This is a genomic window from Agrobacterium tumefaciens (assembly GCF_017726655.1).
GTDB classification, from domain to species: Bacteria; Pseudomonadota; Alphaproteobacteria; order Rhizobiales; family Rhizobiaceae; genus Agrobacterium; species Agrobacterium tumefaciens_B.
This window is the reverse complement of record NZ_CP072308.1, coordinates 842,013-896,579: the sequence shown is the minus strand read 5'-3', so window position 1 is coordinate 896,579 and position 54,567 is coordinate 842,013. Positions and strand designations below refer to the sequence as shown.

The window sequence follows — 54,567 nt, the reverse complement described above, 5'->3', positions numbered from 1 at the left end:
CGAGCGTGTTGGTCGTGACCGTCACCCGCTGCGGATTGTCCTGCCAGGCGGCATAAAGCGCCTGTAACAGGAACCACTTGCCCACACCTGCGCCGATAGCCTCCTCGAGCAACCCGAAATAGGACAGCTCTGTCACCTCGTCGCTCGCCTTGTTCAATTCGAAGAAACCGGCCGGTGCGCCGTTCATGTAGAGAACCGTGACGCTGTTTTTCGGGTCGCGCAGGACCGCCGAGAGTTCCGCGTCGCTCATCCGCATGCGCTTTTGCCAGTGCCAACGCTTGCCCACCCGCCAATAGAGGTAGCGATAGAAGTGCAGGGGAATGTTGTTGACCCGCATCAGCGCTGTCTGGATATTGACCGGGATCGGCAGGCTGACCTTTGGCGGCGCCGTCATTTCCAGCTGAGTCACATGTGCCTTGAGCGGTCCGTGCGACAGGGTCGGGATGGCATCGGCCGGACCGGTAACAACCGGCGTATCCTGTAATCCGCCCCATTCCGACCACGAACCGTCATAAAGCGAATTGTCCTGATGGCCGAGCGATTCCAGTGCGAGCGTTATGACGGCGGCGGTCACGCCCGAGCCGCAGCTGGTCACGACAGGTTTCGTCAGGTCGATCCCGGCATCGGCCACCATCTTGCGAATGGTGGTCAGGTCCTTGAAATGGCCGTTTTCGGAAAAGGCGGTCGCTGGCAGGTTGCGTGCGCCGGGCATATGGCCGGAACGCATGCCGGCGCGCGGCTCCGCCTCGTCGCCGGTAAAGCGTCCGGCACCGCGCGCATCGGCAATCTGCTTTTCGCCGCTATCGACGATGCCGCGCATGGCGCCGAGCGAGGTAACGCGCTTCTCATCGAAGTCCGGCGTAAAGGTTGCGGGCGTGATCTCCGGCGTCCCCGTTTCAAGCGGTCGGCCCTCACGCTTCCAGCCATCAAGACCGCCGTCCAGCACATAGACCTTGGCAACCCCCATCACCCGCAACATCCACCAGACGCGCGGCGCGGAGAAGAAACCGGGGCCGTCATAAACGACGATCGTATCCGTGTCGCTCAAGCCCAGTGCGCCGACCTGTTCTGCGAAGAATGTGGGTGCGGGCAGGGAATGCGGCAGACCGGTCGTATGATCGGCAATCTTGTCCTGATCGAAAAAAACCGCGCCCGGCAGATGGCCGGCCGCGTATTCTTCCGCGCCGTTGCGCTTATGCGCCGGCAAATACCACGAGGCATCCACGACACGAAAGCCTGATGTGCCAAGCTGTTTTTCCACCCAGTCCGCCGAAACGACGAAACGGCTCTTATCCGTGCTCACGATGTCTCTCCCGATCTCAGGCAGCAGCTTCAGGGGTGCCGAAACGAATGCGGAACCGCCTGTTCTCCTTGCCCTTTTTCTCTATCTTGGCAATGTGGATATCGCCCACTTCCTGCGTTTCGGAAACATGGGTGCCGCCGCAGGGCTGGCTGTCGATCCTTGAATTTTCGCCGATGCAGACGAGGCTGACCCGGCCGAGGCCCATTGGCGGGCGTACATTCTTGGATTTGACGATGCCGGGATTGGCAGCAAGCTCCTCATCGGTGATCCATTGCAGGAAGACGGGATGGTTGGCTTTCACCAGCTCCATCAGCTTTGCAGTCACCTCGTCTTTGTCGATGGTTTCCGACATGTCGAAATCGACACGCGATTCGTCCTCGCCGACTGCTGCTCCCGTGATCGGCCACTGGCAGACGACGGACAGCAGATGGCAGGCCGTGTGCATGCGCATCAGCTTGTAGCGGCGCGGCCAGTCCACATGCAGGGTCAGCTTCTCGCCGATCTGCGGGCAGGGCTGGCCTTCCAGTGGTACATGGATGATGACGCTTTTGTCTCCACCATGCCGGGTTATCCCAAGTTCGATGCGCGAGCCATCGGCCCGCTCCAGAAAGCCGCTATCGCCGGGCTGGCCGCCGGATGTCGCATAAAAGCAGGTCTTGTCGAGCTCGATGCCGCCATCCTCATGCACCGCCGTGACGATCGCTTCTGCGGTAGCAAGATAAAAATCGTCACGGAACAGGGCATTCACAGGCATTTCGGCATGTCCTCAGGCGGTTTCATAGGGAACCGGTATATCGCTTTTCGTTGCCAGCCACTGCGGAACGGGAAGGCCCTTGGAACGCAGGAATTCCGGGTTGAACAGCTTCGACTGGTAGCGATTACCGTAGTCGCACAGTATCGTCACAATGGTATGCCCCGGACCGAGATCGCGGGCAAGTCGGATTGCGCCGGCAATGTTGATGCCCGACGAACCGCCAAGGCACAGGCCTTCCTTGGTGACGAGATCAAAGAGAATGGGAAGCGCTTCCGCATCGGGAATGCGATAGGAAAAGTCGGGCGTAAAACCTTCCAGATTAGCGGTGATGCGGCCTTGGCCGATGCCTTCGGTGATGGAGGAGCCCTCGGACTTCAGCACGCCATGCTGATAGAATTCATAAAGTGCTGCCCCTTCAGGATCGGCAAGGCCGATCTTGATGTCGGGATTGAAGTCGCGCAGGCCATCCGCCACGCCCGCCAGCGTTCCGCCCGAGCCGACAGCGCAGATGAAGCCATCCACCTTGCCATCCGTCTGGTCCCAGATCTCGGGCGCCGTCGTCTCGATATGAGCCTGACGGTTGGCGATGTTGTCGAACTGGTTGGCCCAGATCGCGCCGTTCTCGTCGGCTGACGCGAGCTGCTTGGCGAGCCGGCCGGACACCTTCACGTAATTGTTCGGATTGGAGTAGGGAGCAGCCGGAACTTCGACCAGCTTGGCGCCGAGAAGTTTCAGCGCATCCTTCTTTTCCTGGCTCTGCGTCTCGGGGATGACGATGACCGTCTTGTAGCCCAGCGCATTGGCGACGAGCGACAGGCCGATGCCGGTATTGCCCGCCGTTCCCTCGACGATGGTGCCGCCCGGCCGCAGGTGCCCGCGCCTTTCGGCATCTCTTATAATGTAGAGTGCGGCCCGATCCTTGACGGACTGGCCCGGATTCAGGAACTCCGCCTTGCCGAGGATTTCACACCCCGTCGCGTCAGAGGCAGCCTTCAGGCGGATAAGGGGCGTGTTGCCGATAGCACTGAGCGCAGAGGGGTGAATGGTCATGGTTGAGCCTTCTTGTCTGAGCGGAAATTAGGTGCCGTTATGTCCCGTTACAACCGCTTCAAGGCAAGAAATTATCTTCCCGGCTTCGCCTTAGCCACGCAAAATTTTCCCGATACCCAGTTTTATGCGTCCTTCTTGATGCGGGAATAGGCGGCGAGGGCTCTTTCCCGGCCCTCCGAGTGGTCGACAATCGGCAGCGGATAGGTCTTGCCAAGTTCAACGCCTGCTTTCTTAAGCACCTCTTTTGGCGCCTCGAACGGCTTATGGATATATTTCGACTCGAGCTTTTCGAGCTCTGGCACGAAGCGGCGGACATACTCTCCGTCGCCATCGAATTTTTCGCCTTGGAGGATGGGATTGAAGACACGGAAGAACGGTGATGCGTCCGCGCCCGAGCCGGCCACCCATTGCCAGTTCGCGGCGTTGGAGGCGGGGTCGGCATCAACCAGCGTATCGCGAAACCACTTTTCGCCTTTCCGCCAGTCGATCAACAGATGCTTGATGAGAAAGGACGCCACGATCATCCGTACGCGATTGTGCATCACGCCGTGCTTCCACAGTTGCCGCATGCCGGCATCCACGATCGGGTAGCCGGTCATGCCGCGCGTCCAGGCTTTAAAGGACGTTTCATCATCGCGCCAGGCGAAAGCGTCGAAACTGTCATTCCAGTTCTTTTCGTCGAGCTCTGGGAAATGGAACAGCAGATGATAGCAAAATTCCCGCCAGACGATTTCCTTGCGGAAACGGCTGATATCGTTCGACGCGATGTGGCGGGAAAGCCCTTTCGTGGCATGCCAGACCGTGGCAGGGGAAATTTCCCCAAGCGCCAGATGCGGTGAGAGCAGCGACGTGGCATCCTTTGCCGGGAAGTCCCTGCCTTCTTCATAACCCTTCAACGCGCCATCGACGAAATCATCGAGTTTTTTCCGCGCCGCCTTCTCCCCAGGTGTCCAGACGTCGCCGAAATGTTTTGCCCAGTCTGGTTTGGTCGGCAGAAGCTTCCAGTCGGAAAGCGTCTCCGATTTTGGCCATGTCTTGGGCGCTTTCAGGCTCTTCGGCGCATCCGCCGGCGCGTGCGGCTCATCCCCGCCCTCGATCGCGCGCCAGAAGGGTGTGTAGACGCGGTAAGGCCCGCCGGACTTTGTCTTCAGCCGGGAAGGCTCATGCAGAAGGTGGCCGGAAAAACTACGGACTGTCAGCCCTTCTTCCCGCAGCTTCTGCTTGAGCGCCTTATCCTCGGCGATCCCATCCGGATCATATCGTCTGTTCCAGAAGACGGCATCAGCGCCGGTCGTTGATATCAATTCGCGAAGCACCGTCTCCGCTTTGCCGCTGGCGAGAAGGAGGTGGCTGCCCTTTTTCTCGAGTGCGCCGCTCAGTTCCGTCAGCGAATGATGCAGCCACCATTCCTGCGCACCGCCGAGTGCTCCACCTGTTTTTTCGTGGATATACAGTGGGATGACGGGCCCGCCGTGCTCTAATGCGGCAAGGACGGCAAGATTGTCGGAAAGGCGCAGATCCTTGCGGAACCAGATGATAGCGGCGGCGGTTTTGCTTGACATAGGAGGTCCCGGTTCACTTCCGCTTGAACGAGTGTTGAACCGCTTTGTTCCGCAAATCCGTTACAATGGGAAGATGGGGAACACGGTTTATGGGTGGTTATTTTTTTGACCTTGAAACCGCTTGTGAAGGGAACCAACTGGAGGAGCCGGCGTTTGTCGCGGGTTAATTGAGCATGGAAGTACAATCAATGTTGCTGAACGACGTTAAGTGGGAAAAGCCTGTCACGATCTCTCTTGAAAATGGCGCCCCCCGCATTTTCAATGGCGTTTACGAAGCCTTCGATTTTCTTCAGCACGAATGGCCTCAACGCGGTGACAAGACACATGAACAAGCGCTTCGCCTGTGCCGTGCCTCACTGATGGGCGACGTGGCAGGAGAAATCGCGCGCACCGCTTTTATCGCCGCCAGCAGACAGGCGCGATGCCTCGTCGAAGAGCAGGCGAAAATCGCCTCCTGAGCCGATTTTTAGGATGATAGCGACAGGCCACCCGCTAAATCGGGTGGCCTTTTTGTTGAGCACAGGAAACGGGTTGTTTCACATCCGCAATATGGCATCTTGCGGTCGATAAAGTGCGTAGGCAACGATCATGACCATTCATTGCGGATATATTGTTTTCCCAACTGCGCTTGGCCACTGCGGACTTGCGTGGACGGAACGTGGTATCGCGCGGCTGCAATTGCCCGGATCAAATGCTGATGAAACGGAAAAACGCCTGCAGGCACGTCTGACGTCTGCCTCAATTGCCGTCCCGGAACCGCATACGCGCGACGTGATCGGAATGATTACGCGTTATTTCACCGGCGATGAGGTCGATTTCAGACCGATCGAACTTGATCTGTCCGGACAGGAGCGGTTCTTCCTCGATGTTTACGAGGTCGCGCGGCAGATTGGCTGGGGCGATACGACGACCTATGGCGGCATCGCGAAGACGCTTGGGTGCGGCATGGAAAGAGCGCGCGACGTCGGTCAGGCCATGGCGAAAAATCCGGTGCCGCTGATCATCCCCTGTCATCGGGTTCTCGCCGCCGGCGGCAGGCTTGGTGGCTTTTCCGCACCGGGAGGAACCGCTAGCAAATTGCGGATGCTCGATCTCGAAAAAGGCGGCCGTAGCCGCAGGGATCAGGCGCAGGGGAACCTGTTTTGAAGCATTGACAGATCAGCACCGATGAATAGGTGTCTGATTCCTGCCCATTTCTCGTCAAATTGTCGCTAAATTGTCACAATACACGAGCGCCCACCAACATAAGGGCGAGACGTTTGAGAGTATCCGCGTTAATTCTATCCGTTGCCTTGTCTTTTACAGTCGTGGCATCGGCCTCTGCTGGCATGCTGAACCAGGCAGAAAAATACACCGGACTGCATGAGTCCAAGAACAATAAGAGCCTCAAGAATATTCTGGGCGCAAATCCGCGCAGCACCCCATGGTGCGGACTTTTCCTTCATGCTGTCGCCAGCAAGGCCGGGCGGCAGTCTCCCAAGTCCTACGGATTCGCCAAATCATGGACATCCTTCGGTTATGCCGTTCCGGTCAATCAGGCGAAGCCTGGTGATGTCGTGGTCATCCGCAATGGCCGTGGCTACCACGCTGGAATTCTCAAGAGCATGAGCGGCAAGACCGCCCAGATCCTCGGCGGTAATCAGTCCGGCCGCGTGCAGGTATCGAACTTCAATCGCAAGGCGATCGTCTCAGTCCGCCGATAGGCGGGTGGGAAACTTCGTTGGATAAGGGCGGGCTTTGACCCGCCTTTTCCATTTCTGGCTTAGGGCTGTTCACGCGTGCCGGGAGCTGCCTCGCGCTGGTCATCGTCTTCCAGATCGGTCGCAACGATAAACGCGTCCTCGTGCTGACGTGCTGCCTGTCGGCGCGCCCGCAAATTCATGCTCTCATCCGGATCGATCTCCGTCTCCTTGTTTTTCAGCTCGCTGTCGGTCTCGAAGCGGGCGACATCTTCATCGCTGATGTCCAGTGGCTCGGTTGCAGGCTTTTGCGGGTTGGTCATGGAGAATCTCCTGTTGGTTTCTGGCTGACAAACGATCCGCGGGGAGGGACGGTTCCCTTTTGCTCGCAAATGCTCGGTCACGACAGGTTGACGCGGAACCAACTCTGCCCTTTCTTGTTTTTGAAGTGGCACAATCAAATCCGGTGCAACGCAACGAGGAGGTCCGTTATGAGCCATGACCGCGAAGCCGCAATCCGTGAAAGAGCACGGGCAATCTGGGAGAGGGAAGGGCGACCCGACGGACACCATGAAAGACACTGGAGCGAAGCCGAACGTGAAGTATCAGCCGCGGAGACCGGGAAGACGAAAAGCGCTGTGAAAAAGTCGGCGGCGCCAACGGAAAAAGCCGCAGCAAAAAAGGCGCCGGCAAAAAAATCTGCAGCCGCAAAAACCAAGTCCCCGGCGGTTAAGTCACTCGAGAACGAGCAGAAATCTGCGGCCAAGGGCAAAAACGAAGATGATCTGACCGAGAGCCTCGAAGAGACGTTTCCCGCGAGTGACCCGCCCGCGCTTACCAATGCGACCAACGCAACGAAACGGGCATCGAAGAAGAAGTGATCGTTTGACGGCCAGCTTATGCTGGCCGCGACGCCCCTGAAGTCAGATTGCGCGAAGTGCAATTGCACTTCGCCTTTCCCACGGTGTTTTGCGAGGATTTGTGAATAGCCCCGAGATTTGTAGACACCTTCTTTCCTAATTTTGAGGCAAGAAGAGCATCATGAGCAAATCGAATTTCAGCGAAGAGTTTAAGCGCGACGCCGTGCGTCAGATCACGGAGCGAGGCTATCCGGTTGCGGAGGTTTCACAGCGTCTCGGCGTGAGCCAGCATTCGCTCTACGAATGGAAGAAGAAGTTTGCTGCGTCGAACGCCAAAGGCAACGACGAGGCCGAGGAGATCAGGCGGCTGAAGAAGGAACTGGCTCGCGTCACCGAGGAGCGAGACATCCTAAAAAAAGCGGCCGCGTATTTCGCCAGGGATGCAAAGTGAAGTACGCGTTCATTGCCTTGCATCGCTTGCAGTTTTCAGTGCGGACGATGTGCCGTCTCCTGCGGGTTCATCCGAGTGGATTTTACACTTAGCTGAAGAACCCGCTGAGCATGCGAGCCAGCGAGGACAAGCGCCAGACCGAGCTGCTCCTGAAGGCATGGGAAGAGAGCGGCAAGGTCTACGGTTATCGCAAGCTGCACGACGACCTTCTCGATCAGGGAGAGATGTGCTGCCCAAACCGGGTCGCGCGTCTGACGCGTCTCGCCGGGATCAAGGCGCAGATTGGCTACAAGCGCCGTCCCGGCATTTTTGGTGGCAAACCGTCTGTCGTCGTCAATAATACGCTCGACCGGCAATTCGATGTGACGGCTCCAGACACTGCCTGGGTGACGGACATCACCTACATTCGAACCTGCGAGGGCTTCGCCTATCTCGCCGTTGTCATCGACCTCTATTCGCGTCGTGTGATCGGTTGGGCACTGCAGAGCCGCCAAACCACCGATGTCGTTCTCAAGGCTCTGCTTATGGCCGTGTGGCGACGCAAGCCGAAGGAAAAGGTGCTGATCCACTCGGATCAGGGCTCGCAGTTTACCAGCATGGACTGGGCCTCGTTCCTCAAGCATCACAATCTGGTTCACTCGATGAGCCGTCGTGGCAACTGCCATGACAATGCGGTGGCCGAGAGCTTCTTCAATCTTCTGAAGCGAGAACGGATACGTCGCAGGGTCTACCGTTCACGCGATGAAGCACGCCAGGACGTGTTCGACTACATCGAAATGTTCTACAACCCGAAACGCAAACACGTCAGGAACGGGATGCTGTCGCCCGTCGAGTTCGAGAAACAGCAGAAAATCTAACCCGAGGGTGTCTACGAAACTCGGGGCTATTCATTGTCCGCCAGCGCGAATAACATCTGGGCTACGCGACCACGTCGCAGCGGCCTGCTTCGGTCTCCTTCTTCATCCCCGTCTCATCGATTCCTCACGCTCACATAGGCGTGGCATAAAATCGATGCGAAAAATCCCACGAAGACCAGTGCCCAATACCCGACGATCCGACTGGAAACGTTGTGCCAACCTGCGAGCAAGGCCCTACAGGCAATCTTAGAAGGATTAATTTGAGAAGACGTACGTGGGTGACGTGACGTAATACAGATCGTCGTTGTGCGGCTCAGACCAGTCAGCAAAATACAGAGAGTAATCGGACTTCAAGATGAAGCACCTTTCGCATTTCGCGAAATATTTATCGGCTTCCGCCTTTGTTTCATCGAAGAACCGATCGAATAGCTCCATTGACATGGCGCGGGGCGGATGAGCCGTCAATGTCCTCGAAGCTCCTCGGAGAAATGCAGCTTCGGCTCCCTCAACATCAACCTTCATGAAATCGAACCGGACGCCCGGGCAGGCATCGTCCAATCTTTTCAAGGGAACATCTTGCGATATCGGCGTCTCCCCAAAAATGGGCGCGAAAAGTTCGACGGTTCTTGGCTCGATCGTGCTTCCCTGATTATGCGTTTGGGACACCCAGATTGGAATAGATCCATCTCCATCACCGAGCGCGCAGCCATAACCAGTAAACCGAGGGTCCTTTATGGCTTCTATTCTTGCGTACAGGGACGGAACAGCCTCAAAAGCGTGCACATGCGAAGCCCCCGCATCTAGTAATTCTGCGATGGTTATTCCGATATTACAACCCGCATCAAGGGCAACATCCCCCGGCCTGACAAACTTTTGAAAGATGAATCGATCAATGTCGGCTTGCGGATGGGGCGAACTCAGAAAATGGCGAGCGAAGTAGTTTCGCTCATGCCTGTTCCTCAAGTCCAATGGCACTTTTAAGCCAGCAATTTCGATTGAGGCTCCCCGGGCATCGTGGCTAACCAGCTCAGCCAAGCCGAACTGTTTTGAGACTGGAGCAGGTTGGGCCACCGAGGGCTCGGGCTGTGGTTGGCTAGTCGCCGCATTTTCGATTTTCTTACGCCAGAAACTCAACATGGATTTCCAATCTTTCTAATATTCGTATGACCGATATCTGAATATTCTGACTATCTCAACCGGCGTACGCCGCTGGCCAAGCGATGGGCGCGATCTCGGCAAGAAATTCGTCGATGGTCGGTTTAGCGCTGCGCCTGCTGCACCTTGGCCAATTCGCCGTAGGCGTAAAGGGAGAGTTTATCGCGTTATGCGACAAAGGCTGGCGCTTCCGCCGCTAAGTCCGGCTTTATCGATGCTGTGTGACAGGCAAGCGTTGTTGTGAAACATCTTGTCACTTCATGCGTTTACCCGCCTGGAGACGAAATGTAGCCAAAAAGTATCGCAACTCGCAAAAATGGAACTAGGTGAGAGCGACGCTGAAAACAATCGCAAGCCGTACAGATTTATTTTTCTTGATGTTTTAGCAGCACGTTACTTTTCTTTCTGAGAGAAAAGTGGCTCCCCGGGCCGGATTCGAACCGGCGACCTGTCGATTAACAGTCGAATGCTCTACCGCTGAGCTACCAGGGAACGTGCGCTGCTTGGCGCGGTGTGAGCGGGGTAATACAAATGCTTTTCCGATTTGCCAAGCGGTTTTTTCAAAAAAAACGCATTGCCCTTGTTTTATCTGTGCAGAGTCCCGATTTTCCGGGCTTCTGGACGAAGAAAAAATTATCCACAGGCCAGATGAAAAGGGCAGGATGGAATGAAATTCGGTATCGACCACAAAACGGGTCGCCTCAATGTAGGAAAATGGAGCCTCGCCATGCCGCGGTCACGGGTCGGCAGGATCGCGACGGGCTCGGCTTTGATTGTCGGCGGGACTTTGGGTTTCCTGCCCATTCTTGGCTTCTGGATGATACCGCTTGGTCTCGTGGTGCTGTCCCACGATCTGCCGGCAGTTCGGCGGCGGCGTCGGCGTCTTGCGGTTTGGTGGGCCTACCGCCAGAACCGCCGCAGCAACCGCAACGAGGGCCAACACTAGGCTTCATGCGCCGATGGAGCTGCTGAGGCCCTGGCCGGCCCAGAACGCGGCATAGGCGAGGGCTGCGAAGTAAACGGTGGTCAAGCCGAGAAAAAGGTAACCGCCAAGCACCGTGACACCATCCCTTTGAATCATCCCGGCCGAAAAGAGCAGGATCGCAACGCCCGGCAGGGTGTTGGAGAACGGAATGAAGCCGAGTGGCATCATCAGCAGGACACCAGCGGTCATCAGCGCAAGGCCGTTGATCCTGTTGGCGATCGCACCTGTCGTCAGCGCCGGAAGGCGCGGTCGGATGAAGCCATCGAGCTTGGAAACGATGCTGACGCCCTTCTGCAGGGCGGGGATAAGTTTTGCGGTTTCCATCTGCCGGTCGAGAATCTTTTTCGGCAGCCATGGAAGGCGGTTCAGTGTGATTGCGAGGCTGACGAGGATGATCGCTGCGCCAAACACAGTGCTGACGCCGGGAATCGAAACCGGAATAAGAAAGGGCAGGGACGCGATGGCGCAGATCAGCAGCAGCCCCTGTTCGCCGATCGCTTCCATCAGCTCGCGCAACGTGATCGTCTGACCCTTCAGTTTTCCGATCAGTTTTTCCAGCGTCGTGCTGAGCTTTTCAGACGTGTCAGAGAATGCGAATTCGTTCATCATACGGCGTCCCGGAAGTTGTTTTAACTCCGGGCTTGATAACATTCATCGGGCCGAGTGCCTATCACCGATAGAAATCAGCTCTTTCACATTTGGTCGAGCGGTTCGGCGCTTTTCAGTGCGAAACCCAGTTGCTGTAGGCGCCCGCAAGCAGAACCACCAGCAAAATCACAAGAATGAACGGATTGATCGATGTAACGAAGTTGACATAGTCCATGATGACTTCCTCCTCTTCTTCCACGTTTCATTCTACAACAAAAAGGCGCACCAATCTACCGCAGGGTGAAATTTCGTAATGCAGCAACCAAAATCTGGTATCGTCTCGTAGGAGGCGTCTCCGCGACTTTTTGCGATGCAAAATAAATCTTCCAACATTTGCCATTCTCCTGCGATGTCTCTAATTCTCTCGTTCGGGTCGGATATTTATCGCCGATGGCAAGCACCTCCAGACCCGGCAAATCATCAGGGCGTGCTTCACCTCCTGGATCAAATCCCAACACGCTTCCCCGGGGACATGACATGCTGAAAAACATCTACGCCTGGACGATGGCGCTGGCCGCGCGCAAAACCGCAGTCTGGTGGCTGGCGATCGTGGCCTTCGTGGAAAGCTCCGTCTTTGTCGTCCCGGCAGATGTGCTTTTTCTGCCCATGGTGCTGGCGAAGCCCAGGAAGGCGATGTTTTACGCGCTGGTGGCCACAATTGCATCCGTGCTGGGCGGCATTGCCGGTTGGTTCCTGGGGCATTACGCCTTTGAGAGCCTCGCCCGCCCCATTCTCGAATTTTACGGCAAGCTCGACAGTTTCGAGCATCTGAAGAGCTCGGTGGATTACGAGACGATTATTCTCCTGTTGGTGACATCGGGGCTCGCGCATCTGCCGCCGATCAAGGTCGTCACCATCCTTTCCGGCGCCGCCAATATCAGCCTTGGCCTCTTCATCCTGTCAGCCGTCGTCACCCGGGGGGCGCGCTTCTTCATCCTTGCCGGCCTGCTGCAACGATACGGGGAATCGGTCCGCCACTTCATCGAAAAACGTCTTGGCGTCATTACGGCGGCGGCCGCCGCAGCGCTCCTGGCTGTCTATGCCGTCTACGTTTTCGTGCGCTGATCCGTAATGCGGGCAATACTCTAACAATACTGTCGCAGAACTTTCAGCCTGCTGTCAGAATCCATCGGTATCGGTTCCTTGTTCAATCAGGGAAACCGTTCAGTCATGCGGAAATTTTGGAAGTGCCCGTTTTGGGGCATGGGTTTTGTTGTCCTCGCGACAGGCGGTTACCTCTACGCCATCCAGCTCCTTGGCAATTTTCACGAGGTCGTTCCGGGTCAGTTTTTCCGCTCCAATCAGCCGACCGCCGAGCAACTGACGCGCTACACCGAAGACTATGGAATAAAGACCGTGATCAATCTGCGTGGCCCCAACGAAGGTGAAAGCTGGTATCGCGACGAACTGGAAACCTCGAAGAAGCTTGGCTTGAACCATATTGATTTTGGCATGTCGGCCAGCCGCGAGCTCACCATGAGCCAGGTCAATCAGCTCGTCGCAATCATGCGCGACGCGCCAAAACCCATTCTTATCCACTGCAAATCGGGTGCGGACAGAACCGGCCTGGCCACCGCGCTCTACCTCAGCCGGGTTGCCCGGCGGGGTGAAGAGGCGGCAGAAAGCCAGCTGTCCATTCGTTACGGGCATGTCGGCATCCCCTATCTCTCCGCGGCCTACGCCATGGACCGCACCTGGGAAAATGCCGAGGAAATGCCTCTTATCGACGACCTGACAATCGCCTCCAACGAGTTCTAGAGTGCTTTCTCAGGAAACCCCATTACCCGAAATTCCCCATCATTGTTTACAAGGTCCAGACGAACAACGGCCAATTTACTTTTGCCGGGCGTGTCCGAGACCGGGATTCGTCCCGGCCTTGCTCGGAAGAAATATATCGCCGATCCGGCTAAAATGTCCCGGTACTCTTCGTCCGGGTCCGCGTGGGCATATCGTGCGTCTCCCATGCGGCGTGACGCGGCCGGTAGCAATTCACTCATTATATTAGCGACTTACGCGATTCCGAATTTAAGTTGACTCTATATGTCATCTTTTATAGAGCGTCTCTGTTTCAACATTCGGATCGCATCATGACCCACAAAATATTTCTTGCCGGCCTTGCCGCATCTCTATTTTCAGCCTTCTTGATCGTGCCTTCCGCCGAAGCGGCGGAAAAGACCATCACGGATGTCATCGGCCGTCAGGTCAAGGTTGATCTTCCTGCAAAACGTGTCGTTCTTGGCTTCTATTTCGAAGACTACATGGCTGTTGGCGGTGAGAAGGCCTATGATTCCGTCGTTGGGATTTCGCGCGAGGCCTGGGAGGGCTGGGTGCCCGCCAACTGGAAAATGCATCTTGCCCACCGCGCTTCCCTTGCCGATATTGCCGATGTAGGCGAAGTCGAGGCACAGACCTTCTCCGTCGAGAAAGTTCTCAGCCTCAATCCCGATCTCGTGATCCTGGCGGACTGGCAATACAAGGCGCTTGGCCTCGATGCCGACCGTCTGGAAGAAAAGGGCATTCCGGTCGTCGTGGTCGACTACAACGCGCAGACGGTCGAGCGGCATGTCGCCTCCACGCGGCTTTTTGGCGAGCTGACCGGGCAGGAACAGCGCGGCAACGAAATCGCGGAATTTTATTCCGGTTCGCTGAAGGACGTCGCCGATCGCGTTGCGAAGTCCGGCAAACCGAAGCCAAAGGTCTATGTCGAGTTCGGCAATAAGGGCCCGGCCGAATATTCCTTCACCTACGGCAAGAACATGTGGGGCGCCATGTCCACCGCCGCCGGCGGCGACAACATTGCGGCGCCATTCGTCGAATGGTGGGGACCGATCAATCCGGAACAGGTTCTGGCTTCCAAACCGGACGCGATCTTTATTGCCGGTCGTGAGAACAACAAGAACCCGGCTGCCCTGCCGATGGGGCAGGCGGTGAAGGCCGCGGATGCCCGTGAGAAGCTGCAAGCCTTTGAGACGCGTCAGGGCTGGAGCGAATTGCCGGCCATCAAGAACGGCCAGCTTTTCGGCGTCTACCAGGGCGCGTCGCGCACGCTCTCTGATTTCGCGATGGTCCAATACATCGCCAAACAGCTTTATCCCGAGCAGTTCAAGGACATCGATCCGATCGCAAACTATCTTGGCTATTACAAGAAATACCTGCCTGTGACGCCCGAGGGCACCTTCGCCATCGCCGTCAAGGATTGATCGCTCCCTACTGCTGCGTGGAGGGCGTCTGGTCTTCATGCGCAGCCGGGCTATTGCGGACGCCGCGTCGTGGCGTTCGCTCAATACGATCCGTTACAAGCAGGTTCTTCATGACATTTGCCGCCCGTTATGCCGAGGCGATCGGCGCCCATCGGCTGCGTGAACGTCGCCGCTGGCGCGTCGTATCAATTTTTTTCCTCATGGTGGTCGTCAGTCTTGTTCTCGATATCGCCACTGGTCCATCGTTGCTCTCCCCGGCCGAAGTGGTGCGCTCGCTGACGGGTCTTGGCGAAAGGGCGGCGATGACCGATTCCATCGTGCGGGGCCTGCGCCTTCCCATGGCGTTGATGGCGCTTGCCGTTGGTGCAGCACTCGGCGCGGGCGGCGCGCAGATGCAGACATTGCTGAATAACCCGATGGCCAGCCCCTATACGCTCGGAATGGCTGCGGCCGCCGGTTTCGGCGCGGCGCTTGTGCTGGCGCTCGGCGGACTCGGACTGGATGCCATGATCGCCGTTCCCCTTGGCGCTTTCGTTTTTTCCATGCTGGCGGCGCTCTTCCTCTATCTGCTGGCATCCATGCGCCAGATGAGCGCTGAAACCATCATCCTGGGCGGCATTGCTCTTCTCTTCCTGTTTCAGTCGCTTCTCTCGCTTATCCAGTTTCTGTCGTCGCCGGAATTGTCGCAGCAGATTCTGTTCTGGCTTTTCGGCAGCCTCACCAAGGCGACGTGGCCGACGCTCGCGCTGACGGCATTCGTGACGGCGCTCTGCTGCGCGCTGTTGATGGCCGACTGCTGGAAATTGACGGCGTTGAGAATGGGGGAAATGCGGGCGACAAGCCTTGGCATCAACGTCCGACGGCTGCGCATGAAGGTTCTCGTCATCGTTGCTGTCATGACTGCGACGGCCACGAGTTTTGTCGGCGTCATCGGTTTTGTCGGGCTTGTGGCCCCGCACATTGCCCGCATGACGGTTGGAGAGGACCAGCGCTTCTTTCTGCCCATGTCAGTGCTCAGCGGCGCGCTGATGCTGTCGGCCGCGTCCATTCTCTCGAAGTCCATCATTCCGGGCGCGCTGTTTCCCGTCGGGATCGTCACGGCCATCGTCGGCGTGCCGTTTCTTTTGTGGCTCATCTTCAGTCCGAAGAGGCGTGGCCGATGATGGTTCTGGACGGTATCTGCGTCGATCGTGGCGATGTTTCAATCGTGAAAGATCTCTCAGCCCGCCTTGATGCCGGGCGGATCCACGCCGTCATCGGCCCGAACGGAACAGGCAAGACGACCCTGTTGCGGGCGATCTTCGGAGACCTGCCGCTTGCCGCCGGCTCGATCAGCCTTGGAAGTCGTCAACGGATCGCCAGAGCGAGGGCAGGGCGAGGTGCAGGCAACTGGCAGGACAATTTTGCCTATATGCCGCAGGATACAGGGGCGGATATCGCCCTCAGTGTCCTGGAGGTCGTGGCGCTCGGCCGCTTTCAACGATTATCCCTGCATATCGACGATGAGACACTCGACCTTGCCATGACCCGTCTGCATCAGGCCGGTATTGCTCACCTGGCGGACCGGGACATCGGGACATTAAGCGGCGGACAGCGGCAGATGGTGCTTTTCGCCCAGGTTCTCATGCGTCAGGCGCAGGCGGTGCTGCTGGATGAGCCGGTAAGTGCGCTCGATCTGAAACACCAAGTGGCTTTGCTCGATCTGGTCCGGCGGGAAACCCGAACCAACGGCTGGGTAACGCTGGTTGTGCTGCACGATCTCAATCTTGCCTGCCAATATGCGGATAACCTCCTCGTCATCGCAAATGGCACGCTCAAGGCCGCAGGCGCACCACGTGACATCGTCACGCCGGCGCTGATTTCAGACACCTACGACGTTGCCGTTGAGGTGCTGCGGGACCGACACGGCAACCCCGTCATTCAGCCTGCGGGCGGTTCGCCGCCAGACCGTTTCGAAACTTCCGAAGGAGTAATTGCATGAGCAGATTTTTATTGACGCTTGCCACGATACTGGCTGTCACTCTTCCTGTTGCAACTGCCGTCGCTGCCGAGCACAGGGTGCTGATGCTCAACTATGGCAAGGAGGGTGGCATGGTTTTCGAGCCTTCCTATGTCAAGGCGGAGCCGGGCGATACGATCACGTTCGTGCCTGAGAATTCGAGCCACTACGTCCAGTCCTATGCTGTTCCCGAAGGCGTGACGCCATGGAAAAGCAAGCTAGATGAAGCCTTTAGCGTGACCGTCGATCAGGAAGGCGTCTATCTCTATTATTGCCCGCCGCATTTGATGATGGCGATGATCGGCGTCATCCAGGTCGGCAAACCTGCCAATCTCGAAACGGTCAGGCAGAAAGCCGAGAAGCTCCGGCCCAAACTGGTCATGAAAGCCGAGAGGCTCGACGCGGCGCTCTCGCAGGTAACGCCGGCCCAGTAATCCACAAAAATCCAAACGCCCACCCTCGCATGGCCGTCTCGACGGCACGCATTTTTGAACCCCAAACAAAGGAATAAGCCATGGCCAGCAAGCCCATCGAAGCGACGCTGAACGATCTCCTCAACGGCGAATTACGTGCCCACCACGCCTATCTTCAAACGGCCGCATGGGCGGCGGAACGCAACCTCGACGGTTGCTATAAATTTCTGATTGGTCACGCCGCCGAAGAACTCGAGCATATGCATCGCATCTTCAAGTTCCTCAACGATCTCGGCGCAAAGGTCACGTTCGCGGAACTACCGGCACCGCAGGTGACTGCAAATGACATCAAGGGTCTTTTCACGATCGTCACCGAACATGAATCCCGCGTCACCGCAGCCATCAACGCTGCCGTCGATCTCGCCCGGGCGGAAAAAGACCACGCGACGACATCATTCTTGCAATGGTTCGTCGATGAGCAGCATGAGGAAGACAGCCTATGCCGCACGATTCTTGGAAAGATCGAGCTGATCGGCAACGGCCCCAATGCCGACTACCTTATCGACCGGGAAATTGGACATCTGGCAGAGAAGGGCTGATTGCTGCCACGGACTTGTCAGCACTTCCTGAGCCACAAGAATGCGGCTCGGGAAGTGCCGATTTAGTTTTACTCCCGCTCCATATCCGGCGTCCACCCGCGCGTATATCCCCTTCCCATCAGGGCGATGGCGAGCGAAAGCTGATCCTGCAGATGTTCGATTTCACCAAGAAGGGCTTCGACAGCCGCCTTTGCATTGCCGTCATGACATTGGATGACGTATCCCGCGATGTCGTCAGGCTGGATGGGGGTGATTTTTTCCGCGTCGGACATGGGTGGCGACCTCTCTTTTGTTCACTAAATGTTCTAATTTTAGCGGAGAGTCAATAAGCCAATATCGGCCATCCCAGGCCGGCGCCGTTGGCGGTAAGGAAACAACGATTTCAGAAATCGGCCACGAACGCGTCTAGTGAACCGAGGGTTCCTCGCCATCGAGAAAGCTGCGGATGCCATCTTTCTCGCAGGTGGCCAGAAACTCCTCCCACGCGTCCTTGTCGGTCGCGAAGGGCTCGTCCCAGGTGGTGACATCATCGTGCTCGCTGATTACCTCCAGCGTCCAGTCCTGCTGGGTGCCGGCGGGCCGGTAAATATCAACGAGAACGGTGACCCCATCATCCTCGAACTCGCCCGAGAATTCCGAGTGCTCAATTTTCGGTTTTTTGGCCATTTCCGCACACCTGCTTCTCAAGGCTTGGACAAAGATTAACCCCGGACGGGTCTTTTCACGCGGCGAGGAGCGATGTTGCAGACCGCTGAAACAAATATAGCCAGCTCTGGGGGAACTGGCTATCTATCTGATTTTAATGGTCGGAGCGGCGGGATTCGAACCCACGACCCCTTGACCCCCAGTCAAGTGCGCTACCGGGCTGCGCTACGCTCCGAACCTGAAAGCCGTTTATATAGAAGCCTCTTAGGGCGCAAGCGGAAAATGGCCTTTTCATAAAAAAACAAAAAGAAGGTGTGGACGCCAAGTGAGCCCACCGCAGGCGGGGGCGGACTGGACGAGGTTTGCGGCGAGGAGACAACCGTCAAACCCCGGACATATCCCCGTTCCATCATGGCCGGAACAAGCCGCTCCATCGGGCGTTGAATGGCAGCCGATTTAAAACTCAGGGAGACAAACTATGTCCGAACTCGTCGTTATTGGTTTTGATGGTACGGAAGTCGCCGATCAGGTGCTTCTGAAGCTTGCTGGCCTCAAAAAGGAATATCTGGTCGATCTCGAAGATGCCGTGGTTGTCGTTCGCGATGAGAATGGCAAGGTGCACCTGAAACAGAGCGTCAACCTCACCGCCATCGGAGCAAGTTCCGGCTTTCTGTCCGGCGGCCTCTGGGGCGGCCTCGTTGGGCTGCTCTTCCTCAATCCGCTCGCCGGCTTTGCCATTGGCGGCGCGATTGGCGCGGGCACGGGCGCGCTAGCGGGCTCGCTTACGGATTTCGGGATCGATGATGACTTCATCAAGTCGCTTGGCGAGACCATACCGAACAGTTCTTCCGCCCTGTTCGTGCTGATCCGTAAGGTGCAGGCGGAGAAGGTCCTTGCCGAGTTCGAGGGCCTCCGCGGCCGCGTTATCAAGACATCCCTGTCGCCAGCGCAGGAGGCGGAACTTCAAAAAGCGCTTTCCGGTAACGCGGCCTCGGCCGTCCCTGCCGCAACGCCCGCAATATGACGCAGGCGTAGATCGACGTGCTGCGGCGCCTTATGCCGCAGCGTCACTCTTCCCGGCCGCTTAAACGGTCAGGGTGCCATTCTTCGCCTGCGGCCAGGTGAGATAATAATAGCGGCTGCCGACACTGCCGAAAAACGCATTGTCGCCGGAGGCGGCGTCGACATAGGCGCCACTTCCACTTTTGACGTAGGTCGAACCGTCGCGCTGCAGATGGTCCTTTAAAAACGTGCTCCAGCCTTCAGTCGGAATTTCCGTGGTGGGTTTGGACACGGTTTTCGGGTCAGCGCCGACGTCCCAGGCCGCGATTTTCGCGCCCGCGGCGGGATCGGATACCGTCAGCGTTCCCGCTTCCAGTGCCTCCAGCATCGCCTTGGCCTGCGTTCCTTTATCCGGGTCCTTGCTAAGCCCTTCCAGCATCGTCTTCAGCGCTGTCATGAAGTCGGACTTGTTGATGTCGCCGGATAAGGGTTGGGCCGTTGCGTCGTCGGTCTTGTCCTGGTCCGATGACTGCGCGTATTGCGCAAGAAGCTGAGTGAGGCGGGTATTGGTCGATGACGGGGACGTGTCCAGCCCATAGGAGCCGAGGAGCGTGGCCCGTGCCGACGAAGTCGTGGCGGCGGCGCTGTCCTCCTGATCCTTGATGGCCTTGAGGGCGAGTCTGGTGGCGGTCAGGCGTGTGGAAAGGTCGACGGAGGAGACCATTGCTCGGATGTGTCCTTGATCGGGCGATACGGATCATGCGTATCGGGCCGGCTCTGCGGGCATCGATCCCGCCTTTCGTCTTCTCTCATAAGAAGACCGGCTGCATCCACGCCGGCTTTGACGTGGAATGCACCCGGTCTTAATCGCCGGAGTTTGCGCGACGCTTGTGGCTTAGTTCTCCTGAACGGAGACGCCATTCGGGCCGATGTTCATCTCGATCCCCTTCGGCTTGCTTTCTTCATGCCAGACGTAAATTCCAAGGCCCGCGATGACCACAATAAGGGCGCCGATAATGAGATAGAGATTATTGGTCTGCGTCATAAGATGTCCCCGTTGGACATGTCACAATCGCGGGCTAAACGGTTGCAATAGCAGAAGGTTCCGTAAGGGAAGCTGTTTTACGCAGTGTGGGCGCGCCGGCGCAGGTTTTCGCGCTTTTCGAGCGCCATGCACCCCCACAGGATGCCGAGCAGCAGGAAGAAGTGCCGCCAGTGATCCGTGTCGATGACGGCGCCGATCAACACATGCCCGACGAAAGTAACCCATGAAATGATCAGGAACGGCTGCCAGGGGCGCGGTCTCAGAAGATGGCGGAAGCCGGCGGCAATCGTCCAGCAGATCAGGGTGAGATAAACGACAAAACCGAACCAGCCATGGGTGGTGAGGCTTTTCAGCCAAATATTATGTTCCGCCGCCGGGAAGATATCGTCGAATACCATCGGCCCGATCCCGAGCGGATGTTCCATGGCGAGCAGAAAGCCGAGATAGTGGCGGGCGAAACGTCCGAGGTGACCGCCGTCGTAGGACTGCACCGCCGACGCACGGCTGGAGAACAGGTCCGCCACCTGCTTGAACTGCAGCGCAACGATAACAGCGGCAACCATGAGCCCGACGGCGACGAGGAACAGCACAAGTATTTTGAGCCGAAACGCTGCCGTGCGCTCCTTCAGCAGCATGACGAAGACAAGCAGAACGGTGGAAAAGAGAAACAGGCCCCAGGCTGCGCGCGAGAATGACAGAAAAATGCCGAGCGACAGGATGAGCAGCCCGGCAGCCCGAAGCGGCGCATGCATCGCCTTGCCGGTTAAAAGGCCGTAGATCAGGTATAGCGACGGTGTCACCAGGAAGGGACCGAAGACATTTGGATCCTGAAATGCACCCTTGGCGCGATCATAGAGCGTAAAGACCTCAAAGCCCGGAATGGCATGGAAATATCCGATGATGCCGAGCAGCGACGTAATGAGCGCGGCGGCAAGCCAGGCCCGGAAAATCAGAAGCAGACGCTGGTGCCTGTCTTCCACGATCGCCGCATAAAACACCGACGTCAGCGCCAGAAACGTCGAAACGGCGAGATAAAGCGGTCCCTCATCCAAATTGGCCATGGTGGTGAGAGACAGATAACCGCCAACGTTGAACGCAAGCAGCAGGCACAGAAGCAGGACGACCGTGCGCGACAGACGAAGGCCCAGCAGGAACCACAGCGCCACCTGTCCCACCATCATCAATTCATAAGGCGCCGGTTCGGAGATGACGAAGCCGGAAAGGAACACGCCGAAGGCGATAAAGAACGAACCGATGAGCCGCATGGTGGCCAACGGTGCGTCAAAATTCGCCGCGTGCTGGTAACCGGTGTGGGTCAATAGGCGTTTTCCGATTTGAGCAGCCTGATCGGCGTAAGAAACAGGATTTTCAGATCCAGAAACAAAGACCAGTTTTCAATGTAGTAGAGATCATACTCAGTGCGGAACTTGATCTTGTCGCCATGGTCGATTTCGCCGCGCCAGCCATTGATCTGCGCCCAGCCGGTCACGCCGGGCTTGACCTTGTGGCGGGCGAAATAGTGCTCCACCACCTCGGTATATTTCAGATCGCCCGTTTGGGCATGGACGGCATGGGGGCGCGGACCGACCAGTGACAGATCGCCGTAGAGAACGTTGAACAGCTGCGGCAGCTCGTCTATCGATGACTTGCGCAGAAAACGGCCGACCGGCGTGACGCGGGGATCGTTTTTCGTGACGGCCTTTTTGGCGGTGGGGTCGCTCAGTTCCGTGTACATGGAACGGAACTTCCAGACGTTGATCGTCTCGTTGTTGAAGCCGTGTCGTTTCTGTTTGAAAAGCACGGGGCCTTTTGACGTTGTTTTCACGGCAATGCCCGCCGCCAGCATCACCGGCCACAGAAGCGCGATGCCGATCAAGCTGAATATGATGTCGAACACCCGCTTCGCCACGGAATCCCAGTCCCGGATCGGCTTGTCGAACACGTCGAGCATCGGCACGCTGCCGACATGGGAATAGGCGCGCGGACGGAAACGCAGCTTGTTGGCATGGGCGGCAATGCGGATGTCGACCGGCAGCACCCAGAGTTTTCGCAGCAGCTGGAGAATGCGGGCTTCGGCACTCAGCGGCAGCGAGATGATCAGCATGTCCAGTTTGGTGAGGCGGGCAAATTCCACCAGTTCGGCAAAGGTGCCAAGCTTCGGATAACCGGCGACGACATCCGGTGATCTTTCGCTATTGCGGTCGTCGAAAATTCCGCAGATGCGGATATCGTTGTCGGATTGCTGCTCCAGTGAGCGGATGAGGTCCCGAGCAGAATCGCCGCCACCGACAATGACGGCGCGGCGCTCCATGACGCCGTTGCGGCTCCAGTGGCGAATGGCGAAACCAAGAAGCAGACGTCCGGCGAAGATCGCCAGCGCAGCGGCGGCGTACCAGAGCGCAAAGGCCTGCCAGGAATGCAGCGAGCCAGGGAAAAACAGAAGGAGGAAACAGGCGACGCCCACGAAGGAGAAACAGACGGCTCCCTGAACGCGGGCGAACATGGACATCGGCGTACGCAGCGTTGGAAGCTGGTAGCAGTCCCCGGCCTGCAAAAGGATGACGCAGAGTGCCGCCCCCAGAACACCGCCGCCAAAGCTCGACAGAAAGCTTTCAAGACCGCGATCGGCGGCGATGCCGTTGGCGATGGCCGCAATAACCACCAGCATGGTGAATTCCAGAAGACGAAGCTGGCCGATCACCATGTTGGGGGAGTGGCTGCCGCTCCGCAGCTGGTTGGCAATCTGGCGGGCAAGCGGATTAAGGACGACGGTTGCCGAAGCCGGAGACTCCTTGGCCTCCGATCCGGAGATTTTTTCGCGCAACGACGCCAGGTCGAATTGCAGCCTGTCCTTGTCACTCTTGGTCATCGCTTGATCCGCACCCTCCAGCGCATCGGCCTAACGTCGCGTTTGATTTTCGACCGGGACGAGACGCAACTTCAAAGTGGCAAAGTACACGCAGACCATCCGGCGCGGCGCCTTACCGGCAGAAAACTAGCCGAAACATGCTAAGAAACGTTTATGACTGATTTCTGCAATGTGATGGGAATATACAATCGGAAATCGAGTTTTTTAACCGCTTCAGTTAACCAGCAGATCGCGATAGAGCTTCATCATCTCGTTGGCCATGACGGGGGTTGAGAATTTCGCCTTGAAGCTGTCCGCGTGGGGCATCACGCGTTGCGCCCAGCCGTCATCTTCGGCGTCCCTTGCCATGATCCGCGCCAGCGCGTCCGCATCGCCTGTCGGCACCAGTGCTTCGCTGTTTTCGCCAAGCACCTCGGGGATGCCGCCGACATGCGAGGCAATAACCGTTTTTCCCGCAGCGAGCGCTTCCAGCACAATGTAAGGCATGGCTTCGGCGCGAGAGGGTACGACCACTGTCCGTGCGAGCTCAAAGGCCTGCCGGGCGGGCATGGCGGCATGCATGGATATCCGTTGCGAAAGCCCGGCCGCATCGATCATCGCGGCGTATTTGTCCCTGTCCGGCCCATCGCCGACAATGACGCCCTTCAGAGGCTTGCCGAGGCTGCGTTCCGTTTTGGCAAACGCCTTGATGAAGATGTCTGGTCCCTTGAGGTCGCGCAGCATGCCTATATAGAGGAAACGGGCAGCGCCTTCACGGGCGGGGACGGCCTCGAATTCGCTCTCCTGCACCCCATTATAGATCATTGCGGTGCGGGTGCGCGGCATGCCCACCTTGGCCTCGTAAGTCGCCTGCTCGAAATGGCATACGAAACAGAGCGCGTCGGTGAAACGCTCCTGAAAGCGCTCCAACCGAAGAAAGAGCTGCCCTTTCACGCTGTTTCGGGCGTAATGCAGGCTACCGCCATGCGGAGAATAAAGGCGGGCTACGCGATACCTGTTCACCCGCAGAAGTGAGCCGATCAGCCGGGCAAGAGCGCCACCCTTGGCGCTATGCCCGTGCAGAATGTCCGGCCGCAAACTTTTAATGTGCTTGTAGGATGTCCAGAGCGCCGGCAGGTCGCCGGGACTGATGGAGCGCCGGATGGGCAGGCGGGTAAGGCCAAGCTCCAGCATCGGCGTGATCTGTGCGAAAAGCCGTTCCTCGTGCGCGCCTCCGGTCGAACTGTCGCAGACGATGCCGACCTTGTGACCCTGCTTGACATGTTCTTCGATGAGATCGCGCACGTGCCGGAATACGCCACCCACCGGCGAGCGGAAACAGTGAATGATGCGCAGGGGAGGGCCGTCATCCGACACGCTGATCGCTCCGCCCGTCAGAAGAAGCGTTCGCGAACATAGACGGTGTCACCAGCCAGAAGCGGGGCGGTGATACCGATCCGGCCGGTCAGTACCTCGGCATTGATCTTGCGCGTAACATCCACATCGGCCTGGTTGGCGCGGGGGCTGAAGCCGCCTGCAATGGCAATCGCGTTCTGAACCGTCATGCCCGGGACGTAGGAATACTGGCCCGGACGGCCGACTTCGCCCATGACGAAGACGGGGCGATAACGATCGATTTCAATGGTGACATCAGGGTCGCGCAGATAGCCCTGGCGAAGCTTGGCCGCGATGGCGGCTTCGAGTTGCGGGAGCGTCTTGCCGCGGGCGGGAACCTGACCCACGAGAGGAAAGGCGACGTAACCAGCCTGGTCGACCGTATAGGTGTTGGTCAGGCCCGTCTGTTCGAAGACGTTGATGCGCAGCCTGTCGCCGCTATCCACATGATATGGCTGCAGGGCGGCCTCATTGAAGGACCTCGGCGCGGGTTGATACGCCGCACAGCCGGAAAGGGCCGTCAGAACGGCAAGCGTCAGTGCGGTGACATGGCGTGATCCGGCGAGCGGCATCTCATCTGGCTCCGAGTCGATCTTTGACCATTCTTATCGTTCTGTTAGGGTTAATGCGCGGTAAACGCCTCCGGGCAAGTGATGCTAATATTAGCCTTTTGCTGTCTGATCCGCCGGGATTAACGGTTGTGTTACCGGCAGCACTTAAGCTTCGCAGAAATTGACCATCTATATTTAAGGGCCGCGATTTATGTCGGTTACGGAGCGCGCATGAACGGCGATCGCATGGATGACAGGGATGTGGATATAGATCTTGCGCAGCTTGTCGCGGCCATCTGGCGGCGCAAGGGACGGATCGCCGCGATTACGCTTCTGGCCGGCGGCTGCGCATTTGTGATCGCCAGCATGATGGCGCCTGCCTACAAGGGCGAGGCGCGTCTGCTTATCGAATCCCGTGCCGCCTCCTTCGGCGCATCGCAGCAGTCGAACGCCCCGGCTGAACCGGTTCTGGATGAGCTGACCGTTTCGAGCCAGGTGCAAATCCTCCAATCGGTCGATCTCATCAAGCAGGTCGCCAAGGACATGAAGCTTTATGAACTGGATGAGTTCGATCCGGACGCTCATCCGTCGCTGATCTCCCGGATGCTGATCGCCGTTGGCATCAAGAAGGACCCGCTTCAGGTCCTGCCCGAAGAACGGGTCCTGAAGGCGTTCCGTGAAAAACTGCAAGTCTATCAGGTTGAAAGTTCGCGCGTCATCACGGTCGAGTTCTCGTCGGAGGACCCGAAACTCGCCGCTGCAATCCCGAATGAAATGATGAAGGCCTATATCGCGTTGCAAAGCGGCGCGAAGCTTGGCACCAGCACGGAAGCGGCGCGTTGGCTTGAGCCTGAAATCGCCAGTCTTCGCGAAAAAGTGCGGGATGCCGACAGGAAAGTCGCGGATTATCGCGCGTCATCCGACCTCCTATCGGCGGGGCAGGGCGAGACGCTCGCCACGCGGCAATTGAGCGATATATCGACCGAACTTGGCCGCATCCGCGGTGAGCGTGCCAATGCAGAAGCGCGGGCGGAAGGCGTGCGCAACGCCCTGGCCAGCGGTCGCCCGCTCGATACCTTTCCCGACGTGGTAGGATCTCCGACGATCCAGCGGCTCAAAGAAAACGAAACGACGATCCGCAGCCAGATTTCCGATCTCTCGTCCTCGCTTCTTGAGGGCCACCCGCGCATCCGGGCGCTACGCAACCAGCTATCCGGCATCGAGCGCCAGATTCAGGAAGAAACCCGCAAGGTACTTGCGAGCCTGGAGAATGAAGCGAACGTATCGCGCCTGCGCGAGCGGCAGCTTGTGCAGCAATTGAATGTGCTGAAGTCGGAAAGCGTGCGCGCCGGCGAACAGCAGGTGGGCCTCAACGACCTGGAGCGCGAAGCGGCCGCACAGAGACAGCTTCTCGAAACCTATCTCGCCCGTTATCGCGAGGCGACGTCGCGCGCCGGTTCGGCAGAGTCGACGCCAGCAGATGCGCGCGTCATCTCGACGGCAGTGGAGCCGCGCGAACCCTATTTCCCGAAGACCGGCGCTATCACCATCGTCGTGACGCTGGCGGCCTTCCTCTTGTCATGCATCGTCGTCATGCTGGTGGAGCTGTTTACCGGACGCGCCTTGAAGCCGGTTGGCAGAAGCCAGGTTCCACCCCGTTCCGATCCACCGCCCTCGCGTGCGAGGGTTGATGAGGAATTGGCTGCCGATTTGCCCGAAAAGCCGACTGCCGCAGCGCGGGAAACCACACCGCCGGCCGCGGTAGAGGTGGTCCCGGCTGCGGCGTATAAGTCCGCTATCGCAGAAGCGGCCTCCGCCCCGATGATGCCCGTGGCGGTCGCTCCGGCCCCGCACAGGCAAGAGCCGGCCGCTGCCACGCCGGCCGCCTCTGAAAACGCGCACGATGATGCGGAGACATCCGAGGATTTCTCGATCGATGCCGTCGCGGCTTATCTTGCGACCCGCCTTGCCAAACCGGTTGCGGCCGTTGTGTCTCCGGCCGGTGATAGCGGTTCCACGACAACTGTCATGCTGGCGCGCGCGCTCTCGGAACTCGGTCGCTCGGTCGTTCTCGTCGATATGACGGCGTCTGCCTGTCCCACGCGGCTGATGGCGCCCGAAACCGGACTTCCCGGCGTCATGGACCTTCTCGCCGGCGCTGCCGCCTTCGGCGAAACCATTCATGGCGACCGTCTGTCCGACGCTCATATCGTGCCGCGCGGCAATGCGCAGCCGCGGGAGGCCATGCGCGCGATCGATCGCCTGACGATGATACTCGGCGCGCTCTCGGACGCTTACGATACGGTTCTCGTCGAGTGCGGCGCGGTGCAGATTTCAAGCCTTGGAAAAATGCTGCGCAACCTGCCAGCCGAAATCGTCGTTTCGGTTCCCGGCAAGGACAGCGATCTTCTCGAGCAGACACTGGGTGAACTGGATGCCGCAGGTTATGAAGAGGCACTGCCGATGACCGGCATGCGCAAGCCTGGCCATCGCAGCGCGGCCTGACGCATGCTCAGTCGGTGCCGGCGGCCGTGTCGGTCTTGCGCCATCCTGCGCGAAGACGCTGAATGAGCGTATAGAGGGCAGGGCTCGATTTGATCATGCTCTTCATGCGGGCAATGGCCACGTAACCGGAGGCAGCAACCCGACCTTTCAGCGTTAACGCCAGAAATATGTCGTGCTGCACGGTGAAAACCGGGCACCAGCTGCGCTTATAACGCTGGTCTCCGACACCGAAGTCGAAGAGGGCGGCTTTTTCTCGGCAGGCCCGCTCAATCATCAGCCAGAACAGCAACTCGCCGGGGCTGCACTCAGAGGCTGCCTCATCGATGGAACCGAACTGGCAGATGATGTGATCCTGCTTGCGCGAAAGCCCGGCAATCGCGGCGACGACACCTTCATTTGCGCCATGAAGGCGAATGGCGTGCAGCTCCAGCAGGGCGTCAGTTTCCGCTTCCGGCAAATTGGCCAGATCGTGGAAGAACGCTTTCACCCCCTGGTCGCGGAAGACGTCGGGTATGCCCTGCGAGGCGAAACGCGCCGCTTTTTGACGGAAAAAGGCCTGCAGGATTTCGCATTTTTCCTCTTGTGTCCGCGCGATGATGTGGCTGTAGCCACCCATTTCCTCGGCCCTGCGCCTCTGGATACGGAACTTCTTGCGCCGCCTCTTGGCATTGACCTGCCGAAGTGTAGCTTCGAAACTATCGAAAAGAGGAAGCTGGAAGGCGGGATTCTGGTTTTCGACGGAGGCAAGGTGTGACAGAGGGTTTTTCCTGCCGCGCCATATCAGCGGTACATTCTGAAATGCCAGAACATCCGCCCGGCCATGCAGCAGCTTCGGCGCCTCCCGCGCAATGGCGGACGCGATGTCCTCTCCCTCCCGTTCCGCAAAAGAAGCCTCGAAAAGGCCGGTATTGATATTGTTGAAGCGGCCGCCGGGAAAACCGGCCTTGCGAATGCCGCCTTCCGACACGATTTCGAGCGGCAGCAAAAAAACAGTCTCGCCGCCGCGCCGTCCGCGAAGCGTCAGTAACGGGGTGTTCTGCGTCCGCGCCCAGATGGAGCACCAGCCGAAACTCTGATGAAGCGAATTGAGCGGGTCGCTTTCCAGCCGCTCCCAATCGGCGCGAATGGTGGCGGCATCCCTCACGAGGTCGATCAACAGGCGATCGGAACCGCGCCGCCCATTTGGGACGGCGGTGGGTGCTTGCCTCTCGCTGATGAAGACAGGCCCCTCAGCCGCCATCACTCTCTCCGGTTGTTTCGGTGGGACTATAGCGTCGAGCGGCAAACAATCAGTTTATAATATTGCGACCTGTGGATGTTATGCAGACGCTGCCGCTCAGTCCTGTTTTTTAGGCCCGGCCATCCATTTGATGATGAGCATGGCCGGCAGTATCCACAAAACCCCAGTGAATACGAAATACGCAAGATGCACCCACCACGGCGATTGAGCGAGCGCTGCCGATGCAATGGCCGTCGCCACCACGGCGTAAGCGACGACGAGGCAGATGATGACGATGGTGCCGATAAGCGATCTGAGGCGAGGAGGCATACATTCTTCCGTGATTGAACTGGTCTTGCGACTATAGCGCCGCGACCCCATGCCGCAAACCCTGAGGCCTTGTTTTGTAGTGCCGGTTGGGGCTAATCAACATGACTGTATGATGGAGACCCGAAATATGCGTTCGAACAGCGTAACGTTGGCACATGGTTCGGCGGAAGTGGTGGTGGAGGCTGCCCTGCAGAAACAGGAGAAGGACCGTCGACTGCTGCGGATCTGGCTGCGGGTCGTGCTTTTCACGCTGTTCTGTCTGGTTCTCGTCGGCGGGGCGACGCGGCTCACCGAATCCGGCCTGTCCATCACCGAGTGGAAGCCGATCCACGGCGCCATCCCGCCGCTTTCCGTCGCTGAGTGGGAAGAGGAATTCCAGCTCTACAAGCGCATCCCCCAATATCAGGAAATCAACAAGGGCATGTCGCTCGACGAGTTCAAAACGATCTTCTGGTGGGAGTGGGCGCATCGCCTGCTCGCCCGCACGATCGGCATCATCTTCGCCCTGCCGCTTGCTTACTTCTGGCTGAGCGGCCGCATCGAAAAACGTCTGCGCCTGCCACTCGTCGGTCTTCTTGCCCTTGGCGGTTTTCAAGGTTTTATCGGCTGGTGGATGGTATCATCAGGCCTCGTCAACCGCACCGATGTCTCGCAATATCGTCTCGCCACGCATCTGACGATCGCCTGCCTTATCTTTGCGGGTTGCATGTGGATTCTGCGCGGACTGTCGCACCATTCGCCTGATGCCGCCAATGAAAAGACGGGCAGGGGCTTTGCGGCCTTGTTGACGGTTCTCTGTCTTTTCCAGATTTATCTCGGCGCGCTGGTGGCAGGGCTGAATGCCGGCCTTTCCTACAATACCTGGCCGTTGATGGATGGCTCGCTGGTGCCGGGCGATCTTTTCCTGCAGCAGCCTTGGTGGATCAACCTTTTCGAAAATCCGAAGACGGTTCAGTTCATCCATCGTCTGGGTGCTTACACACTGTTTGCCGCCACGCTGTGGCATATGGCATCAATGGCCCGCGCCTTGCCCGGCACGCCACACGCCCGACGCGCAGTGCTTTTCTTCGTGCTCGTCTCCATTCAGGCCGCGCTGGGCGTCACCACGCTTTTGCTGCATGTGGATATCCATGTCGCGCTCGCCCATCAGGGCATGGCGCTGTTCGTGCTGGGCTTTGCGGTCGCCCATTGGCGCGGTTTCATCGGAGAATATCCCGCGCCCGTTTCGGTCGAAGTCAGGGACTGAGGCCGCTCAGAACTGTCGAAGTACGTTTTTGATGGCTGCCGCGACAGCAAGCTCGTTGTCGCGCTCTTCGGCATTGCCGTCTTCATCATGCCAGGCGGCCGAGAGGCAGCCATAAGCGAAGGCATATTGCAGCAACAGTCGTTCATCCCGTTGCAGCGCCTTCGCAAAGATTGCGGCCATGGAGGCGATGCGCGCTTCGCTGCGGGTGAGGTCGAAACGGTCGAGCGGATTGGAGAACATGTTGGCGACATCAAGCGCCGCGTCGCCGATCAGGCCTGCCGGGTCGATGATGATCCAGCCGCGTTCACTGCGCATGATGTTCTCGTGATGCAGATCGCCGTGCAGCGGCTTGATATCTCGCTGCCGGTCGATCAGCGCCTGCGCCAGCGCGGCGCCCTCGATATAGGGGCTGTCCACGCCGTCAGTACGGTCCTGTTCGGCCTTGCGGAACAGGCTTTCGAAATAGAGCGGCAGCGTCAGTAGGCTGGACGGCGGCGGCTGATCGGAAGGCTGGTGATATCGGAGCAGGACCTCGGCGGCGATTTCCGTTGCGGCATCGTCGTCGCCGTCCCGGAACAGCACGTCGCGAAGGGTTTCCGTGCCGGCATGTTCCATCAGCAGAATGTCATCGGAGCGGTCGAGCAGTTCGACGCAGCCGACACCGGCGCGCCATTCGATGAAATCCGCGCCGCGAAGGCTGTCCTTCAAGGCTTTTTTCTTCAGAACCTTGGCGACGGCAAGGGAGCCGTTGCTGCGCATAAGCTCGTACACCACCCCTGCCGGCGTATCGGCAATCTCTTTTGCGGCCTCGATATTCCACGAGGCCGGAAAAGATGGGGCGGCATCACTCATGAGAAACTTCTCATGCAGAGAGCATCAGTTCCATGTTCTGCACGGCAGCACCGGATGCGCCTTTGCCGAGATTGTCAAGCAGCGCCACGAGATTGATATGCTCACCGTCCTCGGTACCGAAGACGAAGAGCTTCATCGTGTCCTTGCCAGCCAATTCCTCGGCATCGATACGCGCCAACCCCTTGCTCTCGGACAGAGGTACGACGCTGACGATATCCTGTCCCGCATAGTGGGCGGTGAGTGCCGCATGGATCGTTTCGATATCAGTGCCTTCCGCCAAGTCGGCCGCGAACAGCGGCACCTGGACGATCATGCCTTGCGGGAAGCGACCGACAGAGGGCGAAAACAGCGGCGCGCGGTCGAGCTGGCCATGAATCGTCATTTCCGGCACATGCTTGTGCTTGAGCGTCAGGCCATACAGGAAATTGTTGGCGCTGATGGCGTCGTCGCGGCTCTGGTCTTCCATCTGCGCGATCATCTGCTTGCCGCCGCCAGTGTAACCGGAAACCGCGTTGACGCTGACAGGATAACCGTCGGGCAGGAGCCCAGCGGCGCGCAGGGGGCGCAGAAGTGCGATCGCACCGGTCGGGTAGCAGCCCGGATTGGCGACGAGGCGAGCGGAACGAACCTTTTCGCCCTGATCCTTATCCATTTCGGCAAAGCCATAGGCCCAGTCCTGATGGACGCGATAGGCGGTCGAGGTATCGATGATGCGGACATTATTGTTGCCAGCGACCATAGAGACCGCTTCCCGCGACGCATCGTCGGGCAGGCACAGGATCGAAATGTCGGCATTGTTGAGCATATCCTCGCGCATCGCCGCATTGCGACGCTCGGCTTCCGGAATGGACAGCAGCTCGATATCGCGGCGACCGGCAAGGCGCGTGCGGATCTGCAGACCCGTGGTGCCGTGTTCGCCATCGATGAAGATCTTCGCTGTCATGTCCTTGTCCTGACTTTTCAAAGTGTTGCGAGAGTATTCGGAATCAGTTTGGCAAGCGCCGTTGTCTTTGTCAGCCAGCCTTGGCCAGCCGTTCGGCGCGCAGGCCAAGCATATACATTGCAACGGTCGCTCCGGCAATGGCGGTAATATCCGCGTGGTCATAAGCGGGTGCGATCTCCACCACATCAGAGCCGCGAATATCGAGCTGGCCAAGCCCGCGCAAAACGGAGAGAATTTTCGCACTGGTCGGCCCACCAGCCACAGGCGTGCCTGTTCCCGGTGCAAAGGCGGGGTCGAGGCAATCGATATCGAAGGTCAGGTAGGCAGGCATGCCAGCCGTGTGCTTGACGATCAGCGAAGCGATATCGCTCGCCCGCATTTCTTCCACCTCGTAACCGTGGAGAATGCGGATGCCGAAATCTTCCGGGGCGTGGGTGCGGATGCCAATCTGGATGGATCGATCCGCGTCGATCAACCCATCCCGCACAGCGCGCGCCACGAAGGAACCATGATCGATGCGCTTGCCATCGTCAAACCAGGTATCCTGATGCGCGTCGAACTGCACCAACGCCAGGGGCCCGTGCTTGGCGACATGGGCCTTCAGCAACGGCCAGGTAATGAAATGATCGCCGCCCAGCGTCAGCAGATAATCCGTCTTGGAGATGATCGACCGCGCTTCCTTCTCGATCGTGTCAGGCGTTTTCCAGTGGTTGCCGTAGTCAAGCAGGCAGTCGCCATAATCGACGGTCGGCATATGCGCAAAAAGATCGCGCGCGAAGGGATATTGCGGATCATTGTCGAAGATCGCCGAGGCGCGGCGGATCGCTTGCGGCCCGAAACGCGCGCCGGGACGATTGGATGTCGCGGCATCAAACGGGATCCCCCACACGACCGTCGAAACACCCTTGAGGTTTTTCGTATATCTCCGCCGCATGAAGGACAGCACGCCCGCATGGGTGGGGTCGGTAGCGGCCGATGTAAGGCTCGTCGCGGTGAAGGCGTGGTCGATTGTTTTGGATGGCATTGTTCACCCCTTGCGTTTTGCGTCGAGGTTGCTGTCTTCGCGCTCAAAAAACAAGGGAGGAATGCCATGAAAAAAGGCGGAGCCGAAGCCCCGCCTTCCGAAGTTCTGAACGAACCGTTCCGGTAAGCGATTAGCGCTTGGAGAACTGGAACGAACGGCGGGCCTTGGCCTTACCGTACTTCTTACGCTCGACAACGCGGCTGTCGCGGGTCAGGAAGCCGCCCTTCTTCAGAACGGAGCGCAGGCCCGGTTCGAAGTAGGTGAGGGCCTTGGACAGGCCGTGACGAACGGCACCGGCCTGACCGGAGAGACCACCACCGGCAACGGTGGCGATGATGTCGAACTGACCCGTACGGGCAGCGGCGACGATCGGCTGCTGGAGGATCATCTGCAGAACCGGACGTGCGAAATACGTGGTGAAATCGCGGCCGTTGATGATGATCTTGCCAGAACCGGCCTTGACCCATACGCGGGCTACAGCGTTCTTGCGCTTGCCGGTCGCATAGGAGCGGCCGAGGGTGTCAACCTTGCGGACGTGCACGGGAGCCGAAGCTTCCGATGCCGGGGCGAGGTCTTTCAGAGAGGAAAGATCGGCCATTATCAGGCGCTCCTTACGTTCTTCTTGTTGAGCGCGGCAACGTCGAGAACGACCGGCTGCTGTGCTTCGTGCGGGTGGTTGGAACCAGCGTAAACGCGCAGGTTCTTCATCTGACGACGGCCGAGCGGACCGCGCGGGATCATGCGCTCGACGGCCTTTTCAACGACGCGCTCCGGGAAGCGGCCTTCGATGATCTGGCGAGCCGTACGCTCCTTGATGCCACCCGGGTGACCGGTGTGCCAGTAGTACTTCTTGTCGGAATACTTCTTGCCGGTGAGGGCAACCTTTTCCGCGTTGATAACGATGACGTTGTCGCCATCATCAACGTGGGGGGTGTAGGTAGCCTTGTGCTTGCCGCGCAGGCGGGTTGCAACGATGGTGGCGAGGCGACCAACAACGAGGCCTTCGGCGTCGATGATGACCCACTTCTTCTCCACCTCAGCGGGCTTCTGAACGAAAGTAGACATGAATTTCACTTTCTAACGTGGACCCGTCATCCTCTTCAGGAAGAGCATACGGGCGTTTCTTGTTGCTTGGTTTGGTTGCCATTAAAGACAACCGCAAATGACCCTATTCCGGCTGGAATCCGATCTGGCGCGCTTATACGGTGCGCGAGCCAAAGCGTCAATATGAACGAATTTGCGGGCCGTAAAAATAAGCAAATGAAATCATATAGTTATGTATGTGGTAATATTTTACCCCACAAAACTGATTTATTTTATCCTAGCCGCATCACCAGAACGCCCGCTGCAATGATGCCGCCGGCGAGGTAACGCCAGATGCTCGCGCGCTCCTTGAGGATAACCACGGAGATCACCAGCGCAAAAAGAATGGAGGTCTCTCGGAGCGCCGCGACGACGGCGACGGGCGCCTTCGTCATAGCGTAAAGGGCGAGCCCATAAGAGAGAATGGATCCGAAGCCGCCGATCAGGCCGCGCCACCAGTTGCGTCCGACATGCCGCATGACTGGCCCGACGCCGCGCTGGAAAAAGGCGAAGCCGAACAAAAGTACCGGCGGCAGAAGCGACATCCACAGCGTATAGGAGATGGCGTTGCCAGAGAGCCTTGCGCCAACGCCATCCACGAATGTGTAGGAGGCGATTACGAAGGCATTGAGGAGGGCGACGAGGATTGCCTTTCCACCGCCCCGCCGGGCTTCGAAAGCGAGCGTCAGGATGCCCGCGGAGATGATGGCAATGCCAGCGAGGGCGAGGGGACTTAAAACCTCGCTCAGGAACAGGCTGCTCGTCGCCGCAACGATCAAAGGCGCAACACCGCGCATGACGGGATAGACGAGCCCGATGTCACCGATCGTATAGGCGGCGGCCACAAGGCGGAAGTAAGCGAATTGCAGGACGGCGGACGCGACCAGAAAAGGAACGGCGACAGGCGAGGGCAACGGCAGGAACGGCAGAAAGGGCAGCGAACAGGCCGCAGCGCCCGCCGCGATCAGAGATGCATCCAGTGATTTGTCGGTTCCCGATTTAACCAGCGCATTCCATCCGGCATGCAGCATCGCGCCCAGAAGCACCAGAAGAAGAATGTCGATTGTCACGGTAAAGACTCGCTTGCGGGCAACTTTTTGCAGCCTACAGCATCAGCCTGAAAACCGGAATCGATTTTAGACCTGGTCCGGGCGCTTTGCGGCGCAACCACGAGCGTTGAAGGCAGTCGGCTAACTTCATGGCGCCAAATCTTTACGCGCGCAAAAAATATCCTTTCTGCGCGTGATCTCTCCTTGGAATGATTTTGCGTTGGCGCCTTGGTCAATTCCATGGAGAAAATGGCGATCTCGGCGATGGTGAGGAAGCGTTTTCTGAGCCCTGATAACGTTGCCGAAGCACGTCAAGCGCGAGAATCTGATTGTATTCCCTTGGAGCTGCCAAAGTCTTTCCGTTGATGTCAGAGTGAAAAGAAATTTCATAATGCGCCAGTTTTATGTCCTATATCGTTACAGGTTTTCGCCACGATCGATTTAGGTCATAACTTTGTGAAAATTAGGTATCGCTAATTCAAGTGTGAACGGAATGAAAACAAACAGGAGACGAAGGGCGCTCCGTGTGCACGCTTATGTTGTTTTCGGCGGCCCTCGTCGGCGCTCATCGTTATATTCAAAAGCTGAGGAATGCAGTCAATTTCATCCGCGTTTTCGTGTCTTATGAAATGGTTTTGCGTTTTGTGGTTCGTGCGCTTGTCCGCCAGAGTCGTGGTTCGAGGATGAATTTCTATGGAGCAGGATTAAAGCTGCCCGCTAGCCTTCCTAGATGGAAGACCCGGACCTATATCGAAGAGACGTGTTCGACCATGCAGGCTGGCCTAACGCATCAAATAACCAGATGAAAGAGGTGAGCGCGCGCCTGTCAACCGCGAGACACCTGGAAAGGGAGAAGTTGACATGCAGCATGATCATTACGAGCCCGACTACATCAGGAAAATTCTCACCGACGTCAAAACGATTGCGCTGCTCGGCGCGTCCCCTAACCCGGGCCGGCCGAGCCACGGCGTGATGCGCTTTCTGCTGTCAAAGGGTTACCGTGTGTTTCCCGTCAATCCCGGTCAGGCTGGCAAGGAGATATTGGGCCAGAAGGTCTACGCACGGCTCGCCGATATTCCCGAGCCCGTGGATATGGTCGACGTCTTTCGTGCGCGGGATTATCTGTCGGCTATCGTTGAAGAGGCGATAGTACTGCCGGAGCGACCGTCGGTGATATGGGGCCAGCTTTCCGTTCGCGATGACAACGCCGCAGCCAAGGCGGAAGCCTACGGCATGGATGTCGTGATGGACCGTTGCCCCGCAATTGAGTATCCGCGTCTCAATATTACAAGATAGTTAGTACGGATCAGACTTATCATTTGGCGGCAAGGCATTATGATCCCTCCAAAATTCCAACGGAGGAAACATCATGTCGAGCAGCAATCCCGGATTTTCGACACTGGCCGTCCATGCGGGGGCACAACCTGATCCGACAACCGGCGCACGCGCGACACCGATTTATCAGACCACGGCCTATGCCTTCCGCGATTCGGACCACGCCGCAGCCCTTTTCGGACTAAAAGAGTTCGGCAATATATATACCCGCATCATGAACCCCACACAGGCCGTGCTCGAAGAACGCGTGGCAGCGCTTGAAGGCGGGACGGCGGCGCTTTCCGTCGCGTCCGGTCATGCGGCGCAATTGCTCGTCTTCCACACGCTTCTGCAGCATGGCGACAATTTCGTCGCGGCGCGCCAGCTTTATGGCGGTTCGATCAACCAGTTCGGCCATGCCTTCAAGGGTTTTGACTGGCAGGTGCGCTGGGCTGACGCTGCTGATCCCGCGAGCTTCGAGGCGCAGATTGACGAGCGCACGCGCGCGGTTTTCATCGAGAGCCTTGCCAACCCCGGCGGCACCTTCGTGGATATCGCCGCCATTGCCGAGGTTGCCCACCGCCACGGCCTGCCGTTGATTGTCGATAACACCATGGCGAGCCCCTATCTGCTGCGACCGCTCGAACACGGTGCCGACATCGTGTTGCATTCGCTGACGAAATTCCTCGGCGGCCACGGCAATTCCATGGGCGGTATCATCGTTGACGGCGGCACCTTCGACTGGTCTGCAACGGACCGATATCCGGCGCTGTCGCAGCCGCGGCCGGAATATTCCGGCGTGGTGCTGCACCAGACATTTGGCAATTTCGCCTTCGCCATAGCCTGCCGCGTTCTCGGATTGCGCGACCTCGGCCCGGCGATCTCACCCTTCAATGCTTTCCTCATTCTGACCGGTATCGAAACCCTGCCGCTACGCGTTCAGCGCCACTCCGACAATGCGCTTGCCGTTGCCAAATGGTTGAAGGCACATCCCAAGGTGGGCTGGGTGAATTATGCCGGTCTTGAAGATAGCGATAACCACGCTCTTCAGCAGCAATATTCCCCGAAGGGCGCGGGCTCCGTTTTCACCTTTGGTGTTAAGGGCGGCTACGCGGCCGGCAAGGCGCTGGTGGAAGGGCTGCAACTCTTCTCCCATCTTGCGAATATCGGCGATACGCGCTCCCTCGTCATCCATCCCGCATCCACGACCCATGCGCAGCTGACGCCGGAACAGCAGACGGCGGCGGGTGCAGGACCGGATGTGGTTCGCCTTTCGATCGGCATTGAGGACGTCAAGGACATCATCGCAGACCTCGAACAGTCGCTGTCGAAAGTCTGAGGACCTGCGGCTATGACAAATCTCGTGCCTTTTGAAGACAGCAGCGTCGAGGTGGAGCACGGTGCGCCTGCGCCTGATAGGCTGCTTTCCGGCGACCCCAAATTCACCACGTGGAATCTGGAGGAGGCGCCGGGCGGCACCTACGCCGGCATCTGGCAGTCCACGCCCGGCAAATGGCGGGTGGTCTACGAGGAATGGGAGTATTTCAACATTCTCGAGGGCCACTCCATCCTGACCGAAGACGGTGGCACACCGCGTGAGCTGAGGGCCGGCGACCGCGTCATTCTCCGTCCAGGCTTTACCGGAACCTGGGAGGTGGTGGAAACCACGCGGAAGGATTACGTCATCCGGCTGTGAGAGCCGGGTGTTTTCCAGCGCCTATTGCGCTTCGAATTTAAGGATCGACGGCAGAAGCCCGGGAAACCGGGCTTCGAGATCCTCTGTTCGGACAACACTGATATTTTCGACGCCCTGCTTGTGCGTGCGAATCAAGCCGGCTTCCCGCAGAATACGCATATGACTGGACAGGGTGGAGCGCGGCATATCCTGGCAGGGCGCCGCCGCGCCGCAGTTTTGCCCCGTCTCGGAACCCCATAATTTTCTGACGATGCCCATGCGCGCAGGTTCGCCGAGAGCGGCGAGCACGGCGGTGAGCGAGATGTCTTCGCGAGCAGGATGAAAAAACTGAGCCATAAGCGGCCTGTAGCATATGGATTGACAAGCTTCAATATTTCAATAAAACCGAAATACCGAATTATGGTAATTCGGAAATGATGACATTCATGGAGTGTGCAATGTCTGGATTATTCAGTGGGCAGGTCGTGGTCGTTACCGGCGGGTCGACAGGCATCGGCTTTTCCGTCGCGAAGTTGGCTCTGGAAGGCGGAGCCACTGCCGTTTATGTGACGGGCCGTAACGCCGCCAATCTCGAAGCCGCAGTCGCCAGGCTCGGGCGGGGGGCGATCGGATTTGCGTCCGATGTGGCCAATCTCTCCGATCTGGAAAGGCTCAAGGCACGCATCGAGGCCGATGGCCGGAAAGTGGACGTGCTGGTTGCCAATGCTGGTATCGCCGAGAACAATGACCTCGGCGATACCCACGAGGCCCTCTACGACCGGATTTTCGACATTAACGTCAAGGGCGTGTTCTACACCGTGCAGACATTGCTGCCGGTCCTGCGCGATGGCGGCTCGGTCGTGCTCACCGGGTCCATCGTCGGCAACAAGGGCCTTGAGCGGTTGAGCGCCTATAATGCCTCCAAGGCTGCCGTTCGCTCATTCGCCCGCAGTTTTGCCAATGACCTGAAGGCGAGGAGCATCCGCGTCAATACGGTGAGTCCCGGAATGACACGTACGCCGATTATGGAAAACGGCCTGAAGCTGGACCAAGAGAAGATCGCCGGTTACGAGGCGTATCTAAAAGACGCCGCACCGATCGGTCGTATGGCAGACCCCGACGAGATTGCCGAGGCCGTGCTTTTTCTGGCATCGTCCAAGGCGAGCTACATCACCGGCGTCGAGCTCTCGGTTGATGGCGGTCTCGCTCAGATCTAAGGCGTGAAGCTCAGGCAACGCTCACCAGCTGAGATCGAGCCGCTCCAGGCCATGGAAGTGATAGACATCCTTGACCTTGGGCGGCTCTGCGATCTTCAGGCCGGGCAGACGTTTGAAAAGCAGCGGCAGGGCGAGATTGAGCTCCAGCCTCGCCAGCGGCGCGCCGATGCAGAAATGGATGCCGGCGCCGAAGGAGACATTGGCGCCTTCGTTCCGGTCCGGCCGGAACGTCAGCGGGTCGGAGAATTTCAATGGATCGAGATTGGCAGCAGCCAGAATGAGGCTCACCTTGTCGCCGCGCTTGAATGTGACGCCGTCGATCTCGACCGGCTCCAGAACCCAGCGCTGGAAGATGTGCACCGGTGCGCAGATGCGCAGGGTTTCTTCCACCGTTCGTTCCGTGGCGACCTCGTCGTTGAACAAGGCCTGCGGCGATATCCCGCTTTCCAGAATGATACGCACGGAATTGCCGATCTGGTGCACGGTCGCTTCGTGGCCCGCGTTGAGCAGGACGATGGTTGTTGATACCAGCTCGTCATCCGTCAGGTACTGGCCCTTGTGCTCCGTATGGATCATATGGCTCAGAAGGTCGTCCCTGGGTTCCGCCCTGCGCTCAGCAATCACACTGCGCACATAATCCGAAAATTCCTTTGCAGCCCTGTCAGCCAGAAGTTCGTCTTCGGGCGTGCGCTTGAACATGTACATGCCGACATAGGCATGTGACCATTTGAGAAGCTGTGGCCCCATCGCCTCGGGAATGCCGATCATGCGGGCGATCATCGTCACCGGGATGATATCGGCGTAGGAGGAGAGCAGTTCCGTCTCGCCCTTCTTTTCGAAAGCATCGATCAGCCGGTTGGCGAGTTCCTCGATTTCCGGCTTCATCCTGTCGACATGGCGGGAAACGAAGGCGCGGTTGATAAGGGTGCGCAGGCGCGTGTGTTCGGGCGGTTCGAGTTCCAGAAGCGAATGCTGCTCGGCAAGGTCGAAGTTCTTCACATGCTCGAATGGCTGCGGCAGGCCCAGTTCCTCGCGGCTTGCCACATGCAGAATCTCGCGACCGAAACGGCGGTCGCGCAGGAGGGCGCTGACATGGTCATAACCGGTGAAAAACCATTGCCGCTGCTCTTCCCAGTAGAAGGTGGGACATTGTGCATGGAGCGCGGCATAAACCGGGTTCGGATCGTTGTAGAAGGCCGGATCGCGGGCATCAAGGGAAACGCGGCGGGTGGCGGGATCGATTTGGAGGAAAGGAAATGTCGCTGTCATGCTGATGGTTTAAGCTGACTGCCGGGTTTTGAAAAGGTCGGTCCGACAGCTCGTTGGCGTTCCATGAGGTGTCACCCAACGGTGATAGGGTTACCGGCTGGCAATTGCGGCTATACGGTTGAGCGCCGCGACCTGCCGATCCGCATTGTTATCCATCGGATCTTCGTCGCGATCCGTGGCCGGTACGACGACATTGGCTGAATTCACATGGATGACGGTGCGGTTGCGCCCCGCTTTCTTGGCCGCATAAAGCGCGCGGTCCGCCTCGGTCATCATCTTGTTGAGGTCGGCATCCCTGACGACCGCTTCGGATATGCCAACGCTGGTCGTGACTTCGATCGCCTGACCGCGCGCGGTGATGTTGGAGTGGCGCAGGTTGCTGCGAATGGATTCCGCCAGCGCTACGGTGCTGGAGGGGCTGTCCACCTCGGCGACCAGAGCAAATTCCTCGCCCCCCATTCGAACGAAGAGGCCTCGGTTGCCGATAACGCGCTGGGCAATGGAGCAGAAGTGAACGAGCACGGCGTCACCCGACTGGTGGCCATAGCGGTCGTTGATCTTCTTGAAATGATCGATGTCGAAAAGAGCGAGCGCCACGTAGCGGTCAGAGGCATGGGCGCGCTTTTTGATGCGATCGAATTCCTCAAGCAGGCCGCGCCGGTTGAGAACGCCCGTCAGATGATCCGTCATGGCGAGACGCTGTAGACGAACCTCCGTGTCCTCCATGATAATCTTGGCGCTGATCATGATGATCGCGGTGAAGCCGAGCATGCCGGAAAACGCAAGCGCCGATGTCAGCGGAATGGCATTGGGGGCAGCAGCATTGGCCGGGATGACAATCGAGGCGACGATAGCGCCGGCGAAAGCCTGCAGGATCAGGATCGTCGCCAGGACCTTTCGGCTGCGCGAGCGGCGCTCACTGCTCGCGAGAAGAATTCCTGCGAGCATGAAATAGCCCGTGGCCGCACTGGCGTGATAAAGCAGGATGCGGGCCACCATATTGTCGCGCACAGCCGGCACGAACATTCCCGCGATCCACAGCAGGGCCGGGATCGCGATCCAGCCGGCGAGCTTGCGTCGCTCCAGCGTGAGGAGGCCGGCAAGCCAGAAACCGAATGCGGCCAGCGCCAACGTGTTGCCGACCTGGATGGACAGGAAGCTTGAAATCTCCCCACGTAAAGCGACCATGACGGTGCCGACGCCGGTCACGAGAAAACCGGCCGCGAAATAGAGATTATGCCGACGGGCAGGGCGGTGCAGCCACAGGGTTCCCAAAAGCACGGCAAGGGTAAACGTTTCCGCCGCCCACAGTAGCGTGCTCGTCTTTGCATCCAGCATTGCAAAATCCTATCTGCGCCATCATGCGGCAATAGCGGGCAAGGTCGCACGACGTGCGTCATTCCCGCTGAATTGTTGAGCTGCCATTCCGCCCGGACGGGCCTATTCGCCAATGGGAACCGAAATTCGTTTTTCAGTATCAGCAGCAAATACTAACGAGTTCTTGCCGGTTAGAAGTTATATCTGTGCACGACGGAGAAATTTTTCGTCGTCGCCAGTCTTGGTAAAATTTTGATGGCGCGGAAACAAGTGGCTGCGGTTGGGGCGACCGGGTGCAAAAGCCTGCCGGTGCTGGCCCTCAAGCCCTGTAAACGCTGTTGAGCCGTTAAGGATATGCGGCTTCCTGTCTTGAAGTACGGGGCAGTGACACTCTATGTAGGGAGAACGAAGGTTAGAAGTGATTCCGGAGCGGTTTTCCGCGAAGGGCAGAGTTGACAAAGGACGGACATGAAAAATCCAGTTGATACCGCCATGGCTCTGGTGCCGATGGTCGTTGAGCAGACCAATCGCGGCGAACGCTCCTACGACATATTTTCCCGTCTTCTCAAGGAACGCATCATTTTCCTCACCGGTCCGGTGGAAGACCAGATGGCGTCGCTCGTCTGCGCCCAGTTGCTTTTCCTCGAGGCTGAAAACCCGAAGAAGGAAATTGCGCTCTACATCAATTCGCCAGGTGGCGTCGTGACCGCCGGCATGGCGATCTACGATACGATGCAGTTCATCCGTCCTGCGGTCTCGACGCTCTGCGTCGGCCAGGCCGCATCCATGGGCTCGCTGCTTCTGGCCGCCGGTGAAAAGGGAATGCGTTTCGCAACCCCGAACGCCCGCATCATGGTGCACCAGCCGTCTGGCGGCTTCCAGGGCCAGGCCTCGGATATCGAACGCCATGCCCGCGACATCATCAAGATGAAGCGCCGTCTGAATGAAGTCTATGTGAAGCACACTGGCCGCACGCTCGAAGAGGTTGAAAAAACCCTTGATCGCGACCATTTCATGGATGCAGACGAGGCGAAAGACTGGGGCGTGATCGACAAGATCCTGACGTCGCGCCAGGAAATCGAAGGCGCCGCCGCGAATTGAGGCGCGCCGCTTTTTGACGTTTGTTTGAAGCCGCAAAAGTAATTTCGGGGCTTTCAACGGCAACAGAAAGCGATATTAGTATATATAAAGGCTATGTTGAGATTTTATGACGTAGCTTTGGTTTTGATGGGGAATTCGTTGCAGCCGGTTGTCAGGTCCTGTATCTGATACGGCTAGTACCCCGTTAAACGAGGCGGATACGGCAATGCACCCCAAGGGCGGTCGTATCTGCGGGCGGTAAGTTGACCGCGATCCGTTTGGCGGACCTGCGGCGTGCTGGAAGGAAAGTGATATGAGCAAAGTCAGCGGCAGCAACGGCGGCGACTCTAAGAATACACTCTATTGTTCATTCTGCGGCAAGAGCCAGCACGAAGTCCGGAAACTCATTGCCGGACCGACGGTGTTCATCTGCGATGAATGCGTCGAATTGTGCATGGACATCATCCGCGAGGAGAACAAGACGTCGATGGTGAAGTCGCGCGAGGGTGTACCCACCCCGCAGGACATCATCAAGATCCTCGACGAATACGTCATCGGCCAGAAGCAGGCGAAGAAGATCCTGTCCGTGGCCGTTCACAACCACTACAAGCGCCTCGCGCACGCCTCCAAGAATGGCGATGTCGAGCTTGCGAAGTCGAACATTATGCTCGTCGGCCCGACGGGTTGCGGCAAGACCTATCTTGCCCAGACGCTCGCCCGCATCATCGACGTTCCCTTCACCATGGCGGACGCAACGACGCTGACCGAAGCCGGTTATGTCGGCGAGGACGTGGAAAACATCATCCTGAAGCTGTTGCAGGCAGCGGATTACAATGTCGAGCGCGCTCAGCGCGGCATCGTCTATATCGACGAAGTCGACAAGATTTCCCGCAAGTCGGACAACCCTTCCATCACGCGCGACGTGTCGGGCGAGGGCGTTCAGCAGGCGCTTCTGAAGATCATGGAAGGCACGGTCGCTTCCGTTCCGCCGCAGGGTGGACGCAAGCATCCGCAGCAGGAGTTCCTGCAGGTGGATACGACCAACATCCTGTTCATCTGCGGCGGCGCCTTTGCCGGCCTCGACAAGATCATCTCGGCCCGTGGCGAAAAGACCTCGATCGGCTTCGGTGCGACCGTCAAGGCGGAAGACGACCGGCGTGTGGGCGAAGTGCTGCGCGAGCTGGAGCCGGAAGATCTGGTGAAGTTCGGCCTCATTCCGGAATTCATTGGCCGTCTGCCCGTTCTGGCGACGCTGGAAGACCTGGATGAAGATGCGCTGATCCAGATCCTGTCCGAGCCGAAGAACGCTCTGGTCAAGCAGTATCAGCGCCTGTTCGAGATGGAAGATGTGGAACTGACCTTCCACGAGGACGCGCTGCGCGAAATCGCCCGCAAGGCGATCACCCGCAAGACCGGTGCCCGTGGCCTGCGCTCGATCATGGAAAAGATCCTGCTGGACACCATGTTCGAACTGCCGACGCTGGAAGGCGTACGCGAGGTCGTCATTTCCGACGAGGTCGTCAGCGGTGTCGCCCGTCCGCTCTACATCTATGCGGACCGTCAGGAAGAAAAGACCAACGTTTCGGCCTGATGGGCTGATGCAATGTTGGACGAATTTAAAGGCCCGCATCCGTGCGGGCCTTTTCTATTGGAGCGACTTTGCGAAACTTGCGTCTAACTTGATGAAGCCCGATTTTGCGTTTGGAGCGGATTGCGCTTTGCTGATAAAGTCTTACAACTGATTTGCAGCGCGATATGACGGAAATGTGAAATTCGTCGGCGACCCGGTTCCTGACCCTTGAGGATAACCGGAATGTCGGGAGTATGAGCCAGCGCTGAGTTTTGTTGAGTTTCTCGGTCTTGCCGCTGCGTAAGGCTGTCTGTTCCGACGACTTGAAATCGGTGTTTCGAAACTCCACTTTCAGTCTCGAGAAATGAATGTGCCGGATGCCCCAAGCTGTCCGGCAAAGTGTCCCGAAAGGGACCAGGAAAGGAAATGATATGACGAACATCACGTCTGCGGCATCTGGTGGTACCTATCCCGTACTTCCCCTGCGCGACATTGTCGTTTTCCCGCATATGATCGTTCCCCTGTTCGTCGGGCGGGAAAAATCCATCCGTGCGCTCGAGGAAGTCATGGGTTCGGACAAGCAGATCATGCTTGTCACCCAGATCAATGCCAGCGACGACGATCCGGCACCTGAAGCTATCCACAAGGTCGGCACTGTCGCCAATGTGCTTCAACTCCTGAAGCTTCCCGATGGCACCGTGAAGGTGCTGGTGGAAGGCAAGGGCCGCGCCCAGATCGACAGCTACACCGGCCGCGAGGATTTCTACGAAGCGTCGGCGACGCCTTTGCAGGAGCCTGCCGAAGACCCGGTCGAAATCGAGGCGCTCTCGCGTTCGGTCGTTTCGGAATTCGAGAGCTATGTGAAGCTCAACAAGAAGATTTCGCCCGAGGTTGTCGGCGCTGCCGGCCAGATCGACGATTATTCGAAGCTTGCCGACACGGTTGCTTCTCACCTGTCGATCAAGATCACCGAAAAGCAGGAAATGCTGGAAACCGTCAGCGTGAAGCAGCGGCTTGAAAAGGCGCTTGGCTTCATGGAAGGCGAGATTTCCGTGCTTCAGGTCGAAAAGCGCATCCGTTCGCGCGTCAAGCGTCAGATGGAGAAGACCCAGCGCGAATATTACCTGAACGAGCAGATGAAGGCGATCCAGAAGGAACTCGGCGACGGCGAGGACGGCCGTGACGAGATGGCCGAGCTGGAAGAGCGCATCGCCAAGACCAAGCTTTCCAAGGAGGCCAAGGAAAAGGCCGAAGCGGAAATGAAGAAGCTGCGCCAGATGAGCCCGATGTCCGCGGAAGCGACCGTCGTGCGCAACTATCTGGACTGGCTGCTTGGCCTGCCCTGGGGCAAGAAGTCCAAGATCAAGGCCGACCTCAACAACGCCGAGAAGATCCTGGATCAGGACCATTTCGGTCTGGACAAGGTCAAGGAGCGGATCGTCGAGTATCTGGCGGTACAGGCCCGTGCGACGAAGATCCGTGGCCCGATCCTGTGCCTCGTCGGCCCGCCCGGCGTCGGCAAGACCTCGCTCGCCAAGTCGATCGCCAAGGCGACCGGCCGCGAATATGTGCGCATGGCGCTAGGTGGCGTTCGTGACGAAGCGGAAATCCGCGGTCACCGCCGCACCTATATCGGCTCCATGCCGGGCAAGATCGTTCAGTCGATGAAGAAGGCCAAGAAGGCAAACCCGCTCTTCCTGCTCGACGAAATCGACAAGATGGGCATGGATTTCCGTGGCGATCCGTCGTCGGCGCTGCTCGAGGTTCTCGATCCGGAACAGAACTCCACCTTCATGGACCACTACCTGGAAGTGGAATATGACCTGTCCGACGTGATGTTCGTCACCACGGCGAACACGCTGAACATCCCGGGCCCGCTGATGGACCGTATGGAAGTGATCCGCATCGCTGGTTACACGGAAGACGAAAAGCGCGAAATCGCCAAGCGTCACCTGCTGCCCAAGGCGATCAAGGAACATGCCCTGCGTCCGGAAGAATTCTCGGTCACCGATGATGCCCTGATGGTCGTCATCCAGCAGTACACCCGCGAGGCGGGCGTGCGCAGCTTCGAACGCGAGCTCATGAAGCTGGCGCGCAAGGCTGTCACCGAGATCATCAAGGGCAAGGTCAAGTCCGTGGAAGTCACCGCTGCCAACGTTCCGGATTATCTGGGCGTTCCGCGGTTCCGCCACGGCGAGGCCGAGCGCGAGGATCAGGTCGGTGTCGTCACGGGTCTGGCCTGGACGGAAGTCGGCGGTGAGCTGCTCACCATCGAAGGCGTGATGATGCCGGGCAAGGGCCGTATGACGGTCACCGGCAACCTCAAGGAAGTGATGAAGGAATCCATTTCGGCGGCGGCATCCTATGTCCGCTCGCGCGCCGTGGACTTCGGCATCGAACCGCCGCGTTTCGACAAGAGCGACATCCACGTGCACGTTCCGGAAGGGGCAACCCCGAAGGACGGTCCGTCGGCCGGTGTCGCCATGGCAACCGCCATCGTCTCCATCATGACCGGCATTCCGGTTTCGAAGGATGTGGCGATGACAGGCGAGATCACGCTTCGTGGTCGCGTTCTGCCGATCGGTGGCCTGAAGGAAAAGCTGCTTGCAGCGCTTCGCGGCGGCATCAAGAAGGTGCTGATTCCGGAAGAAAACGCCAAGGATCTGGCGGAGATTCCGGACAACGTAAAGAACGAGATGGAAATCATTCCGGTATCGCGCATGGGCGAGGTTATCAAGCACGCCCTCATCCGCCAGCCGGAACCCATCGAGTGGGATGGCAGCATCGAAACGCCCGTGATTGCAACGGTCGAAGGTGTTGATGACGGCAGCCAGACCATCGCACATTGAAGGCCCACAGGTACACGAAAGGCGGGAATCGCCTTTCGTGGCGTGTGTCGCATAGATTCAATGTGTTAGCCCTTCGAAGGGGAGTGCGGTGTTTAGCCCCGCGCAAGTGATGCGAATTTGGCACGAATATGTGGAAGGCCGGCAGAAATGTCGGCCTTTTTTGTGAAAAAAACTCCAGACCCCTTGTTTTTCAGGCGATTCCAGCGCTTTTGGGTTGCTGCGCGCGGATACAAACGTATTCTGCGCCGACTTAATTTGAGTCGTTTCAAACCATTGAAAGGGGTGGAAACATGAACAAGAACGAGCTCGTCTCTGCTGTTGCCGAAAAGGCTGGTCTCACGAAGGCAGATGCTGCTTCCGCTGTTGATGCCGTATTCGAAACCGTACAGAGCGAACTGAAGAACGGTGGCGACATCCGTCTCGCCGGCTTCGGCAGCTTCTCCGTCAGCCGTCGTGAAGCCTCCAAGGGCCGTAACCCTTCCACGGGTGCTGAAGTCGATATCCCGGCTCGCAACGTTCCGAAGTTCTCCGCAGGCAAGGGCCTGAAGGACGCCGTCAACTCGTAAGGTTTCCGGAGGGTCGCGACGCCCGCGGCGGGCGAGCGGCTTTTCAGGTCACGAGGATAGATGTTTTGACGCGTTAACGCCATTATGGCGCGCCTGTGTGGCCTCCATCCGGCCACGAGGGCGCTCCGATAAGCGGAATGGACGCAGAAACAAAAAAGCCCGGTCTCCAAGGCCGGGCTTTTTGATTCCCGGCGTTGGGTGTCATGTCACTGTCATGTCTTTGACGCAGAAGCCTTGGGGTGTTTCTGAATCCAAGGGGGATTACAATGGCGTTCCGATTTTCTCATATGGCTTTGAGCGCGGCGCTGCTTACATCCGCTGCCTTCCCGGCGGCGGCCGAGCCGGTCTTTAACCGCATCGCATCGTTTCCCGTTGCGAAGAACCTGCCTGCTGACAGGGACACGAAGTCCGTCACCTCGGCTGAAATCATCACCGCCAGTGAAGACGGCAAGACGCTGATCTATTCGGACAGCCCGCTCGGAGGCATTGGTTTCATCGACATCACCGATGCGAAAGCCCCTAAGGCAGGCGGAGCATTATTGCTGGAAGGTGAGCCGACCTCCGTTGCCGTGGCCGGTCTCAAGGTTCTGGCCGGCGTGAATACCTCGGAAAACCGCGCCAACCCGTCGGGAAAGCTGGTGACGGTCGATATCGCCACCAAGAAGGTCGAAGTAAGCTGCGATCTCGGCGGCCAGCCCGATTCCGTCGCGGTTTCCCCGGACAGGACCTTCGCGGCGATTGCCATCGAAAACGAGCGCGACGAAGAGGTGAATGAAGGCGCGCTGCCGCAGATGCCGGCCGGTTATCTGGTAACGGTTGGCCTGAAAGACGGCGTGGCCGATTGCGCGAGCCTGAAGAAGATCGACGTTACCGGTCTCGCCGAAATTTCGCCTGAGGATCCGGAGCCTGAATTCGTCTCGATCAATGCCAATGGCGAGATCGCGCTGACGCTCCAGGAAAACAACCATATCGTCATTATCGACGGCAAGACAGGCGCGGTGAAGACGCATTTCTCTGCCGGCACCGTCGATCTGGAAGGCATCGACACCAAGACCGATGGTCAACTGAAATTCACGGACAAGCAGGAAGGCCGCAAGCGCGAGCCGGATGCGGTCAAGTGGCTGGACAATGACCGTATCGTCATAGCCAACGAGGGCGACTGGCAGGGCGCTGCACGCGGCTTCACCATTTTCGACAAGACTGGCAAGCTCCGTTATGAAGCCGGCGCTTCGCTCGAGCACGCGGTTGTCGCCATTGGCCACTATCCGGAAAAACGCTCCAAGGCCAAGGGCATTGAGCCGGAAGGCCTCGAAACGGCGACCTTTGATGGTCAGAAGTACTTTTTCGTGCTTGCCGAGCGCGCTTCCATCGCCGCTGTTTACAAGGATACCGGCGCAGAGCCGCTGCTGACGCAGCTCCTGCCTTCGGGCATTTCGCCGGAAGGCGCGGTCGCCATTCCCGCGCGCAACCTTTTCGTCACGGCCAACGAGGCTGATCTGGTCGAGGATGGCGGCGCCCGCTCGCATGTCATGATCTATGAACGTGCCGAAGGCGAGCCGGCCTATCCGCAGCTGGTATCCGCCACCGTCGATGGTGCGCCGATCGGTTGGGGTGCTCTTTCGGGCCTGGTTGGCGATGCCGAAAAGCCTGGCATTCTCTAAGCCGTCTCCGACTCAGTCTATGGCAACCAGCCGTCGATCTACACCATCGACGCGACGAGGAAGCCTGCCATCATCAGCAGCGTGCTGCGTGTCAAGCGCGACGGCATTGCCGCGCAGAAACTCGATATCGAAGGCGTCACGCTGGATGGCAAGGGCGGATTCTGGCTGGCCTCGGAAGGCGACAGCGCCAAACTTGTTCCGCACGCGCTCTACAACGTCAACGCCAAGGGTGAGATCAAGGCCGAGATCGCCTTACCGAAGGAACTCCTCACCGGTGACACCCGCTTCGGTTTCGAAGGCGTGACCATGGTGGGCAAAGGCGATGACGCCACGCTGTGGATGGCCGTGCAGCGCGAATGGGGCACGGACGAGAAGGGCTTCGTGAAGCTCGTCTCCTATAATCCGAAGTCCAAGGAGTGGGGCGCCGTGCGTTATCCGCTCGACAAGACCGAGGCAGGCTGGGTTGGCTTGTCTGAAATCACCGCGCAGGGCGAATATGTCTACATCATCGAGCGCGACAACCAGATCGGCGACAAGGCCAAGATCAAGAAGCTCTACCGCGTCGCGATCGCCGACCTGAAGCCTGGCAAAATCGGTGGCGAGCTGCCGCTTGTCGCCAAGCAGGAAGCCCACGACTTCCTGCCTGACCTCAAGGGCCAGACTAACGGCTATATCGTCGACAAGCTGGAAGGCTTCACCTTCGACAAGGCGGGAACGGCCTATGCCGTGACAGACAATGACGGTGTCGATGATTCCTCAGGCGAGACGCTTTTCTTCAAGGTGGAGATGAAGGCGATCAACTGATTGCCCAATCACCAAGCGCATAAAGAAAAGCCGGGCAGAGCCCGGCTTTTCCGTCTTGTGGGGAACAGCGTCAGAACGATCCGCCTGCCGATGCCGCGCCACGCGTGCCGACAATATCGGGGTGCCGTTTGGGAATCGGAATTTAGATGGTCGTCCGTCGGCGTCCAGCGAGGTGCTGCGGAAGGATCGTAACCGATCATCGCCCCATGGAATTTTTGCTCTTTATACTATCTGGTTTCTCTGAGTCCTGCTGGACCCAGCGGAAAAAAATATAAACAGGCAGCGCAATAAGCGCGAGTGTAACAAACGCGTCGATCGACATGGTTTCATCCATCAGTTCAACCGCTCATCATGAAACGGTGAGCCAAGCATGCCTGAAATCTATTTAAAAAGTCTAAATCTCGTTATTTTTCCGGGTGTTACGGAGTGATACAGAGATCCCGTGAGCCTGTCGGAATGTGGGGCAGGCGTATCACTCTGGGATAGATCACTCGTGCGGAAGCTTCCTCAGAGGCGCGAGGGCATCGAGTTAAGATCGTTGGAAAGTCGGATGGCCTGTGCGTGCAATCAACCGCCCAGCTAAAGCGAAGACGGCGCCACACATGCATATATTTTAACAGATCAGGAAAATGGTGGGCGATGAGAGACTCGAACTCCCGACATCCTCGGTGTAAACGAGGCGCTCTACCAACTGAGCTAATCGCCCTTCGCGTGTCTCGGATCGTGTCCGCCGCGTCGGTGGCCGTGATGTATTCGGATCGGAAAAAAACCGCAAGGGCTTTTCTGAAGTTTTTTCGTTTTTTTTCGCCACGGCTTTTTTCGTCATCGCAGGGCAGGGGAGAAAACCCGGCAACTGCGGGGTTTTTATGGGAAACATGAAACCCGCGAGGTCCCTGTCGCGCTCCGGAAGCCCGCTTGATGATATGGCTGACTGTGGACAAGTTTTTTGTTTTCGTTGGGAAAACCCGGGAAATCACGGCGTTAGCGGCCATCCTCCTTAATGGCGTCACGGTTTTTCCCAATCAAAATGAAGAAGCTTATTCTTTTGTCGTGAAACCTGCTTGACACCCCCGCACGAACGCCGTAGTTAGCCGCTCATCGAACAGCCGAGGCTGGTTCGAGCGGCGGGACAAGCTCCTGTCGTCAGGAGTTGCGGGTGTAGCTCAGTCGGTTAGAGTGCCGGCCTGTCACGCCGGAGGTCGCGGGTTCGAGCCCCGTCACTCGCGCCATCCTGTTCCTCGGAAAACGCAGATGAATGTCTGTGGTGCGCGGGTGTAGCTCAGTCGGTTAGAGTGCCGGCCTGTCACGCCGGAGGTCGCGGGTTCGAGCCCCGTCACTCGCGCCATTTCTTTCCTGAAATGCTTCTCCAGATAATGTCGAGCGCGCTCGCCGAAAGCGCGTCAATCGCACCATCCGTTCCACTGGTTTTAGCCTTTTCGGCCATGATTTTTCCTGGGTTTTTAAGTCAAGTTTCGATTCTCGCAAACCGTCACTTCGCCGCTGTTTTGACGTAAAATTCGTGTGACTTTTTTGCGGCTGCGTCGTTCAATCGATTATTATTGTATTTGAGTGGCTTAGGCCGGAATTGTGGCCCAAAATTGCGTCAATTCCGGCAATATTGTTGCCAATGAATGCGGCAGGTGTCTTGAAAAGGTGCCTAAACTCTTGCAGAGAGGGCGCGGCTGCGCTAACCACTTTGGCGTTGCAACATATTGTCCGCTTTTTGAGACTCAAGGTCACAAAGGCAGGCCCGGCACCCGGCCGGGCAAGGAAGAGACCATGACTGAACTCCTCAGTTCCTACATTCCGATCGCAATCTTCATCGGTATCGCTCTCGTCATCGGCCTGGCGCTTCTCATTGCGCCATTTGCTGTTGCCTACAAGGCGCCGGACCCGGAAAAGCTGTCTGCTTTCGAGTGCGGTTTCAACGCCTTCGACGACGCCCGCATGAAGTTCGATATCCGCTTTTATCTGGTTTCGATTCTGTTCATCATCTTTGACCTGGAAGTCGCTTTCCTGTTCCCATGGGCGGTGTCTTTCGGTGAGATGGGCTGGTTCGGTTTCTGGTCGATGATGGTGTTCCTTCTCGTCCTGACCATCGGCTTTATCTATGAGTGGAAGAAGGGAGCGCTGGAATGGGCATGAGCCAGAACAACACCACGCTCGTTGCGCCGCAGCCGAAGGGGATCATCGATCCCTCGACCGGCAAGCCGGTTGGCAGCAACGATGCCTACTTCACTGAGATCAATGACGAGCTCGCCGACAAGGGCTTTCTCGTTACCTCTACCGACGAACTGATCACCTGGGCCCGTACCGGTTCGCTGATGTGGATGCAGTTCGGTCTTGCCTGTTGCGCCGTTGAAGGCCTGATGCAGGCCTCAGGCCCGCGTTACGACATGGAGCGCTTCGGCGTTGCCCCGCGCGCCTCACCGCGCCAGTCGGACGTGATGATCGTGGCCGGTACCTTGACGAACAAGATGGCGCCCGCTCTGCGCAAGGTCTATGACCAGATGCCGGAGCCACGTTACGTCATCTCCATGGGCTCCTGCGCCAATGGCGGCGGCTATTACCACTATTCCTACGCTGTTGTGCGTGGATGCGACCGCGTCGTCCCGGTGGATATTTACGTTCCGGGCTGTCCCCCCACGGCGGAAGCGCTGCTTTACGGCGTGCTTCTGCTGCAGAAGAAAATCCGCCGTACCGGTACGATCGAGCGCTAAGGGCAAAGGACGATTTTGGAATGAGCGAAGCTCTCAACGATCTTGCTGCTTACGTTAAGGAAGCGCGCGGTTCACTCGTCGTGTCGGCTGATATCGCCTATGGCGAACTGACGCTGAATACGACGCCTGACAACGTGATCGCGCTTTTGACCTTCCTGCGTGATGACGTTCAATGCGGGTTCGTCAATATCATCGATATCTGCGGCGTTGACTGGCCGCAGCGCGAAAAGCGCTTCGATGTCGTCTATCATCTGCTGTCGCCGCGCCAGAACCTGCGCGTGCGCGTCAAGCTGCAGGTGGAAGAAGACGAGGGCGTGCCGTCTGCAACATCCGTTTACATGGGTGCAGAGTGGTTCGAGCGTGAAGCATGGGACATGTATGGCATTCCTTTCGAAGGCCATAAGGATCTTCGCCGCATCCTCACCGATTACGGCTTTGAAGGCCATCCGCTGCGCAAGGATTTTCCGGTTACCGGCTTTGTGGAAGTGCGTTACGATGACGTTCTGAAACGGGTTCTTTACGAACCGGTCGAACTGAAGCAGGAATTCCGTAACTTCGATTTCCTTTCCCCTTGGGAAGGGACCGAGTACGTTCTTCCCGGCGACGAAAAGGCCAAGCAATGAGCCAGGTCTCCGCGACAGAGCATGGGCAATGTCTTTGCGGCGCCGTCGGCTTTGAAGCCGAAGTAGGCGCCCGCGAATTCGGCGTTTGTCATTGCTCCATGTGCCGCCGCTGGTCGGGCGGTACGTTCATGGCTGTGGAATGCGCTGGCGTGTCCTTCCAGAACGACGAGCATCTCGGCGTCTTTTCGTCCTCGGAATGGGGCGAGCGTTGCTTCTGCACGAACTGCGGCAGCACGCTGATGTGGCGTTCGAAGGACGGCAAGCATTTCGCCGTGTCGCTGCAGGCTTTTGACAACCCGTCCAGTTTCACGTTCGCGTCGCAGATTTTCACGGATGAAAAGCCTTCGAACTATTCATTCGCCGAGACCACGCAGAACATGACCGGCCCCGAATTCATCGCCATGATCACCTCGGCGGAGCACTAGAATGACTGAGCATAACGTCCGCAACTTCACGATCAACTTCGGTCCGGAACATCCGTCCGCGCACGGCGTGCTGCGTCTGGTTCTCGAACTGGACGGTGAAATCGTCGAGCGCGTCGATCCCCATATCGGTCTGCTGCATCGGGGCACCGAAAAGCTGATCGAGACCAAGACCTACCTGCAGGCCGTTCCCTATTTCGACCGCCTCGATTACGTCGCGCCGATGAA

Annotated in this window: 55 protein-coding genes, 5 tRNA genes and 2 pseudogenes (2 of these 62 running past the window's edge); 33 read left to right on the top strand and 29 right to left on the bottom strand. The window is 58.1% G+C overall.

What is annotated here, in order from left to right:
• The 4 genes from sseA to AT6N2_RS04505 form a co-directional block, all read right to left on the bottom strand.
• Positions 1–1,303, bottom strand: the 5' portion of a protein-coding gene (sseA, locus tag AT6N2_RS04520) for a 3-mercaptopyruvate sulfurtransferase (RefSeq protein ID WP_209088814.1). The gene continues 119 nt to the left of window position 1, outside the view; only the first 1,303 of its 1,422 coding nucleotides appear in the window; its start codon is at positions 1,301–1,303; the stop codon falls past the left edge of the window.
• Positions 1,304–1,319: 16 nt separating this feature from the next.
• Complete coding sequence (locus AT6N2_RS04515) at positions 1,320–2,057, bottom strand: alanyl-tRNA editing protein (protein WP_209088811.1); 738 nt, start codon at positions 2,055–2,057, stop codon at positions 1,320–1,322.
• Positions 2,058–2,069: 12 nt separating this feature from the next.
• Complete coding sequence (locus AT6N2_RS04510) at positions 2,070–3,107, bottom strand: cysteine synthase A (RefSeq protein ID WP_209088808.1); 1,038 nt, start codon at positions 3,105–3,107, stop codon at positions 2,070–2,072.
• A gap of 122 nt (positions 3,108–3,229) precedes the next feature.
• Positions 3,230–4,669 carry a cryptochrome/photolyase family protein gene (locus AT6N2_RS04505; protein ID WP_209088805.1) on the bottom strand — a complete coding sequence of 480 codons (1,440 nt, stop codon included), beginning with the start codon at positions 4,667–4,669 and terminating at the stop codon, positions 3,230–3,232.
• A 188-nt stretch (positions 4,670–4,857) separates the two neighbouring features.
• Here AT6N2_RS04505 and AT6N2_RS04500 point away from each other — a divergent pair, with 188 nt between their 5' ends.
• The 3 genes from AT6N2_RS04500 to AT6N2_RS04490 all read left to right on the top strand — a co-directional run bounded on the left by AT6N2_RS04500 (position 4,858) and on the right by AT6N2_RS04490 (position 6,372).
• Positions 4,858–5,127 carry a DUF982 domain-containing protein gene (locus tag AT6N2_RS04500; RefSeq protein WP_209089613.1) on the top strand — a complete coding sequence of 90 codons (270 nt, stop codon included), beginning with the start codon at positions 4,858–4,860 and terminating at the stop codon, positions 5,125–5,127.
• Between the two features lie 130 nt (positions 5,128–5,257).
• The gene (locus tag AT6N2_RS04495; protein ID WP_209088802.1) at positions 5,258–5,815 is read left to right on the top strand and encodes a methylated-DNA--[protein]-cysteine S-methyltransferase; all 558 of its coding nucleotides are present in this window, start codon (positions 5,258–5,260) and stop codon (positions 5,813–5,815) included.
• A gap of 113 nt (positions 5,816–5,928) precedes the next feature.
• Positions 5,929–6,372, top strand: coding sequence for a TIGR02594 family protein (locus AT6N2_RS04490; protein WP_077225126.1), 444 nt, complete (start codon positions 5,929–5,931; stop codon positions 6,370–6,372).
• A gap of 59 nt (positions 6,373–6,431) precedes the next feature.
• Here the strand turns inward: AT6N2_RS04490 and AT6N2_RS04485 are convergent, their stop codons facing one another.
• Entirely contained in the window at positions 6,432–6,671 is a 240-nt protein-coding gene (locus AT6N2_RS04485; protein ID WP_209088799.1) for a hypothetical protein, read from the bottom strand.
• Between the two features lie 168 nt (positions 6,672–6,839).
• Between AT6N2_RS04485 and AT6N2_RS04480 the strand changes: the two genes are divergently transcribed.
• Positions 6,840–7,229, top strand: a complete 390-nt coding sequence (locus AT6N2_RS04480; RefSeq protein ID WP_209088796.1) for a DUF2934 domain-containing protein — start codon at positions 6,840–6,842, stop codon at positions 7,227–7,229.
• Between the two features lie 160 nt (positions 7,230–7,389).
• Positions 7,390–8,516: pseudogene (locus AT6N2_RS04475) on the top strand (IS3 family transposase).
• Between the two features lie 255 nt (positions 8,517–8,771).
• Here AT6N2_RS04475 and AT6N2_RS04470 read toward each other — a convergent pair.
• On the bottom strand, positions 8,772–9,653 hold the full coding sequence (locus AT6N2_RS04470) for an FkbM family methyltransferase (RefSeq protein WP_209088793.1): 882 nt from the start codon (positions 9,651–9,653) through the stop codon (positions 8,772–8,774).
• A gap of 435 nt (positions 9,654–10,088) precedes the next feature.
• Positions 10,089–10,163, bottom strand: a tRNA-Asn gene (locus tag AT6N2_RS04465).
• A gap of 175 nt (positions 10,164–10,338) precedes the next feature.
• Between AT6N2_RS04465 and AT6N2_RS04460 the strand changes: the two genes are divergently transcribed.
• The gene (locus AT6N2_RS04460) at positions 10,339–10,617 is read left to right on the top strand and encodes a hypothetical protein (protein WP_063951239.1); all 279 of its coding nucleotides are present in this window, start codon (positions 10,339–10,341) and stop codon (positions 10,615–10,617) included.
• Between the two features lie 3 nt (positions 10,618–10,620).
• On the opposite strand, the gene AT6N2_RS04455 is transcribed toward AT6N2_RS04460, so the two are convergent.
• Entirely contained in the window at positions 10,621–11,265 is a 645-nt protein-coding gene (locus AT6N2_RS04455; protein WP_209088790.1) for an exopolysaccharide biosynthesis protein, read from the bottom strand.
• Positions 11,266–11,781: 516 nt separating this feature from the next.
• On the opposite strand from AT6N2_RS04455, the gene AT6N2_RS04450 reads away from it, so the two are divergent.
• From AT6N2_RS04450 to AT6N2_RS04420, 7 genes are all read left to right on the top strand, one after another.
• Positions 11,782–12,369: a YqaA family protein gene (locus tag AT6N2_RS04450; RefSeq protein WP_209088787.1), complete on the top strand. Its 588-nt coding sequence runs from the start codon at positions 11,782–11,784 to the stop codon at positions 12,367–12,369.
• A gap of 138 nt (positions 12,370–12,507) precedes the next feature.
• Entirely contained in the window at positions 12,508–13,062 is a 555-nt protein-coding gene (locus AT6N2_RS04445) for a dual specificity protein phosphatase family protein (protein WP_209089611.1), read from the top strand.
• A gap of 329 nt (positions 13,063–13,391) precedes the next feature.
• Entirely contained in the window at positions 13,392–14,504 is a 1,113-nt protein-coding gene (locus tag AT6N2_RS04440; protein WP_209088784.1) for an ABC transporter substrate-binding protein, read from the top strand.
• A 110-nt stretch (positions 14,505–14,614) separates the two neighbouring features.
• A complete protein-coding gene (locus AT6N2_RS04435) occupies positions 14,615–15,667 on the top strand; it encodes a FecCD family ABC transporter permease (RefSeq protein ID WP_063951233.1) in 1,053 nt (350 codons plus the stop codon).
• Positions 15,664–16,485 (top strand): ABC transporter ATP-binding protein, encoded by an 822-nt coding sequence (locus AT6N2_RS04430; protein WP_209088781.1) that lies wholly within the window; start codon positions 15,664–15,666, stop codon positions 16,483–16,485. Before AT6N2_RS04435 ends, AT6N2_RS04430 begins: the two co-directional genes overlap by 4 nt.
• A complete protein-coding gene (locus AT6N2_RS04425) occupies positions 16,482–16,937 on the top strand; it encodes a pseudoazurin (RefSeq protein ID WP_063951231.1) in 456 nt (151 codons plus the stop codon). The genes AT6N2_RS04430 and AT6N2_RS04425 overlap by 4 nt, the downstream gene beginning before the upstream one ends.
• An 80-nt stretch (positions 16,938–17,017) precedes the next feature.
• Entirely contained in the window at positions 17,018–17,515 is a 498-nt protein-coding gene (locus AT6N2_RS04420; protein WP_209088779.1) for a ferritin, read from the top strand.
• 68 nt (positions 17,516–17,583) lie between these two features.
• Here AT6N2_RS04420 and AT6N2_RS04415 read toward each other — a convergent pair whose 3' ends face one another.
• The 3 genes from AT6N2_RS04415 to AT6N2_RS04405 form a co-directional block, all read right to left on the bottom strand.
• On the bottom strand, positions 17,584–17,787 hold the full coding sequence (locus AT6N2_RS04415; protein WP_209088776.1) for a hypothetical protein: 204 nt from the start codon (positions 17,785–17,787) through the stop codon (positions 17,584–17,586).
• Between the two features lie 133 nt (positions 17,788–17,920).
• The gene (locus tag AT6N2_RS04410) at positions 17,921–18,181 is read right to left on the bottom strand and encodes a hypothetical protein (protein WP_063951228.1); all 261 of its coding nucleotides are present in this window, start codon (positions 18,179–18,181) and stop codon (positions 17,921–17,923) included.
• Positions 18,182–18,318: 137 nt separating this feature from the next.
• Positions 18,319–18,395 (bottom strand) — tRNA-Pro (locus AT6N2_RS04405).
• Positions 18,396–18,638: 243 nt separating this feature from the next.
• On the opposite strand from AT6N2_RS04405, the gene AT6N2_RS04400 reads away from it, so the two are divergent.
• The gene (locus tag AT6N2_RS04400) at positions 18,639–19,184 is read left to right on the top strand and encodes a DUF1269 domain-containing protein (protein WP_144574766.1); all 546 of its coding nucleotides are present in this window, start codon (positions 18,639–18,641) and stop codon (positions 19,182–19,184) included.
• Positions 19,185–19,244: 60 nt separating this feature from the next.
• Here AT6N2_RS04400 and AT6N2_RS04395 read toward each other — a convergent pair whose 3' ends face one another.
• The 6 genes from AT6N2_RS04395 to uppC form a co-directional block, all read right to left on the bottom strand.
• Positions 19,245–19,886 (bottom strand): hypothetical protein, encoded by a 642-nt coding sequence (locus AT6N2_RS04395; protein ID WP_209088773.1) that lies wholly within the window; start codon positions 19,884–19,886, stop codon positions 19,245–19,247.
• Positions 19,887–20,057: 171 nt separating this feature from the next.
• Complete coding sequence (locus tag AT6N2_RS04390) at positions 20,058–20,207, bottom strand: hypothetical protein (protein WP_003521552.1); 150 nt, start codon at positions 20,205–20,207, stop codon at positions 20,058–20,060.
• A 77-nt stretch (positions 20,208–20,284) separates the two neighbouring features.
• The gene (gene uppF, locus AT6N2_RS04385; RefSeq protein WP_209088770.1) at positions 20,285–21,526 is read right to left on the bottom strand and encodes a polysaccharide biosynthesis O-antigen ligase family protein UppF; all 1,242 of its coding nucleotides are present in this window, start codon (positions 21,524–21,526) and stop codon (positions 20,285–20,287) included.
• Entirely contained in the window at positions 21,523–23,076 is a 1,554-nt protein-coding gene (gene uppE / locus AT6N2_RS04380) for a polysaccharide biosynthesis glycosyltransferase UppE (protein ID WP_209088767.1), read from the bottom strand. Before uppE ends, uppF begins: the two co-directional genes overlap by 4 nt.
• Positions 23,077–23,289: 213 nt before the next feature.
• A complete protein-coding gene (gene uppD / locus AT6N2_RS04375) occupies positions 23,290–24,432 on the bottom strand; it encodes a polysaccharide biosynthesis type 4 glycosyltransferase UppD (RefSeq protein ID WP_209088764.1) in 1,143 nt (380 codons plus the stop codon).
• A 17-nt stretch (positions 24,433–24,449) separates the two neighbouring features.
• Positions 24,450–25,022 (bottom strand): polysaccharide export protein UppC, encoded by a 573-nt coding sequence (uppC, locus tag AT6N2_RS04370; protein ID WP_209088761.1) that lies wholly within the window; start codon positions 25,020–25,022, stop codon positions 24,450–24,452.
• A gap of 210 nt (positions 25,023–25,232) precedes the next feature.
• On the opposite strand from uppC, the gene uppB reads away from it, so the two are divergent.
• Entirely contained in the window at positions 25,233–27,506 is a 2,274-nt protein-coding gene (gene uppB / locus AT6N2_RS04365) for a polysaccharide biosynthesis protein UppB (protein WP_209088758.1), read from the top strand.
• 7 nt (positions 27,507–27,513) lie between these two features.
• On the opposite strand, the gene AT6N2_RS04360 is transcribed toward uppB, so the two are convergent.
• Both AT6N2_RS04360 and AT6N2_RS04355 read right to left on the bottom strand, forming a co-directional pair.
• Positions 27,514–28,746, bottom strand: coding sequence for a GNAT family N-acetyltransferase (locus AT6N2_RS04360; protein WP_209088755.1), 1,233 nt, complete (start codon positions 28,744–28,746; stop codon positions 27,514–27,516).
• A 96-nt stretch (positions 28,747–28,842) separates the two neighbouring features.
• On the bottom strand, positions 28,843–29,055 hold the full coding sequence (locus AT6N2_RS04355; RefSeq protein ID WP_063951219.1) for a DUF2842 domain-containing protein: 213 nt from the start codon (positions 29,053–29,055) through the stop codon (positions 28,843–28,845).
• 127 nt (positions 29,056–29,182) lie between these two features.
• Here AT6N2_RS04355 and AT6N2_RS04350 point away from each other — a divergent pair, with 127 nt between their 5' ends.
• On the top strand, positions 29,183–30,301 hold the full coding sequence (locus tag AT6N2_RS04350) for a COX15/CtaA family protein (protein WP_209088752.1): 1,119 nt from the start codon (positions 29,183–29,185) through the stop codon (positions 30,299–30,301).
• A gap of 6 nt (positions 30,302–30,307) precedes the next feature.
• Here AT6N2_RS04350 and AT6N2_RS04345 read toward each other — a convergent pair whose 3' ends face one another.
• The 6 genes from AT6N2_RS04345 to AT6N2_RS04320 form a co-directional block, all read right to left on the bottom strand.
• The gene (locus AT6N2_RS04345) at positions 30,308–31,153 is read right to left on the bottom strand and encodes an aminoglycoside phosphotransferase family protein (RefSeq protein ID WP_209088749.1); all 846 of its coding nucleotides are present in this window, start codon (positions 31,151–31,153) and stop codon (positions 30,308–30,310) included.
• Positions 31,154–31,163: 10 nt separating this feature from the next.
• Positions 31,164–32,096, bottom strand: coding sequence for an N-acetyl-gamma-glutamyl-phosphate reductase (gene argC / locus AT6N2_RS04340; protein ID WP_209088747.1), 933 nt, complete (start codon positions 32,094–32,096; stop codon positions 31,164–31,166).
• A 70-nt stretch (positions 32,097–32,166) separates the two neighbouring features.
• Complete coding sequence (gene speB, locus AT6N2_RS04335) at positions 32,167–33,120, bottom strand: agmatinase (protein WP_209088744.1); 954 nt, start codon at positions 33,118–33,120, stop codon at positions 32,167–32,169.
• Positions 33,121–33,250: 130 nt separating this feature from the next.
• Positions 33,251–33,718, bottom strand: a complete 468-nt coding sequence (gene rpsI, locus AT6N2_RS04330; protein ID WP_003521540.1) for a 30S ribosomal protein S9 — start codon at positions 33,716–33,718, stop codon at positions 33,251–33,253.
• A gap of 2 nt (positions 33,719–33,720) precedes the next feature.
• Positions 33,721–34,185, bottom strand: a complete 465-nt coding sequence (gene rplM / locus AT6N2_RS04325; RefSeq protein WP_004441288.1) for a 50S ribosomal protein L13 — start codon at positions 34,183–34,185, stop codon at positions 33,721–33,723.
• Between the two features lie 251 nt (positions 34,186–34,436).
• On the bottom strand, positions 34,437–35,273 hold the full coding sequence (locus AT6N2_RS04320; RefSeq protein ID WP_209088741.1) for an EamA family transporter: 837 nt from the start codon (positions 35,271–35,273) through the stop codon (positions 34,437–34,439).
• A gap of 840 nt (positions 35,274–36,113) precedes the next feature.
• On the opposite strand from AT6N2_RS04320, the gene AT6N2_RS04315 reads away from it, so the two are divergent.
• The 3 genes from AT6N2_RS04315 (at position 36,114) to AT6N2_RS04305 (ending at position 38,262) form a co-directional block, all read left to right on the top strand.
• Positions 36,114–36,548 (top strand): CoA-binding protein, encoded by a 435-nt coding sequence (locus tag AT6N2_RS04315; RefSeq protein WP_209088739.1) that lies wholly within the window; start codon positions 36,114–36,116, stop codon positions 36,546–36,548.
• A 73-nt stretch (positions 36,549–36,621) separates the two neighbouring features.
• Positions 36,622–37,905, top strand: a complete 1,284-nt coding sequence (locus tag AT6N2_RS04310) for an O-acetylhomoserine aminocarboxypropyltransferase (protein ID WP_209088737.1) — start codon at positions 36,622–36,624, stop codon at positions 37,903–37,905.
• A gap of 12 nt (positions 37,906–37,917) precedes the next feature.
• Positions 37,918–38,262, top strand: coding sequence for a cupin domain-containing protein (locus tag AT6N2_RS04305; RefSeq protein WP_209088734.1), 345 nt, complete (start codon positions 37,918–37,920; stop codon positions 38,260–38,262).
• Between the two features lie 21 nt (positions 38,263–38,283).
• Here AT6N2_RS04305 and AT6N2_RS04300 read toward each other — a convergent pair whose 3' ends face one another.
• Positions 38,284–38,598: an ArsR/SmtB family transcription factor gene (locus AT6N2_RS04300; protein ID WP_063951209.1), complete on the bottom strand. Its 315-nt coding sequence runs from the start codon at positions 38,596–38,598 to the stop codon at positions 38,284–38,286.
• Between the two features lie 89 nt (positions 38,599–38,687).
• On the opposite strand from AT6N2_RS04300, the gene AT6N2_RS04295 reads away from it, so the two are divergent.
• Positions 38,688–39,458, top strand: coding sequence for an SDR family NAD(P)-dependent oxidoreductase (locus AT6N2_RS04295; protein WP_172801658.1), 771 nt, complete (start codon positions 38,688–38,690; stop codon positions 39,456–39,458).
• 21 nt (positions 39,459–39,479) lie between these two features.
• Here the strand turns inward: AT6N2_RS04295 and AT6N2_RS04290 are convergent, their stop codons facing one another.
• The gene (locus AT6N2_RS04290) at positions 39,480–40,727 is read right to left on the bottom strand and encodes a cytochrome P450 (protein ID WP_209088731.1); all 1,248 of its coding nucleotides are present in this window, start codon (positions 40,725–40,727) and stop codon (positions 39,480–39,482) included.
• A 90-nt stretch (positions 40,728–40,817) separates the two neighbouring features.
• Positions 40,818–42,065: a GGDEF domain-containing protein gene (locus tag AT6N2_RS04285; protein ID WP_209088728.1), complete on the bottom strand. Its 1,248-nt coding sequence runs from the start codon at positions 42,063–42,065 to the stop codon at positions 40,818–40,820.
• Between the two features lie 447 nt (positions 42,066–42,512).
• On the opposite strand from AT6N2_RS04285, the gene clpP reads away from it, so the two are divergent.
• The 5 genes and pseudogenes from clpP to AT6N2_RS04260 all read left to right on the top strand — a co-directional run bounded on the left by clpP (position 42,513) and on the right by AT6N2_RS04260 (position 50,574).
• On the top strand, positions 42,513–43,145 hold the full coding sequence (clpP, locus tag AT6N2_RS04280; RefSeq protein ID WP_003521529.1) for an ATP-dependent Clp endopeptidase proteolytic subunit ClpP: 633 nt from the start codon (positions 42,513–42,515) through the stop codon (positions 43,143–43,145).
• Between the two features lie 292 nt (positions 43,146–43,437).
• Positions 43,438–44,715, top strand: coding sequence for an ATP-dependent Clp protease ATP-binding subunit ClpX (clpX, locus tag AT6N2_RS04275; protein WP_063951205.1), 1,278 nt, complete (start codon positions 43,438–43,440; stop codon positions 44,713–44,715).
• A gap of 410 nt (positions 44,716–45,125) precedes the next feature.
• A complete protein-coding gene (gene lon, locus AT6N2_RS04270) occupies positions 45,126–47,543 on the top strand; it encodes an endopeptidase La (protein ID WP_004441301.1) in 2,418 nt (805 codons plus the stop codon).
• A 290-nt stretch (positions 47,544–47,833) separates the two neighbouring features.
• A complete protein-coding gene (hupB, locus tag AT6N2_RS04265; protein WP_003502360.1) occupies positions 47,834–48,109 on the top strand; it encodes a DNA-binding protein HupB in 276 nt (91 codons plus the stop codon).
• Positions 48,110–48,375: 266 nt separating this feature from the next.
• A pseudogene (locus AT6N2_RS04260) lies at positions 48,376–50,574 on the top strand (esterase-like activity of phytase family protein).
• A 630-nt stretch (positions 50,575–51,204) separates the two neighbouring features.
• Here the strand turns inward: AT6N2_RS04260 and AT6N2_RS04255 are convergent.
• A tRNA-Val gene (locus AT6N2_RS04255) sits at positions 51,205–51,280 on the bottom strand.
• Positions 51,281–51,492: 212 nt separating this feature from the next.
• Here AT6N2_RS04255 and AT6N2_RS04250 point away from each other — a divergent pair.
• The 8 genes from AT6N2_RS04250 to AT6N2_RS04215 form a co-directional block, all read left to right on the top strand.
• Positions 51,493–51,639, top strand: a complete 147-nt coding sequence (locus AT6N2_RS04250) for a hypothetical protein (RefSeq protein ID WP_209088725.1) — start codon at positions 51,493–51,495, stop codon at positions 51,637–51,639.
• Between the two features lie 87 nt (positions 51,640–51,726).
• Positions 51,727–51,803 (top strand) — tRNA-Asp (locus AT6N2_RS04245).
• Between the two features lie 39 nt (positions 51,804–51,842).
• Positions 51,843–51,919: transfer RNA gene (locus tag AT6N2_RS04240), tRNA-Asp, on the top strand.
• A 434-nt stretch (positions 51,920–52,353) separates the two neighbouring features.
• Positions 52,354–52,719, top strand: a complete 366-nt coding sequence (locus AT6N2_RS04235; protein ID WP_003496469.1) for an NADH-quinone oxidoreductase subunit A — start codon at positions 52,354–52,356, stop codon at positions 52,717–52,719.
• Positions 52,710–53,294, top strand: coding sequence for a NuoB/complex I 20 kDa subunit family protein (locus AT6N2_RS04230; RefSeq protein ID WP_003521524.1), 585 nt, complete (start codon positions 52,710–52,712; stop codon positions 53,292–53,294). Before AT6N2_RS04235 ends, AT6N2_RS04230 begins: the two co-directional genes overlap by 10 nt.
• Positions 53,295–53,314: 20 nt before the next feature.
• Positions 53,315–53,917, top strand: a complete 603-nt coding sequence (locus AT6N2_RS04225; RefSeq protein WP_063951202.1) for an NADH-quinone oxidoreductase subunit C — start codon at positions 53,315–53,317, stop codon at positions 53,915–53,917.
• Positions 53,914–54,342, top strand: a complete 429-nt coding sequence (locus AT6N2_RS04220; protein WP_063951201.1) for a GFA family protein — start codon at positions 53,914–53,916, stop codon at positions 54,340–54,342. Before AT6N2_RS04225 ends, AT6N2_RS04220 begins: the two co-directional genes overlap by 4 nt.
• Position 54,343: 1 nt before the next feature.
• Positions 54,344–54,567 carry the 5' end (the start) of an NADH-quinone oxidoreductase subunit D gene (locus AT6N2_RS04215; RefSeq protein WP_063951200.1) on the top strand. It continues 967 nt past the right edge of the window, so the window shows 224 of its 1,191 coding nt (coding positions 1–224); it begins with the start codon at positions 54,344–54,346; its stop codon lies off the right edge, out of view.

What these genes read in the sequence shown, in the direction of transcription:
- uppE (WP_209088767.1), bottom strand. Translation starts at nt 23,076, where the DNA reads ATGACCAAGAGTGACAAGGACAGGCTGCAATTCGACCTGGCGTCGTTG.
- AT6N2_RS04345 (WP_209088749.1), bottom strand. Translation starts at nt 31,153, where the DNA reads ATGAGTGATGCCGCCCCATCTTTTCCGGCCTCGTGGAATATCGAGGCC.
- speB (WP_209088744.1), bottom strand. Translation starts at nt 33,120, where the DNA reads ATGCCATCCAAAACAATCGACCACGCCTTCACCGCGACGAGCCTTACA.
- AT6N2_RS04470 (WP_209088793.1), bottom strand. Translation starts at nt 9,653, where the DNA reads ATGTTGAGTTTCTGGCGTAAGAAAATCGAAAATGCGGCGACTAGCCAA.
- clpX (WP_063951205.1), top strand. Translation starts at nt 43,438, where the DNA reads ATGAGCAAAGTCAGCGGCAGCAACGGCGGCGACTCTAAGAATACACTC.
- AT6N2_RS04480 (WP_209088796.1), top strand. Translation starts at nt 6,840, where the DNA reads ATGAGCCATGACCGCGAAGCCGCAATCCGTGAAAGAGCACGGGCAATC.
- AT6N2_RS04510 (WP_209088808.1), bottom strand. Translation starts at nt 3,107, where the DNA reads ATGACCATTCACCCCTCTGCGCTCAGTGCTATCGGCAACACGCCCCTT.
- AT6N2_RS04450 (WP_209088787.1), top strand. Translation starts at nt 11,782, where the DNA reads ATGCTGAAAAACATCTACGCCTGGACGATGGCGCTGGCCGCGCGCAAA.
- AT6N2_RS04355 (WP_063951219.1), bottom strand. Translation starts at nt 29,055, where the DNA reads ATGCCTCCTCGCCTCAGATCGCTTATCGGCACCATCGTCATCATCTGC.
- AT6N2_RS04310 (WP_209088737.1), top strand. Translation starts at nt 36,622, where the DNA reads ATGTCGAGCAGCAATCCCGGATTTTCGACACTGGCCGTCCATGCGGGG.
- AT6N2_RS04440 (WP_209088784.1), top strand. Translation starts at nt 13,392, where the DNA reads ATGACCCACAAAATATTTCTTGCCGGCCTTGCCGCATCTCTATTTTCA.
- AT6N2_RS04250 (WP_209088725.1), top strand. Translation starts at nt 51,493, where the DNA reads ATGATATGGCTGACTGTGGACAAGTTTTTTGTTTTCGTTGGGAAAACC.
- uppC (WP_209088761.1), bottom strand. Translation starts at nt 25,022, where the DNA reads ATGCCGCTCGCCGGATCACGCCATGTCACCGCACTGACGCTTGCCGTT.
- AT6N2_RS04430 (WP_209088781.1), top strand. Translation starts at nt 15,664, where the DNA reads ATGATGGTTCTGGACGGTATCTGCGTCGATCGTGGCGATGTTTCAATC.
- rpsI (WP_003521540.1), bottom strand. Translation starts at nt 33,718, where the DNA reads ATGGCCGATCTTTCCTCTCTGAAAGACCTCGCCCCGGCATCGGAAGCT.
- AT6N2_RS04420 (WP_209088779.1), top strand. Translation starts at nt 17,018, where the DNA reads ATGGCCAGCAAGCCCATCGAAGCGACGCTGAACGATCTCCTCAACGGC.
- AT6N2_RS04435 (WP_063951233.1), top strand. Translation starts at nt 14,615, where the DNA reads ATGACATTTGCCGCCCGTTATGCCGAGGCGATCGGCGCCCATCGGCTG.
- AT6N2_RS04485 (WP_209088799.1), bottom strand. Translation starts at nt 6,671, where the DNA reads ATGACCAACCCGCAAAAGCCTGCAACCGAGCCACTGGACATCAGCGAT.
- AT6N2_RS04395 (WP_209088773.1), bottom strand. Translation starts at nt 19,886, where the DNA reads ATGGTCTCCTCCGTCGACCTTTCCACACGCCTGACCGCCACCAGACTC.
- AT6N2_RS04515 (WP_209088811.1), bottom strand. Translation starts at nt 2,057, where the DNA reads ATGCCTGTGAATGCCCTGTTCCGTGACGATTTTTATCTTGCTACCGCA.
- AT6N2_RS04460 (WP_063951239.1), top strand. Translation starts at nt 10,339, where the DNA reads ATGAAATTCGGTATCGACCACAAAACGGGTCGCCTCAATGTAGGAAAA.
- AT6N2_RS04230 (WP_003521524.1), top strand. Translation starts at nt 52,710, where the DNA reads ATGGGCATGAGCCAGAACAACACCACGCTCGTTGCGCCGCAGCCGAAG.
- AT6N2_RS04295 (WP_172801658.1), top strand. Translation starts at nt 38,688, where the DNA reads ATGGAGTGTGCAATGTCTGGATTATTCAGTGGGCAGGTCGTGGTCGTT.
- AT6N2_RS04350 (WP_209088752.1), top strand. Translation starts at nt 29,183, where the DNA reads ATGCGTTCGAACAGCGTAACGTTGGCACATGGTTCGGCGGAAGTGGTG.
- AT6N2_RS04285 (WP_209088728.1), bottom strand. Translation starts at nt 42,065, where the DNA reads ATGCTGGATGCAAAGACGAGCACGCTACTGTGGGCGGCGGAAACGTTT.
- AT6N2_RS04225 (WP_063951202.1), top strand. Translation starts at nt 53,315, where the DNA reads ATGAGCGAAGCTCTCAACGATCTTGCTGCTTACGTTAAGGAAGCGCGC.
- AT6N2_RS04220 (WP_063951201.1), top strand. Translation starts at nt 53,914, where the DNA reads ATGAGCCAGGTCTCCGCGACAGAGCATGGGCAATGTCTTTGCGGCGCC.
- AT6N2_RS04360 (WP_209088755.1), bottom strand. Translation starts at nt 28,746, where the DNA reads ATGGCGGCTGAGGGGCCTGTCTTCATCAGCGAGAGGCAAGCACCCACC.
- clpP (WP_003521529.1), top strand. Translation starts at nt 42,513, where the DNA reads ATGAAAAATCCAGTTGATACCGCCATGGCTCTGGTGCCGATGGTCGTT.
- AT6N2_RS04445 (WP_209089611.1), top strand. Translation starts at nt 12,508, where the DNA reads ATGGGTTTTGTTGTCCTCGCGACAGGCGGTTACCTCTACGCCATCCAG.
- AT6N2_RS04300 (WP_063951209.1), bottom strand. Translation starts at nt 38,598, where the DNA reads ATGGCTCAGTTTTTTCATCCTGCTCGCGAAGACATCTCGCTCACCGCC.
- AT6N2_RS04410 (WP_063951228.1), bottom strand. Translation starts at nt 18,181, where the DNA reads ATGGCCAAAAAACCGAAAATTGAGCACTCGGAATTCTCGGGCGAGTTC.
- AT6N2_RS04315 (WP_209088739.1), top strand. Translation starts at nt 36,114, where the DNA reads ATGCAGCATGATCATTACGAGCCCGACTACATCAGGAAAATTCTCACC.
- uppB (WP_209088758.1), top strand. Translation starts at nt 25,233, where the DNA reads ATGAACGGCGATCGCATGGATGACAGGGATGTGGATATAGATCTTGCG.
- AT6N2_RS04415 (WP_209088776.1), bottom strand. Translation starts at nt 17,787, where the DNA reads ATGTCCGACGCGGAAAAAATCACCCCCATCCAGCCTGACGACATCGCG.
- AT6N2_RS04500 (WP_209089613.1), top strand. Translation starts at nt 4,858, where the DNA reads ATGTTGCTGAACGACGTTAAGTGGGAAAAGCCTGTCACGATCTCTCTT.
- argC (WP_209088747.1), bottom strand. Translation starts at nt 32,096, where the DNA reads ATGACAGCGAAGATCTTCATCGATGGCGAACACGGCACCACGGGTCTG.
- hupB (WP_003502360.1), top strand. Translation starts at nt 47,834, where the DNA reads ATGAACAAGAACGAGCTCGTCTCTGCTGTTGCCGAAAAGGCTGGTCTC.
- AT6N2_RS04505 (WP_209088805.1), bottom strand. Translation starts at nt 4,669, where the DNA reads ATGTCAAGCAAAACCGCCGCCGCTATCATCTGGTTCCGCAAGGATCTG.
- AT6N2_RS04305 (WP_209088734.1), top strand. Translation starts at nt 37,918, where the DNA reads ATGACAAATCTCGTGCCTTTTGAAGACAGCAGCGTCGAGGTGGAGCAC.
- AT6N2_RS04235 (WP_003496469.1), top strand. Translation starts at nt 52,354, where the DNA reads ATGACTGAACTCCTCAGTTCCTACATTCCGATCGCAATCTTCATCGGT.
- lon (WP_004441301.1), top strand. Translation starts at nt 45,126, where the DNA reads ATGACGAACATCACGTCTGCGGCATCTGGTGGTACCTATCCCGTACTT.
- AT6N2_RS04455 (WP_209088790.1), bottom strand. Translation starts at nt 11,265, where the DNA reads ATGATGAACGAATTCGCATTCTCTGACACGTCTGAAAAGCTCAGCACG.
- AT6N2_RS04425 (WP_063951231.1), top strand. Translation starts at nt 16,482, where the DNA reads ATGAGCAGATTTTTATTGACGCTTGCCACGATACTGGCTGTCACTCTT.
- AT6N2_RS04495 (WP_209088802.1), top strand. Translation starts at nt 5,258, where the DNA reads ATGACCATTCATTGCGGATATATTGTTTTCCCAACTGCGCTTGGCCAC.
- AT6N2_RS04290 (WP_209088731.1), bottom strand. Translation starts at nt 40,727, where the DNA reads ATGACAGCGACATTTCCTTTCCTCCAAATCGATCCCGCCACCCGCCGC.
- AT6N2_RS04400 (WP_144574766.1), top strand. Translation starts at nt 18,639, where the DNA reads ATGTCCGAACTCGTCGTTATTGGTTTTGATGGTACGGAAGTCGCCGAT.
- rplM (WP_004441288.1), bottom strand. Translation starts at nt 34,185, where the DNA reads ATGTCTACTTTCGTTCAGAAGCCCGCTGAGGTGGAGAAGAAGTGGGTC.
- AT6N2_RS04390 (WP_003521552.1), bottom strand. Translation starts at nt 20,207, where the DNA reads ATGACGCAGACCAATAATCTCTATCTCATTATCGGCGCCCTTATTGTG.